The following is a 51,610-nucleotide window of genomic DNA, read 5'->3' as shown; positions in this document are numbered from 1 at the left end:
TGCCGCCCGGCGCGCCGCCCTGCGCCCCACCGGCAGCGCCGGGGCCGCCCGCCGCGCCGTGACCGCCGTGCGCGCCGCCGTTCGTACCGGCGCCGCCGTCGTGCGTCACGGTGCCCGGCAGCGGCGGCAGCAGCTCGACCGTCGGCGCGGGGTGCGCGCCACCCGCCGGGTCCGCCCACCGGACCACGGTGCCGTCGTCGTACGTCTGCACGACTGTGAACGTGAGCCGGTCGGTGGCGGGCATCGGTCCCATGCCCAGCGGCAGCCGGGCCGGCCCGGTGCCGGTGCCGGGCATCCGCAGCCAGCTCACCGCGTGGGTCACCTGGTTCAGCTCGGCCGCGTGCATGCCGGGGACGGGCTGGTCGAGCGTGCGGGTGGTGATGGTCGGCGCCCAGTCCGGCACGGACAGCGGGTACACCTCGCCGATCGGGGCGTCAGCGGGCATGGTCAGCTCGATCCGGGTGGTCCGCGTGCCGGGCCTGTCCGCGGGCACCAGCACCGCGAGTTCGATCGCGTCCCCCTGGCGTACCTGGGCGGGCGAGGTCGTGACCGTCACCCCGGCCGCGTTCGCCGCGCCCGGCCAGCCCACCGCCCCGGCGAGTACGGCCGTCAGCAACGCAGCCGCCCACCGGCCCTGACGGGTCATCCTCATGGTCGTCCCCATCCTTGTCGACTGGGGTCGGTACCGGCTCCGGCCCCACCTGGTAGTTCGGGCGGCGCGGCGAAAAGGTTCAACACGGCACGGAACTCGCCGGGAACGGGCACCGGCGTCGGCGGCGGTCCGGGTCCGGGCGACCGATAGCATCGCAGGGGCCGGTCACCGGCCCTTCCGTACCGTCGACGACAGGAGTCACCGTGTCCGCACCCCGTACCCCCGTCGTGGCCGACCCCGTCGTCGTCGCCGCCGGGACCACGGCGGCCGACGCGGTGGCCGCGGCCGGCCTGCCGATGAGCGGGCCGAAGGCGATCGTGGTGGTCCGCGATCCGCAGGGCCAGCTCCGCGACCTGGACTGGCGCCCGGCCGAGGACGTCGCCGTCGAGCCGGTCACCCTGGACAGCCCGGACGGGCTGAACGTGCTGCGTCACTCCACCGCCCACGTGCTGGCCCAGGCGGTGCAGGACGTCTTCCCGGACGCGAAGCTCGGCATCGGCCCGCCGATCGAGAACGGCTTCTACTACGACTTCGGCGTCGACAAGCCGTTCCAGCCGGACGACCTGGCCAAGCTCGAGAAGCGCATGCAGGAGATCGTGAAGTCCGGCCAGCGGTTCCGCCGCCGCCGGTTCGCCGACCTGGACGAGGCCCGGGCCGAGCTGGCCGCCGAGCCGTTCAAGCTGGAGCTGATCGACGTCAAGGGGGAGGGGCTGGACTCCTCCGAGGTGATGGAGGTGGGCGGCGGCGAGCTGACCATCTACGACAACCTCGCCGCGAACGAGGACAAGGTCTGCTGGTCGGACCTGTGCCGCGGCCCGCACCTGCCGAACACCCGGCTGATCGGCGCGTTCAAGCTGATGCGCTCGGCCGCCGCGTACTGGCGGGGGTCGGAGAAGAACCCGCAGCTCCAGCGCGTGTATGGCACCGCGTGGCCGACCCGCGACGAGCTCAAGGCGTACCTGAAGCTGCTCGAGGAGGCCGCCCGCCGCGACCACCGCAAGCTCGGCGCGGACCTCGACCTGTTCAGCTTCCCCGACGAGATCGGGTCCGGCCTGCCGGTCTTCCACCCCAAGGGCGGCGTGCTCAAGCGGGTGATGGAGGACTACGTCCGGGCGCGCCACATCGAGGAGGGCTTCGACTACGTCGGCACGCCGCACATCTCCAAGGAAGGTCTCTTCCACACCTCGGGACACCTGCCCTACTACAAGGACACGATGTTCCCGCCGATGGAGATGGAGGGCAGCGACTACTACCTCAAGGCCATGAACTGCCCGATGCACAACCTGATCTACCGGTCGCGCGGGCGGTCCTACCGGCAGCTGCCGCTGCGGCTGTTCGAGTTCGGGTCGGTCTACCGGTACGAGAAGTCGGGCGTGATCCACGGCCTGACCCGGGTGCGCGGCTTCACCCAGGACGACTCGCACTCCTACTGCACTCAGGAGCAGGCGCCGGCCGAGATCAAGCACCTGCTCGGCTTCGTGCTCAGCCTGCTGCGCGACTTCGGCATCGACGACTTCTACCTGGAGCTGTCGACCCGTGACGACTCCCGGCCGGACAAGTTCGTCGGCTCGGACTCCGACTGGGCGACCGCCACCGCCGTGCTGGAGCAGTGCGCGCTGGAGACCGGCCTGGACCTGGTGCCGGACCCGGGCGGCGCGGCGTTCTACGGCCCGAAGATCTCGGTGCAGGCGAAGGACGCGATCGGCCGGACCTGGCAGATGTCGACCATCCAGTACGACTTCAACCAGCCCAAGGGGTTCGGGCTGGAGTACCAGGCCGCCGACGGCACCCGGCAGCAGCCGGTGATGATCCACTGCGCCAAGTTCGGGTCGATCGAGCGGTTCGTCGGTGTGCTCACCGAGCACTACGCGGGCGCGTTCCCGGCCTGGCTGGCGCCGGTGCAGGTGGTCGGCATCCCGATCCGCGACGAGCACGGCGACTACCTGGTCGACTTCGCCGCGACGCTGCGCCGGCACGGCATCCGGGCCGAGGTCGACCTGGGCGACGACCGGATGCAGAAGAAGATCCGCAACGCGCAGCAGCAGAAGATCCCGTTCATGGTGATCGCCGGTGACGACGACGTGGCCGCCGGCACCGTCTCGTTCCGCTACCGGGACGGCTCGCAGCGCAACGGCGTACCGATCGACGAGGCGGTGGCGCACGTCCGCGAGGTGGTGGAGTCGCGCACCAACGCCGGCCCCACCGCCACCGCCGCCGAGTAGACGGTCCGCCGAACCGCGCCGCCGCCCGGCGGCGCGGTTCGGCGGCGGTCCGGCCCGGATCGTAGGATCGCCTGTGTGACAGGGGCGGAGCGGGACACCGGGTACGGCGGCGACAACGGTCTGGCGGACGGGCTGGACCGGCTCTGGACGCCGCACCGGATGACCTACATCTCCGGCGAGGACCGGCCCGAGGGCGGCTACGAGAAGCCGACCGGCTGCCCGTTCTGCCTGGCCCCCGGGCTGCCGGCGGAGGAGAGCCTGGTGGTGGCCCGGGGTGAGCACGTCTTCGCGGTGCTCAACCTCTACCCGTACAACCCCGGGCACCTGCTGGTCTGCCCCTACCGGCACGTGGCCGACTACACCGAGCTGGACGAGCCGGAGACGGTCGAGCTGGCCGCGTTCACCAAGGCCGCCATGCGGGTGGTCCGGCACGTCTCCAGCGCGCACGGCTTCAACCTGGGCATGAACCAGGGCGGCGTCGCGGGCGCGGGCATCGCCGCGCACCTGCACCAGCACGTGGTGCCGCGCTGGGGCGGCGACGCCAACTTCATGCCGGTGATCGGCCGGACGAAGGTGCTGCCGCAACTGCTCGCCGACACCCGGGAACTGCTCGCCAAGGCGTGGGCGGCGGCCTGACGGCGGCCCGTTCCGACAGTACGATCTTGCGCATGGCTCTCCTGCACCGCGCGGAACTGCGCCCCTCGAAACTGGAGCTGCTCGTACCCTGGCTGCCCGGCCGGCCCTGGTTCGCCGGTGAGGCGGGCACGGAGGTCACCCGCGTGGCGGCGTACCGGTTCGACGACCCGGCCGGTGAGGTCGGCGTCGAGACGCTGCTCGTGCGCGCCGGTGACGGCCCGGTGCTCCAGGTGCCGCTGACGTACCGGGGCGCGCCGCTGGACGGGGCGGACGACTTCTTCGTGGGTCTCGTCGAGCACTCGGTGCTCGGCCGCCGCTGGGTGTACGACGCCTGCGGCGACCCGGTGTACCCGCCGCTGCTGGCCGCCGCCGTGCTCGCGGACGCCGGACAGGCCGAGGAGTACTTCGAGGTCGACGGGAAGCGCGAGGTGCGCCCGGCGAGCATGACGCTGACGGGGAGCCGTACCGGCCGCCCGGTCCCGCCCGGTCCGGTGTCGGCCGCTCCGGTGTCAGCGGCTCCGGCTGGTCCGGTTGACGGCGGCGTGACGGTGGTCCGGGTGGGGGACGTCGAGCTGGCGGTGGTCCGGCGGCCCGTCCCGGCCGACGTGCCGGCGGCGGGCGGGCTCACCGGCGCGTGGCCGGGCCAGGACGAGCCGGTGCTGCTGGCCTACGCCCGCTGACGGACCGCGTCGAGGGACGGGGCTCGGCGCCCCGAGCGCCCGGCACCCCGACGGTCCGGCCGACGCCGCGGGCCGAGCCGGTGGTCGCCCCACCACGCCTGTTCCCGTTCGGCATCACGGGGCGTGACCATGGCCGGACTCCTGGGCTACGAACCGGCCCGCGCTCGCCGGGAAGGTGACAGGATGCGGCGGTGGCAGTCGACACGCGACAGTTGGGGCGCAGCGGCATCGAGGTGAGCGCCCTCGGCATGGGGTGCTGGGCGATCGGCGGCCCGTGGGCCGAGGGCGCCCGGCCGCTGGGCTGGGGCCGGGTCGACGACGACGAGTCGGTACGCGCCGTCCGCCGCGCGCTCGACCTCGGCGTCACCCTGTTCGACACCGCCGACACGTACGGCGCCGGGCACGGCGAGCGGGTGCTCGGGCGGGCACTCGCCGGCCGGCGCGACGAGGCGGTGATCGCCACGAAGTTCGGCTACACGTTCGACGAGCGCACCCGGCAGGCCACCGGTGAGAACGCCTCCCCGCACTACCTGCGCCGGGCGGTGACCGACTCGCTGCGCCGGCTGGGCACCGACCGCATCGACCTCTACCAGCTGCACCTCGGTGACCTGCCGCTGCCCCGGGCCGAGGCGCTCGTCGGCACGCTCGACGACCTGGTCGACGCCGGCCTGATCCGGTCGTACGGCTGGAGCACCGACCGGGCCGACCGTGCTGCCGCCTTCGCCCAGGTCGCCCGCGGCGCCGCCGCCGTGCAGCACGCGTTGTCGGTGCTCCGGGACGCCCCGGCCATGCTCGACGCCTGCGACAAGCACGACCTGGCCAGCCTGGCCCGGGGGCCGCTCGGGATGGGTCTGCTCACCGGCAAGTACACGCCGGAGTCCACGCTGCCCCGCGACGACGTGCGCGGACTCGGGCCGACCTGGCTGGAGTGGTTCCGCAGCGGCCGGCCCGCCCCGGAGTGGCTGCGCCGGGTCGCCGCGGTGCGAGACGCGCTCACCGCCGACGGCCGCACCCTGGCGCAGGGGGCGATCGGGTGGATCTGGGCGCGCAGCGACCGGGCCGTGCCGATCCCCGGCGTCCGGACCGTGGCCCAGGTCGAGGAGAACGCGGCCGCGCTGGCCCGGGGCCCGCTCGCCCCGGACCACTTCGCCGAGGTGGAGCGGCAGCTGGCGGCGGTACGCTCGGCGGCCCTCCGGGACGCCGCCCGCCCCCACTGGCCGATGCCCCCCGTCCCCGCCGTCCGCCCCTGACCCGAAGGACACCCACCCCCAGCGCGGCCCTCGACGCGGCCCTCGTCCTGGCGTGCTCCCGCCCAGCAAGACGTCCCTTCCGCCCACTGAGACCCCCAGAGATCTTGGTAGGAAAGGGCCCTCATAGGGGCGCCTTCCTACCAAGATCTACCCCGCCCAGCCCCGCCCGCGATCGCGCCGGCCCGGCAGCACCCCAACCCTGCCCTGTCGCCGTCGATCTTGCGGCTGTGGCCCTTTGAGTGACCGGAATGCGCACCTTGTGAGGGCCAAAAGTGCAAGATCGCGGGAACGAGAGGGAGGGAGGGAGGGAGGGGTCGGGCGAGGGTCAGCGGGTTGTGGACTCCTTGCGGGCCTGGTCGGCCAGGTGGGCGGGCATGGGCTCGTGGCGGGCGAACTCGCGGCGGAACGTCCCGGTGCCGGCCGTCATCGAGCGCAGCTCGACGGCGTACCGCAGCAACTCGGTCGCGGGCACCTCGGCGCGGACCAGCGTGCGGCCCTCGGCGTCCGGGTCCGGCTCGGTGCCGAGCACCCGGCCGCGCCGCCCGGACAGGTCGCCCATCACGGCACCGACCGACGAGTCGGGCACCCGTACGGTGATCTCGTCGACCGGCTCCAGCAGCGCCGGCTGGCCCCTCTCGGCGGCGTCGCGCAGCGCCAGCGCGCCCGCGGTCTGGAACGCCGCGTCGGAGGAGTCGACGCTGTGCGCCTTGCCGTCGACGAGCGTCACCCGCAGGTCCACCACGGGGTAGCCGGCGACCAGGCCGCGTTCCATCTGCGCCCGTACCCCCTTCTCCACCGACGGGATGTAGTTGTGCGGGACCGCGCCGCCGACCACCCGGTCGACGAACTCGAAGCCGGCACCCCGGGGCAGCGGCTCCACCTCGATGTCGCAGACCGCGTACTGGCCGTGGCCGCCGGACTGCTTGACGTGGCGGCCGTGCCCGCGCGCGGCGGCGGTGAACGTCTCGCGCAGCGGCACCCGGACCGGCTCGGTGTCCAGCTCGACGCCGCCGCCGCGCAGCCGGTCGAGCACCACGTCGGCGTGCGCCTCGCCCATGCACCAGAGCACCAACTGGTGGGTCTCCGCGTTGCGTTCGAGCCGCAGCGTCGGGTCGCCGGCGACCAGCCGGGACAGGTTGCGGGCCAGCGCGTCCTCGTCGGCCCGGCTGCGCGCCACGATCGCCACCGGCAGCAGCGGCTCCGGCATCTCCCACGGCGCGATCAGCAGCGGGTCGTCCTTGGCCGAGATGGTGTCGCCGGTCTCCGCGCTGCCCGACTTGGTGATCGCGCACAGGTCACCGGCGACGCAGGCGGGCACCTCACGCAGCGTCGCGCCCAGCGGGCTGTAGACGTGGCCGACCCGCTCGTCGGCGTCGTGGTCCGGGTGGCCGCGCTCGGCCATGCCGTGACCGGACACGTGGATCACCTGGTCGGGGCGCAGCGTGCCGGAGAAGACGCGCACCAGCGAGACCCGCCCGACGTGCCGGTCGACTGTCGTCTTGACCACCTCGGCGACCAACGGGCCGTCCGGGTCGCAGGTCAGCGGCGGGCGGGGCGAGCCGTCCACGCCGGTCACCGCGGGCAGGTCGTGCTCCAGCGGCGACGGGAACGCCGCGACCAGGCCGTCGAGCAGCGCGTCCAGGCCCACGCCGGTCTCCGCGCAGACCGGCACCACCGGGTAGAAGTGGCCGCGCGCGACGGCCGTCTCCAGATCGGTGATCAGCACCTCGGGGTCGATCTCCTCACCGCCGAGGTAGCGGTCCATCAGGGTCTCGTCCTCGCTCTCCGCGATGATCCCCTCGATCAGCTCGTTGCGGGACTCCTGGATGGCCGGCAGGTGCTCCGGGTCCGGCTCGCGCACCGCCGCCGGCAGCCCGTCGGAGTAGTCGAACACCCGGCGGGTGATCAGCCCCATCAGCCCGGCCACCGACTCGCCGTCGTCGCCGAGCATGGGCAGGTAGAGCGGGAGCACGTTGTCGCCGAAGACCCGCTGGCACAGCGCCACCGCCTCGTCGAAGTCGGCGCGCGGGTGGTCCAGCCGGGAGACGGCCACCGCCCGGGGCATGTCGACGGCGGCGCACTCCTCCCACAGGGCGGCCGTGGCGGCGTCCATCCCGTCGACGGCGGAGACCACGAACAGCGCCGCGTCGGCGGCGCGCAGTCCGGCGCGCAGCTCGCCGACGAAGTCGCCGTACCCCGGGGTGTCCAGCAGGTTGACCTTGACGTCGCGGTGCGTCAGCGGGGCGCAGGCCAGGCTCACCGAGCGCTGCTGGCGTACGGCGGCGGGGTCGTGGTCGCAGACGGTGGTGCCGTCGGTGACGGCGCCGGCCCGGCCGATCGTGCCGCTGGCGGCCAGCAGCGCCTCGACGAGCGTCGTCTTTCCGGCGCCGGAGTGCCCGACGAGCACCACGTTGCGAACCCTGCCGGGCTCGGTCACCACCGGCGCGCCGCCGGTGACACCCTTCTCGTTCTTCTGCGCCATCGCGGCGCACCTCCCTCAACCGGTGGTGGTGGCGACCGCCGCGGGCGACGGGGGAGCGGACCCGGGACGGGCGCCGCGGCGATATCTTCCGGTGATCTCCTGCTGGACGGGAACGCGGACCGGTGATCCGGTGAACTGGCTCACCTCCTGGCTCGATCTCACACCCGCACGGGTGCCCGCACAAGGGTCGCCGGGCGGGTCGTACGCCCGGCTGTGTCCCCGGCGGTTGCGGGCCGTTATCGTGGGACCGCCATGGCGAAGATCTTCCAAGTGACGGCCCGCGCGGGCATGACCCGCGTCGTGGAGCCGGTCGCCCGCGCGCTGCTGCGTGCGGGCGTGTCCCCCAATGCGGTCACCGTGACCGGAACCGTCGGCGTGCTCGTCGGCGCGCTCGGCTTCGGCGCGCGCGGCCATCTGGTCGCCGGCGCGCTGATCGTCACGGTCTTCGCCCTCACCGACCTGCTCGACGGCACGATGGCGCGGATGAGCGGCGGGTCCACCCGGTTCGGGGCGTTCCTCGACTCGAGCATGGACCGGGTCGCCGACAGCGCGGTGTTCGGCGCGGTCGCGTACTGGCTGGCCACCGAGCACGACTACTCGGGCGTGGCGGCGGCGCTGATCTGCCTGGCCGCGGGCGGGCTGGTGTCCTACGTGAAGGCCCGCGCCGAGGGCCTCGGGATGACCTGCAACGTGGGCATCGCCGAGCGCACCGAGCGGCTGCTCATCGTCGGCGTCGGCGGTCTGCTCACCGGCGTCGGCGTCGGTCCGGCGCTGGAGATCGCGCTCTGGCTGCTCGCCGCCGTCTCGATCTTCACGGTGGGCCAGCGGATGGCCCACGTGTACCGCCAGGCCCAGCGGGTCGGCGTCGAGTGAACCTCACCGAGGCGGGCTTCGTCGCGGGCTGGCGCCTGGTCCGGGCGCTGCCCCGGCCCGTCGCGGTCGCGGCCTTCCGGGCGGGCGCCGACCGCGCCCACCGCAAGGACGGCGGGGGTACGCGTCGACTGCGCGCCAACCTGCGCCGGGTGGTCGGCCCGCAGATGCCCGACGCGGAGCTGGACGCGCTGGTGCGCGCCGGGCTGCGCTCGTACGCCCGGTACTGGATGGAGGCGTTCCGGCTGCCCGGCCTGAGCCGCTCCGACATCCTCGCCGGTTTCCGCCTGGACGGGCAGGAACTGCTCGCCGCCGACGTGGCGGCCGGTCGGGGCGCCGTGGTGGCGCTGCCGCACGCCGGGAACTGGGACGCGGCCGGCGCCTGGGTGGCGGCCACCGGCTGGCCGATGACCACCGTGGCCGAGCGGCTCCCGGACGGCGTCTACGAGCGGTTCGTCGGGTTCCGGGAAGGGCTGGGGATGGAGATCCTGCCCAACACCGGCGGCCCGCGTCCCGCGTTCGACGTCCTGGTGGACCGGCTGCGCGCCGGTCACGTGGTGCCCCTGCTCGCCGACCGGGACCTGTCCGCCCGGGGCGTGGAGGTCGACTTCTTCGGCGGCCGGACCCGGATGCCGGCCGGGCCGGCGCTGCTGGCCATCCGCACCGGAGCCCCGCTCTACGTGGCCTCGATGTGGTACGAGCCGGACGCGGCCTGCGCCTCGATCGAGGGCCCGCTGGCGCTGCCGGACCCGGACAGCGCCCCGCTGGACGCCCGGGTCCGCGCGGTGACCCAGCGGATTGCCGACGGTCTGGCGGCGGGTATCGCCCGGCATCCGCAAGACTGGCACATGTTGCAGCGGATGTGGCTGGACCAGGGCCGGGACGGTACGCCCACGTCGGCGCAGCCGCCGGCCACCACCGGGACGGTCTAGGGGGAGGGCGCAGTGCGTATCGGCATCGTGTGCCCGTACTCGTTCGACGTGCCGGGCGGCGTGCAGAACCACGTCATGGACCTGGCCGAGGCGCTGCTCGGGCTCGGCCACGAGGTGAGCGTGCTGGCGCCCGCCGACGAGGACTCGGCGCTGCCGCCGTACGTGGTGTCGGCCGGCCGGGCGGTGCCGCTGCCGTACAACGGGTCGGTGGCCCGGATCGCGTTCGGCCCGGTCTCCACGGCCCGGGTGCGGCGCTGGATCACCCGGGGCGACTTCGACGTGCTGCACGTGCACGAGCCGCTGACGCCGAGCCTGTCGATGCTGGCGGTGCTCTGCGCGCGCGGCCCGGTGGTGGCGACGTTCCACACCGCGATGACCCGCTCCCGGGTGCTGTCGGCCGCGCAGGGCGTGCTCCAGATCGTGCTGGAGCGCATCACCGCCCGGATCGCGGTCAGCGCGCTGGCCCGCAAGGTGCAGGTCGAGCACATGGACGGCGGCGCGGTGGAGATCCCCAACGGGGTGGCGGTGGCGAAGTTCGCCGGGGTGCCGCCGCTGCCGGGCTGGCCGGGGGAGTGCGCCCCGGGCACCGGCGGCACGCTGGGGTTCCTGGGCCGGTTCACCGAGCCGCGCAAGGGCTTCCCGATCCTGCGGGACGCGTTCGTCGCGCTCGCGCCGCACCGCCCCGGGCTGCGGCTGCTGGTCGCCGGGCCGGGTGACGCCGACGAGCTGTACGGGCGGTTCCCGGCCGGTCTGCGCGACCGGGTCACGTTCCTCGGCCTGGTCTCGGAGGCGGACAAGGCACGCATGCTGCGCAGCGTGCACCTCTACGTCGCACCGAACACCGGAGGGGAGTCCTTCGGGATGATCCTCACCGAGGCGCTGGCCGCCGGCACGACAGTGGTCGCCAGCGACCTGGACGCGTTCCGCCGGGTGCTCGACGGCGGACGGGCCGGCCTGCTGTTCCCGACCGGCGACGCGGCCGCGCTGGCCGGTGCGCTGTCCGAGCTGCTCGACGACGACGGACGCCGCGCCGGGCTGACCGCCTGCGGCGACCAGGTGGTGGCGAATTTCGACTGGCCCGTGGTTGCCCGCCGCGTTCTGGAGGTATACGCAGCCGCGATCGAGGCCACCGACGGCCGGGTCATGGACCAGGAGTGGGCGGGTCTGGGCTGACCGCTGTGGCCGCTGCGGCCGCTGTGACGAGCGCGTCGACCGGTGCACCGCGCCGGCCGGCCGGGATGAGGAGCAGCACTACGATGCCGGGCATGTGGTGGGTGGTGGGCGCGGTCGCGGTGCTCGGGCTGCTCTCGGCGTACCTGATCTGGACCTCCGGCCGCGTGCAGCGGCTCCAGGTCCGCGCGGACTCGGCGGCCCGCGCGCTGGACGCGCACCTGCTGCGCCGCGCGGCCGCCGCCGCGGTCCTGGCCGAGCAGCGGTACGGCGTGGAGCTGTACGCCGCCGCCCGGATCGCGCTGGACGCCGCTCCCGAGGAGCGCGAGGCGGCCGAGAACGACCTGACCCGGCAGTTGCGCGGGGTGCGGCTGGACCCGGACGACCCGGCGTGCGCGGCGGTGATCGCGGCCAGCCGGCGGCTGGCGCTGGCCCGGCAGGTGCACACCGACCTGGTCCGGGACGCCCGCTCGGCGCGGGGGCGTCCGGTGGTACGGCTGTTCCGGATGGGGCGCGGGCGGGAGTGGCCGCGCTACTTCGACATCGACGACCCCACGCTGGCCCCGCACGTGGACGTGACCACCGGCTGATGCACCGCCGGTGACGGGGGCCACACGGCAGGCCACCGGGGGTTCGATTGGCGCTCGGATCGGCGTCGCGCCGGTCGTAGCATTCCTGCGCAGTCACCTCCCGAGCACGCCGAGGAGCGATGTCCCGTGTCTGAATCCGCAGCCCCGACCACCACCGCCACCGCCGTCGGCACCGCCCGCGTGAAGCGCGGCATGGCCGAGATGCTCAAGGGCGGTGTGATCATGGACGTGGTCACCCCCGAGCAGGCGAAGATCGCCGAGGACGCCGGCGCCGTCGCCGTGATGGCCCTGGAGCGCGTGCCGGCCGACATCCGCGCGCAGGGCGGCGTGTCCCGGATGAGCGACCCGGACATGATCGACGGCATCATCCAGGCCGTCTCGATCCCGGTGATGGCCAAGGCCCGCATCGGCCACTTCGTCGAGGCGCGGATCCTCCAGGCGCTCGGCGTCGACTACGTCGACGAGTCCGAGGTGCTGACCCCGGCCGACTACGCCAACCACATCGACAAGTGGGCGTTCACCGTCCCGTTCGTGTGCGGGGCGACGAACCTGGGCGAGGCGCTGCGCCGGATCACCGAGGGGGCCGCGATGATCCGCTCGAAGGGCGAGGCCGGCACCGGGGACGTCTCCAACGCCACCACCCACATGCGGAAGATCCGGCAGGAGATCCGCCGGCTCCAGTCGCTGCCCTCCGACGAGCTGTACGTCGCGGCCAAGGAGCTGCAGGCCCCGTACGAGCTGGTCAAGGAGGTCGCCGAGCAGGGCAAGCTGCCGGTCGTGCTGTTCACCGCCGGCGGCATCGCGACCCCTGCGGACGCGGCCATGATGATGCAGCTCGGCGCCGAGGGCGTCTTCGTCGGCTCGGGCATCTTCAAGTCCGGCAACCCGGCCCAGCGGGCCGCCGCGATCGTCAAGGCGACCACGTTCCACGACGACCCGGACGTGCTCGCCAAGGTCTCCCGGGGGCTGGGCGAGGCGATGGTCGGCATCAACGTCGACGAGATCCCCCAGCCGCACCGGCTCGCCGAGCGCGGCTGGTGAACCGGGCGTGACAGGACCCGTGATCGGCGTGCTCGCCCTTCAGGGCGACGTACGCGAGCACGTCGCCGCGCTGGCCGGGGCGGGCGCCGACGCCCGGCCGGTGCGGCGGCCGGGCGAGCTGGACGCGGTCGACGGCCTGGTGGTGCCCGGCGGCGAGTCGACCACGATCAGCAAGCTGGCGGACATCTTCGAGATGCGCGAGCCGATCGACAAGCGGATCGCCGCCGGCATGCCGGTCTACGGCTCCTGCGCCGGCATGATCATGCTGGCTGCCGAGGTGCTGGACGGCCGCCCCGACCAGCGCGGCTTCGCCGGCGTCGACATGACGGTGCGGCGCAACGCGTTCGGCCGCCAGGTCGACTCGTTCGAGGCGCCGGTGGCGCTCACCGGCGTCGGCGGCGGCCCGTTCCACGCCGTGTTCATCAGGGCGCCCTGGGTGGAGCGCGTCGGCCCGGACGTGGAGGTGCTCGGCCGGGTGACCGGGGGCCCGGCCGCGGACCGGATCGTCGCGGTGCGGCAGGGCAAACTGCTGGCCACGTCCTTCCACCCCGAGCTGACCGGCGACCTGCGGTTGCACCGCCACTTCGTGGAGCTGGTCCGGGCAAGCTGACTGAGCGGCCGGTCCGTCCCTGGTTGTACCGGTTCGGGTGGGCCGGGACGGGCCGGTGCCGTGCGGCGCGTGACAGTGACCCGCCCGCCGCCGGTAGGATTGCCGAGATTCGGCAGGGCCATCAGCCCGCCGCGGCTCCCAGCGAAGATCACGGCACCTCGACGTGCGCCGGCGGGGGAGCGGGGCGTGTGCGGTGCGGTCGATGCAGACGGCGGGTAGCAACGGAGGTAACAGATGTCCGGCCACTCAAAGTGGGCGACGACCAAGCACAAGAAGGCGGTCATCGACGCCAAGCGCGGCAAGATGTTCGCCAAGCTGATCAAGAACGTCGAGGTGGCGGCCCGTACCGGCGGCGGCGACCCGGCCGGCAACCCGACTCTCTACGACGCCATCCAGAAGGCGAAGAAGAACTCGGTCCCGAACGACAACATCGACCGCGCGGTCAAGCGCGGCTCCGGCCTGGAGGCCGGCGGCGCCGACTGGCAGACGATCATGTACGAGGGTTACGGCCCGAACGGCGTGGCGATGCTGATCGAGTGCCTCACCGACAACCGCAACCGCGCCGCCACCGAGGTGCGTACCGCGCTGACCCGCAACGGCGGCTCGCTGGCCGACGCCGGCTCGGTGTCGTACATGTTCTCCCGCAAGGGCGTGGTGATCGTCCCCAAGGGCGGCACGACCGAGGACGACGTGATGATGGCCGTGCTCGACGCCGGCGCCGAGGAGGTCAACGACCTCGGTGAGGCGTACGAGGTGGTCTCCGAGCCGGGTGACCTGGTCGCGGTCCGCACCGCGCTGCAGGACGCCGGCATCGAGTACGAGTCGGCCGAGTCCTCCCTCATCCCCAGTGTGAACGTGCCGCTGGACGAGGAGGGCGCGCGCAAGATCTTCAAGCTGATCGACGTGCTGGAGGACTGCGACGACGTGCAGAACGTCTACGCCAACTTCGACGTCTCCGACGAGGTGATGGCCGCGGTCGGCTGAGCCCGACCCGGCGTGCCGAGCGCCGGCCCTCCGCTCCGGGGTGGCCGGCGCTCGGCGTGTCGCGCGGTCAGCCGATCGGCTCGCGCTGCCGCCACGCCGCCCGCACCGAGGTCCGGCCGTTGGTGCGCAGCAGCGAGCCCTCGTAGATCCGCGCCCCGGCGAGCAGGAACCCGGCCGCCGCGAGCAGCAGCAGCGCCAGCGACACGAACGGCTCCCACGGCGCCGCGTCGCCGGTGAACAGCCGCACCGGCATCGCGGTGGGCGAGGAGATCGGCAGGTACGACAGGATCCGCATCGCGGCGGCGTTGTCGTTGAGGAACACCACGGCGAAGAACGGCGCCATCACCGCGAGCTGCACCGGGGTGGACGCCCCGGCGATGTCCTCCTGCCGGTTCACCAGCGCTCCGGCGGCCGCCCACATGGCCGCCAGCAGCAGGAAGCCGCACAGGAAGAACGGTACGAACCAGCCGATCGCGGGCGCGATCAGGCCCAGCAGGTCGCCCCCGTCGGTCAGGCGCATGCCGATCAGCGCGACTGCCGCGATCAGGGTGATCTGCCCCAGCGCCAGCGCGCCCGCGGCGAGGATCTTGCCGGCCAGCAGCGCCCGGGCCGGCACGGCGGCCACCAGGATCTCCACGATCCGGGTCTGCTTCTCCTCGGTGACGCTCTGCGCGATCTGCAACCCGAACGTCTGCGACATGAAGAAGAAGACGAACGCGAACGCGAACGGCACCAGGTACGCGACGAGCGGGTCCACCGCGTCCGGGTCCAGCAGCCGTACCTGCGGTGCCGCGCTGAGCGCGGAGACCACGTCGTCCGGGGCCCGCTCGTCGGCGACCACGACCGGACCGGCCACCACCGCGGCGTCCGCGTCGCCGTCGCGTACCGCCTGTTCGGCGGCGCCGTCGTCGGCGACCAGCATGACGTCCAGCCCGGCCGCGCGCAGCGGTTCGGCCCCGGCGGCGGTGACCGCCACGGTGGACGGACCGCTGCTCAGCATCGCCGGCACCACGGTGGCGACGACGGCGAGCAGCAGGAAGATCAGCGTGCTGTAGAGGAACGTCTTGTCGCGGACCTTGACCTTGATCTCGCGGGCCGCGACCAGCCGGGTGGCCTGGAACGTGTTCACTGGTTGACCTCTCGGAAGATCTCGGCGAGGGACGGGGTGACCGGGCCGAACGCGCGCACCGGGCCGCGGGCCAGCGCCGCGCGCAGCACCGACTGGTCGTCGGCGGGCGGGTCCAGGTCGAACACGGCGCGCGCGCCGTCGAGGTCGACCAGCCGCACGCCGGGCTGGTCCCGCAGCCAGCCGGCGTCGCCGTCGACCACGAGCGAGAACCGGGGCAGGGTGTACGCCGCGCGCAGCTCCTCGCGGGCGCCGGCGGCCCGGATCGTGCCGCCCGCGATGAGCACCAGGTCGTCGCAGAGCCGTTCCACCACGTCGAGCTGGTGGCTGGAGAAAAGCACCGGCGCTCCGGCGGCGGCGCGTTCCCGCAGCACCGCCACCACCATGTCGACGGCGAGCGGGTCGAGCCCGGAGAACGGCTCGTCCAGGATCAGCACCTCCGGGTCGTGCACCAGCGCGGCGGCGATCTGCGCGCGCTGCTGGTTGCCCAGCGACAGCGTCTCCAGCAGGTCGTCGGCCCGCTCGCCGAGACCGACCCGCTCCAGCAGCGCGTCGGTACGGCGGCGCGCCCCGGCGGCGTCCAGCCCGTACAGGCGGCCGAGGTGGACCACCTGCTCGCGGGGCGTCATCTTCGGGTAGAGGCCGCGTTCCTCCGGCATGTAGCCGAACCGGGTACGGGCCTCGCGCGCGAGCGGTCGCCCCCGCCACGTCACCTGCCCGGCGTCCGGGGCGAGCACACCGAGGATGATCCGCATGGTGGTGGTCTTGCCGGCGCCGTTGCCGCCGACGAAGCCGGTCATGCGTCCGGCGGTCACGTCGAAGGAGACGTCCTTGAGCACCTGACGGCCGCCGAAGCTGCGGTCGACGCCGTCGAGGCGGAGCACGCTGGTCATGATCCCGACGCTACGGGCGGCCTCCGCTCCCGTCGTCCCACCACGGGGCGATCATGGGGTCCGCCGCGCGGCGGACGGGCGTCATCCGCCGGGCCGCACCACCCCGTGCTCGTACGCGAACACCACCGCCTGCACCCGGTCGCGCAGCCCGAGCTTGGCCAGCACGCGGCTGACGTGCGTCTTCACGGTCGCCTCCCCGACGCGCAGGACGTCCGCGATCTCGGCGTTGCTGGCCCCCCGCGCGACGAGTTCCAGCACCTCCCGCTCGCGGGGGGTCAGGTCCGCCGTCGCCGCGTCGTGCCGGGGGTCGGGCGGTGCCGCGCCGGGACGGGCGAACGTGGAGATCACCCGCCGGGTGAGCGCCGGCGCGATCAGCCCCTCGCCGCGCGCCACCACCCGGACCGCCTCGATCAGGTCCTCCGGGGTGCCGTTCTTGAGCAGGAAGCCGCTCGCCCCGGCGCGCAACGCGGCGAACAGATAGTCGTCCCGGTCGAACGTGGTGAGGATCAGCACCGCCGGGCCGCCCGGCGTCGCGTCGGCGGTGATCCGGCGGGTGGCCTCCAGCCCGTCGAGCACCGGCATCTCCACGTCCATCAGCACCACGTCCGGCCGCAGCGCGGACGCCATCGACACGGCGCGCTGCCCGTCGGCGGCCTCACCGACCACCTCGATGTCGTCCTCGACCTCCAGGATCACCCGGAAACCGGTCCGGACCAGGTGCTGGTCGTCGACGAGCAGCACCCGCACCGGCGCGCTCACGCCGCCCGCCCGGCGGCCTCGACCGGCAGCGGCATGCGGGCCCGGACCCGGAACCCGCCGCCGGGGCGCGGTCCGGCCTCCACCTCACCGCCGTGCGCGGCGACCCGCTCGCGCATGCCGATCAGCCCCAGCCCGGCCCCGGCCGCCGGTACGCCGCCGTGTCCGTCGTCGCTCACGTCGATCTCCAGTTCCCTGGCCAGATAGCGGATCCGCACGTCCAGCGTGGTGGCGTGGGCGTGCTTGACCACGTTCGTCACCGCCTCCTGCACGATCCGGTACGCCGCCTGCGACACCGAGCGGGGCAGCGGCGCCGGTTCCCCGTACACCCCGAGTTCGGCCCGCAGCCCGGTGTCCCGGGCCCGGTCGACGAGCGCGGCGACCTGGTCGATGCCGGCGGTGTCCTCCGGCGCGGTGGCAGCGCCGGACGCGGCGTCCGGGTCGCGCAGCACGCCGAGCATCCGGCGCAGCTCGTCGACGGAGGTGCGGGCCGTCTCCTCGATCGCGGCCAGGGCGGTACGCGCCTTGTCCCGGTCCCGGTCGAACACGCGCCGGCACGCGGCGGCCTGCACGCCCATCACCGACACGTGGTGGGCGACCACGTCGTGCAGCTCGCGGGCGATGCGGACCCGCTCGCCCATCACCGCGCGCTCCCGCGCCTCGACCTGCGAGCGGCGCAGTTGCTCGGCCTGCTCCCGCAGTTCGTGCCGGCGGCGCGCGGCCACCCAGGCGGTCTGCCCGGAGTAGTAGGCGAACCCGAAGAACAGCACGTTGTAGAAGACACCGTTGACCACGGCGGCGAGCACCGGCGGCACCGGACCGGCGGCGTCGGCGAAGGAGGCCGCCGAGATCTGGTCGGCCCGCAGCGCGAGGGACAGCGCGAGCCAGCCGAACATCGCCACGATGATGCCGGCCCGCAGCCGCCCGGCCAGCCGCCGGTCGGCGCCCCACGCGCCGAGCGTGAAGAGGGCGGCGAACAGCGCGCCCGACGGGAGCTGGGCCAGCGGGACGGCCCGCGCCTGCCCGGCGACGAACGCGATCGAGACGAGCACCGCGACGGTGGCGGGCCACCGCCGCCGTACGGCCAGCGGGGCGGTCACCGCGACTGTCCACCAGACCTGCTCGGCCACGCTCGGCGGCGGCCCGAGCAGGAACGCGCCGGTGCTGTGCGCCAGGGTCAGCTCGAACAGGGCCAGCACGGTGACCGCGAGCCCAACCCAGAGGTCGGCACGGAACTGCGCGGACGTGGGAGCCGGCCGGCGCCAGGCGGTGGTGGGTGCGGTGCTCACCGTACGACCATGCCACCGGCCGGGCCGCCGTGGTGCCCGGGGCGTAATCGGGTGGGCCGGACGACAGCCACGACGTAGCCTGCCGGGGTGTTCGTGCCCGATCTGCCGATACGCACCGAGCGGCTGCTGCTGCGCGCCTTCACCGCCGGCGACCTGGCGGTGCTGCGGGACTACCGGGGCCGCCCGGAGGTCACCCGGTTCCTCTACCACGAGCCGTACGGCGACGACGCCGCCCGGGCCGCGATCGACCGGCTGGTCCGGCGGACCGCGCTGCGCGCTCCCGGCGACGTGCTCAACCTGGCGGTGACGCTGGCGGACACCGGCGAGTTCCTCGGCGACGTGCTGCTGAGCTGGACCAGCGGGGAGCACCGGCAGGGCGAGATCGGGTACGTGGCCCACCCCGATCACACCGGCCGGGGGTACGTCACCGAGGCGGCCCGGGAGATGCTGCGGATCGGCTTCGACGGGCTGGGGCTGCACCGGATCGTCGGCCGGCTGGACGCCCGCAACACCGCGTCGGCCCGGGTGCTGGAGCGGCTGGGCATGCGCCGGGAGGCGCACCTGCGGGAGAACGAGTTCGTCAAGGGGGAGTGGACCGACGAGGTGGTCTACGCGCTGCTGGCCCGGGAGTGGCGCGCGGCGGCCTGACTGTCCGCGTACCCGGAAGGCCCGGCACGCCCGTGTCGGGGCGTGCCGGGCCGGGCGGGGCTCAGGCGGCGCGGCGGGCCTTGATCGCGCTGTCGACCACGTCCCAGATCGCGACCAGCACGACCACCGCGCCCGCCACCCGGGCGACCTCGACGGTCCCGCCGTCCCGTAGCCAGGCGAACCGCTCGACCAGCTCCGGGTTGAGCAGCCGGTCGGTGGCCAGCAGCCAGAGCACCGGGGCGGCGAACGCCACGTTGAGCACCGCGTTGACCGCCACCAGCGGCCAGGTCCACCGGCCCGAGCGGTACTTGGCGATCTCCAGGCCGACGGTGGCCAGCAGCACCACGATCAGGGCGGGCAGCCAGAAGCTCCAGAGTGCCGGGTCGAGCGCCGGCAGCCGGGTGCCGTCGTCGGTGGTCCAGCGCTGGAAGTGCTGGCCGACCAGGAGGCCGACGGTGGCGAGCAGGAACACCACCGAGGCGATGCTGTCGGAGTGGCTGATCTGCCGTTCCCGCGTCTCCTCGGGGAGCTGGTCGACGGTCCACTCGGGCAGGCCGAGCGGCGTGCGGGTGCGTTCCAGCACGGCGAACACCAGCGTCACCCAGAACGCGATCTGCACCGCGGTCTGCAGCGCGGCCACGACCGCCGTGCCGATCGCCGCGCCCGGCTCGCCGTCGACGAGCGCCTTCGTGACGCCGGAGAGCACGCCGACGATCGCCGGGATCCAGGTGAGCAGCAGCCGCAGCAGCCGCCACCAGGTCAGGTAGTAGCGCGGGCCGATGAGTTGCAGCGTGCGGTCGCTGTAGCGGGCCGCGAGTTTCTCCGGGTGGCCCAGCTCGGTGAGCACCTCGCGCTCGGCGGAGGCGTGGTCCTGCCCGCCCGCGGTGCGGTCGTCGATCATGTCGGCGATGGAGCCGCGCAGCTCCTCGGCGAGCTCCAGGCGTCGCTGCGCGGGCACGGCCCGCATGGTGGCCGCGACGTAACGGTCGGTCAGGGAACTCATCGTTCCGCTCCTTCGATCAGTTCGGTGACGGACGACCGCACCGCGGTCATGTCGTCGAGCAGGCGGTTCAGGACGGCCTCGCCGTCGTCGCTGGTCCGGTAGAACTTGCGCGGCCGGCTCTCCTCGGTGTTCCACTCGCTGGTCAGCAGCCCCTGGTCCTCCAGTCGGCGCAGCAGCGGGTAGAGCGTGTTGGCGTCGACCGCGAAGCCGTGCGCGGCCAGCCGTTGCAGCAGGGCGTATCCGTAGTCGGGGCGGCGCAGGGCGACCAGGCTGGCCACCACGACGGTGCCGCGTCGGAGCTCCTGGAGGTGGGTCCGGAGGACCTCTTCGCTGACCATGTCCAACACGATAGTGTGTGCCACACAGTATTGCAATAGAGAAGAACACCGCGTGCCGCACACCGGCCACTCGGAGAGACCCGGACCACCCTCGGCGCGGACGGTGGAGCCCACGAGATCACCTCGGTAGGGTGGGTCGGTCGGCTCCGACGCAGCTTGATCCACAACCCGGGGGGCGCCACGCATGGGCGATTCGTTCGCGCATCTGCACGTACACACCGAGTACTCGATGCTCGACGGGGCGGCCCGGCTCAAGGACCTCTTCGCCGAGGCGGCGCGGCTCGGCATGCCGGCGGTGGCGATCACCGACCACGGCAACATGCACGGCGCGAACGACTTCTACAAGCAGGCGATGGACGCCGGGGTCAAGCCCATCCTCGGCGTCGAGGCGTACGTCGCGCCGGAGTCGCGCTTCCACAAGGCCCGGGTCAAGTGGGGCCGTCCCGAACAGAAGAGCGACGACGTCTCCGGCAACGGCGCGATCACCCACATGACCATGTGGGCGAAGAACCGCGACGGCCTGCACAACCTGTTCAAGCTCAACTCGCGCGCCTCCATGGAGGGCCACTACGTGAAGTGGCCCCGGATGGACATGGAGCTGATCGCCGAGCACGCCGAGGGCATCATGGCCACCACCGGTTGCCCGTCCGGCGCGGTGCAGACCCGGCTGCGGCTCGGCCAGTTCGACGAGGCGCTCAAGGTCGCCGCCGCGTACCAGGACATCTTCGGCAAGGACAACTACTTCCTGGAGATCATGGATCACGGCCTCGACATCGAGCGCCGGGTCCGCGACGGGCTCACCGAGATCGCCCGCAAGCTCGACATCCCGCCGGTGGTCACCAACGACTCGCACTACACCCACGAGGCGCAGGCCGAGGCGCACGACGTGCTGCTCTGCGTGCAGACCGGCAGCAACGTGGCCGACCCGAACCGGTTCCGCTTCGAGGGCGGCGGCTACTTCGTCAAGTCCGCCGACCAGATGCGCGCGGTCGACTCCTCCGAGCTGTGGCAGCAGGGCTGCCGCAACACGCTGCTGGTGGCCGAGAAGGTCGATCCGGCCGGCATGTTCACGTTCCACAACCTGATGCCGCGTTTCCCGATCCCCGAGGGCGAGACCGAGGAGTCCTGGTTCCGCAAGGAGACGTTCGCCGGGCTCAAGCGGCGCTTCCCCGGTGGCATTCCGGAGGGCCACGTCGTCCAGGCCGAGTACGAGCTGGGCGTCATCATCCAGATGGGCTTCCCGTCGTACTTCCTCGTGGTCGCCGACTTCATCCAGTGGGCCAAGAGTCAGGGCATCGCGGTCGGCCCCGGGCGTGGCTCGGCGGCCGGCTCGCTCGTGGCGTACGCGCTGGGCATCACCGACCTCGACCCGATCCCGCACGGTCTGATCTTCGAGCGGTTCCTCAACCCCGAGCGCGTCTCCATGCCCGATGTCGACATCGACTTCGACGAGCGCCGGCGCGGTGAGGTCATCAAGTACGTGACCGACAAGTGGGGCGAGGACAAGGTCGCGCAGATCGCCACGTTCGGCACGATCAAGGCGAAGGCCGCGATCAAGGACTCGGCCCGGGTGCTCGGCTACCCGTACGCGGTCGGCGACCGGATCACCAAGGCCATGCCCCCGGCGGTGATGGGCAAGGACATCCCGCTGTCCGGCATCTTCGACCCGAAGCACCCCCGCTACGCCGAGGCGGGTGAGATCCGGGGCCTCTACGAGTCCGACCCGGACGTCAAGAAGGTCATCGAGACCGCCAAGGGCATCGAGGGCCTGATCCGGCAGACCGGTGTGCACGCCGCCGGCGTCATCATGTCCGCCGAGCCGATCATCGAGCACATCCCGCTGATGCGGCGCGACTCCGACGGCGTCATCATCACGCAGTTCGACTACCCGACCTGTGAGTCGCTCGGGCTGCTGAAGATGGACTTCCTCGGCCTGCGCAACCTGACGATCATCGACGACGCGGTGAAGAACATCCAGCTCAACCACGGCCGGGAGCTGGACCTGCTCGGCCTGCCGCTGGACGACAAGCAGGCGTACGAGCTGCTGGCCCGCGGTGACACGCTCGGCGTGTTCCAGCTCGACGGCGGGCCGATGCGTTCGCTGCTGCGGCTGATGAAGCCGGACAACTTCGAGGACATCTCCGCCGTCCTGGCGCTCTACCGGCCCGGCCCGATGGGCGTGGACTCGCACACCAACTACGCGCTGCGCAAGAACGGGCTCCAGGAGATCACCCCGATCCACCCGGAGCTGGAGGAGCCGCTGCGCGAGATCCTCGCGCCCACGTACGGCCTGATCGTCTACCAGGAGCAGGTGCAGCGCGCCGCGCAGATCCTCGCCGGCTACACGCTCGGCCAGGCCGACCTGCTGCGCCGGGCGATGGGCAAGAAGAAGAAGGAGATCCTCGACAAGGAGTTCATCCCGTTCCGGGACGGCTGCCGCGAGCGCGGCTACTCCGACGAGGCCATCCAGGCCGTGTGGGACGTGCTGGTCCCGTTCGCCGGCTACGCGTTCAACAAGGCGCACTCCGCCGCGTACGGTCTGGTCTCCTACTGGACCGCGTACCTCAAGGCGCACTACCCGGCCGAGTACATGGCCGCCCTGCTCACCTCCGTCGGTGACGACAAGGACAAGATGGCCATGTACCTGTCCGAGTGCCGCCGGATGCGCATCCAGGTGCTCCCGCCGGACGTGAACACCTCGGCCGGGCCGTTCACCCCGGTCGGCGAGGAGATCCGTTTCGGTCTCGGCGCGGTGCGCAACGTCGGCGCGAACGTGGTCGCCTCGATCATGCGGTGCCGCGAGGAGAAGGGCGACTACACCGACTTCTACGACTTCCTGTCCAAGGTCGACGCCGTGGTCTGCAACAAGAAGACCATCGAATCGCTGATCAAGGCCGGGGCGTTCGACTCGCTCAAGCACCCGCGCAAGGGCCTGCTCGCCGTGCACGCCGACGCCATCGACGCGTACGCCGACGTCAAGCGCAAGGAGGCGGTCGGCCAGTACGACCTGTTCGGCGCCGGCTTCGGCGAGGCGGAGACCGGCGGCACCACCACTGTCATGCCGGTCATCGGCGAGGGGGAGTGGGACAAGCGCGACAAGCTCGCGTTCGAGCGCGAGATGCTCGGCCTGTACGTCTCCGACCACCCGCTGTTCGGCCTGGAACACGTGCTCGGGGCCGCCGCCGACACCACGATCGCCGCGCTGTCCGAGGAGGGCACGGTGCCCGACGGTGCGGTGGTCACGCTCGCCGGCATCCTCTCCGGCGTGCAGCGCCGGGTCACCAAGCAGGGCCGGGCCTGGGCGTCCGCGACGCTCGAAGACCTCGCCGGCGGCGTGGAGACGCTGTTCTTCCCGAACACGTACGAGGTGATCGGGCAGTACATCGCCGAGGACGCCATCGTCGTGGTCAAGGGCCGGGTCGACCGGCGCGACGACACCCCGCGCATCATGGCGATGGACATGTCCATGCCGGACGTCACCAGCAACCCGGCCAACAAGCCGGTCACGCTCACCATCCCGGTGCACCGCTGCACGCCGCCGCTCGTGGAACGGCTCAAGGAGACGCTCGTGCTGCACCCCGGCGACACCGAGGTGCACGTCAAGCTGCTCAACGGCGGCAAGGTCACCACGCTGCGCCTCGGCCCGTTCCGGGTCGCGCCGACCACCGCGCTGATGGGTGACCTGAAGAGCGTGCTCGGCCCGGCCAACGTGAGCTGACCGGGCCGAGCGCCTCCGGCGCGAAACCGGGACGTACCGCTAGACGCGGGTGATACGGATGGCGTCGGCGATCACGTACCCGGTGCTGCCGGACCACCGGCTGACACCCACCTTGTTGGCGTCCCCGGCCGCCAGGGTGAAGGTGCCCAGCGAACGCCACGCGCCGCCGTTCGCCGTCTGGTTCACCGCGACCGTCTGGTTGCGGCTGGTCGTCGCCACGATGTACGGCGTGGAGGTGTTGTAGCCGGCCACGGCCGGATACCAGACCTCCACCCGGTAGGTGGCGGTCGCCGGGATGTTCACCTTGTACCAGGCGGTGTCGCTGGCGGCGACGGGGTTGGCGTACCGGTAGTCGGCGCCGTAGCGCTGCGCCGAGTACGTCGAGGTGCCCCAGTTGGCGCTCGCGGTGAACCGGCCGGCGGTGGTGTTGTCCACGACGGTCGACCAGGCGGTCGGCGGGGGCGTGGTGTCGCCGGTGACGAGCTGCATGTAGTAGGTCCAGTTCCAGTTCGGACCCGGGTCGGTGTGCGTGGCGCCCGGCACCTGGTTGTGCCCGATGATGTTGGTGCGGGTCTTCGGGATGCCGTACTTGTCGCACAGGTACCGGGTCAGCGCCGCCGACGACCGGTACATCGCGTCGGTGTACCAGGAGGCGTTGTCGACGTACCCCTCGTGCTCGATGCCGATCGACTGGGTGTTGTAGGTCCAGTTGCCGGCGTGCCAGGCGATGTCCTTGTCCCGCACCATCTGGGTCACCGCACCGTCCGAGGAGCGGAGCAGGTAGTGCGCGCTGGTGCCGGCCGCGGCGTTCTGGAACCAGCTGATCGAGCCGGCGTAGCTGCCCTGCATGGTGTGGATGACGACGTAGTTGATCGGGTACGCCGACTCACGGCTGGAGACCGTGTAGTTGGACGAGTTGGCCGGCACCCAGGCCGCCGGGCCGTAGTCGGTGCTCAGGGTGCCGAAGTCGCCGGTGCCCAGGGGCGCCACGTCGGCGTACCGGCCCCGCTGGGGCGCGACCGGACGGCCGTCCACGCTGACCTCGCCGCCGGCCGTGGTCGCGACGAAGCCCCGGGCGAGCAGGTCGTACACGGAGTCGGCGTACAGCCGGGCGGTGGCCGCGTCCGCCGAGCCGCCGTAGCGGGCGATCGGGCCGTACCACTGGTTGACGTCGTCGCGCTGCGCCGCGGTGAGTCCGGCCTCGTCGGCGTAGGAGCGCAGCACCGCCGCCGCGCCGGCCACGTTCGCCGCGTCCCGGGTACGCAGTTCGGCGCGGTCCAGCCGGGTCCGGCGCGCGGCCTCGTCGAGCGTGCGCACCTTCGGGTTGCTGGTCAGGTGCATGACGCCGTATCCGCCGGATGCGCTGGGCTCGCCGCCGTGGCCGTCCAGGCGGGTCTCGGCGTACCCGAGCGCGGCGAGCAGGTCGCGCGGCACGTCGGAGCCGGCGGCGGCCCGGTCGAAGGCGGCGGCGAGCGGCTGCGCGCCGTGCTGTGGCGCGGCCTGGGCCGGCTGGCCGGTCAGGCCGATCATGAGGATCAGGGCGCCGCCGAGCAGGTGGCTCACCCGACGCGAGGGTCTCCGAATCGTCACAGGCACTCCTCGTCCACTACTGGGGGCGACTGTGCTCACGTCGCCGGTTCGCCGCACCCTATAGCGTGACGTTCGTCTATGTCGATACCTTGCATCGGCACTCTCCTTGCTGAAGACTTCCTTCATAGGCGGGGCCGGCCCCGTACCGTCGCGGTCTTGCCCGGCGCGCCACGGCCGGGCAGCATCGTGCGGATGCCGCCCACCGAGCTGCTACGCGTCCGCGACCTCGTGCCCGACTTCCTCGCCTGCGCCGGCCGCTCCGGCCCGCCCGAGCCGTGGACCTCCCGTTACCTGGCCGCGCACCCGGACGTGGCGCGGGCGCTTCGCCGCGACGGCGACTGGTCCGACGCCGCCGGGGTGGCGTCCGTCCTGGACGGGCTCCGCGACCGGGTCGCCGACCTCTCGGCAGGAGCCGAGAGGGTACGCGCGTCGCTGCCCGACGGTGTCGCGGCGGTGGCCCGCGCGCTGGGCTGGTCCGGTGACGGCGGGCCGGTCGAGTGCGTGGTGCTGGTCGGCCTGAACCAGGCCAACGGCTGGGCCGGCGAGCTGAACGGCGGGTACGCGCTCTTCCTCGCCGTGGAACAGCTCGGGCCGCCGGAGGACCTCGACCTGCTCATCCGGCACGAGGCCGCGCACGTGGTGCACGACCGCGGCGCCGCGATCCGCGACTGGCCCGAGCACGGGGTGGCGAACGCGCTGTTCACCGAAGGGCTCGCCACGCAGGTCACGGCGGAACTCGACGCCGGACGGCCGGACGAGGCGTACCTCTGGTTCGGCCGCCCCGGCCACCGGCCCTGGCTCGACGAGTGCCGCCGCCGGTGGCCGGAGATCCTGCGCCGGGTCCGCGCCGACCTCGACGCCACCGACGCCGAGCACCACGCCCCGTACTTCCTGATGCGGGACTCGCCGCTGGCCGGTGACCTGCCCAAACGGTGCGGCTACCTGGTCGGCCTGACCGCCGTGCGGCGCCTGCGCCGCCACCACACCCTGCGCGACCTGGCCAGCTGGCCCCTGCCGAGGGTGCGATCGGAGATGGCCGAAGCGCTGACCGACCTCCCCCCACCCCCCTGACGCCCCCGCCCTGCCCCGCCCCCCCGCCCCCGCCCTCGCCCCGCCCTCGCCCGCCCCGCCCCACTGCGTCGATCATGAAGTTGGCGGCGACAAATCGGACCGCAGACGCCGCTAACCTCATGATCGTCCGGGCGAGGGCGCTGGTGTGGCCGCCCCGGGCTCCGGCTCGCCGCCTCACCCCGCGATCTTGCGGTTTCGGCCCTGCGGTATGAGGCTTCGCACCATTTGCCTGGGCTGAAAGTGCAAGATCGCCGGGGGTGGGGTGGGGGCCACGGGGGTGGGATTGGCGGTGTCGGGGTGGGGGAGGGGGTGGTTAGCGTCGATGGCATGGAGCTGGAGCAGGCGCGGAAGTTGTGGCAGCCGGAGCCGGGCTGGTTGAACACGGCCACCTACGGACTGCCGCCGGAGCCGGTGTGGGACGCCGTGCAGCGGGTGCTCGCCGACTGGCGGACCGGGCGGGTGTCGTTCGAGGTGTGGGAGGAGTCGGTGGACCGCTCCCGGGCCGCGTTCGCCCGGCTGACCGGTGTGGACGTCGCCGACGTGAGCGTCGGTGCCAGCGCGTCACAGCTCGTCGCGCCGATCGCGGCCGGGCTGCCGGCGGGCGCGACCGTGGTGGTGCCCGAGACCGAGTTCACCTCGATCCTGTTCCCGTGGCTGGTCCAGCAGGAGCGCGGCGTACGGGTACGCACCGTGCCGCTGGCCGGCCTGGTCGACGCGATCGACGCCGACACGGACCTGGTGGCGTTCAGCGTGGTGCAGTCCGCCGACGGCACCGTGACCCCGTACGACGAGATCGTCGCGGCGGCCCGGGCGCACGGCGCGTTCGTGGTGGCCGACGCGACGCAGGCGTGCGGGTGGCTGCCGTTCGCGGCGGACCGGGCCGACGCGGTGGTGGTGGCGGCGTACAAGTGGTTGATGGCGCCGCGGGGCTCGGCCTTCGCCTACCTGTCCCCGGCGCTGCGTGAGCGGATGCGCCCGGACGCGGCCGGGTGGTACGCCGGACGCGACCCGCACGCCTCCTACTACGGACTGCCGCTACGCCTGGCCGACGACGCCCGGCGTTTCGACATCTCCCCGGCCTGGATGAGCTATGCCGGGGCCGCTCCGGCGCTGGAGCTGCTCGCCGACCTGGATCCGGAGGCGGTGCGCGCGTACGACGTGGGGCTGGCCAACCGGTTCCTGGCCGGGCTGGGCCGGCCGCCCGGCGACAGCGCGATCGTCACCGTGGACGTGCCGGACGCCCAGGAGCGGCTGGCCCGGGCCGGGGTGCGCGCGGCGGTACGGGCCGGCCGGGTCCGCGCCTCGTTCCACCTCTACACGACCGAGGCGGACGTGGACCGGGCGGTCGAGGCGCTGACCGGCTGACCGCTCAGGCCAGGTGGCCGCCGATCTTCGTGTAGCCGCGCAGCAGGTCGCGGGAGATGATCAGCCGCTGCATCTCGTCGGTGCCCTCGAAGATCCGGTACAGCCGGACCTGCCGGTACCAGCGCTCGATCGGCAGCTCCCGGGTGTAGCCCATGCCGCCGTGGATCTGGAGCACCCGGTCCACCACCCGGTTGACCATGCCGGCGCCGTAGAGCTTGCCCATCGAGGAGGCGTGCCGGGGGTCGAGGCCCTGGTCGACCGTCCAGGCCGAGCGCAGGATCAGCCAGCGGGCCGCCTCCAGCTCGGTCTCCGAGTCGGCGATCATCCACTGGATGGCCTGGTTGGTGCCGATCGGCGCGCCGAACGTCTCGCGCGTGTTGGCGTGGTCGATGGCCATCTGGAGGACTCGTTCGGCGATGCCGACGGCGTGCGACGGGATGGTGTAGCGGCCCTTGCCGATCCACTCCATGCCGAGCGTGAAGCCCTGCCCGATCTCGCCGAGGATGTTGCGGTGCGGCACCCGTACGCCGTCGAAGATCAGCGAGGCCGGGCCGCCCTCGCCCATGGTCTGGATGAACTCCGAGCGCCAGCCCATCGCGCGGTCCACCAGGAACGCGGTCGCGCCGCCGCGGCGGGCGCCCTTCTCCGGGTCGGTCACCGCGACCACGATCGCGAAGTCGGCGTCGTTGCCGTTGGTGATGAACGTCTTCTCGCCGTCGAGGACCCAGTCGTCGCCGTCGCGGCGGGCGCGCAGCTTGATGTTCGCCGCGTCGGAGCCCGCACCGGGCTCGGTGATGGCGAAGCAGGAGATCCGTTCGCCCTCGATGGTGGGGATCAGGAACTCGCGCTTCTGCTCCTCGGTGGCGTGGAACAGGATGTTGTCGGCCTCGCCGCCGAAGCGGAACGGCACGAAGCTGCGTCCCAGTTCGGTCCAGATCAGCGACTGCATCACCGCGGGCAGGGCCATCCCGCCGTACTCCTCGGGCGTGGCCAGCCCCCAGAAGCCGAACTTCTTCGCCTTGAGCTGGAGTTCGCGCAGCTCGGAGCGGTCCAGGCCGGGCTGGTGGGCACGCTCGCGGCGCAGCACCTCCGCCTCCAGCGGCATCACCTCGCGGGTGACGAACGTGCGAACGGTGTCCCGGATCGCGCGTTCCTCGTCGGACAGTGCGAAGTCCACGGTGCCCCCTCAGGTCGACTGGCTCTAAACTAGCGCTGGAAGTTTTCCCGCGTCCAGACCCGATGTCGAAGGGAGGATGATGACCAGGTGCCCCGACCCCGACAGGCCCTGCTCACCCGCGACCGGATCGTCGAGACCGCGCTGGCGCTGATCGACGCCGACGGGCTGGACGCGCTCTCGACCCGGCGGCTCGCCGCCGCGCTGGGCGTACGCGGCCCCTCGCTCTACAACCACTTCGCCACCAAGGAGGAGATCCTCGACGCGGTGGCCGACGGCGTCGCGGCAACCGTCGACATCAGCGTCTTCGACGAGTACGAGTGGCTCGACGCGCTCGGTCGCTGGGCACGCTCGTACCGGGCCGCGCTGGCCGCGCACCCGAACATCGTGCCGTACCTGGCGCAGGGGCCGGGCCGCCGTCCGGCCGCGCTCGCCATGGCCGACGCGGTCTACGGCGCGCTGGTCCGGGCCGGCTGGCCGCCCGCGCGGGCCACCCACATCGGCGCCGCGATGCGCTACTTCGTGGCCGGGTCCGCGCTCGGCTCGTTCGCCCGCGGCTTCGTCGAGGATCCCTCGCTCTACGCCGCGCACCCGCACCTCAACCAGGCCCACCGCCTCGCCGGCCACCAGCGCAGCGTGGACGAGGGGGCGTTCGCGCTCGGCCTGGACGCGCTGCTGCACGGGCTCGCCGCCGAGTACGCGGCCACCGTCGCCCCGCTGGAACGGGTCGGCGGTCCGGAGTAGCGTCGAAACTCCCACCGCTAGTTTCCACCGCCCCCGAAGGACGCCATGGATCTCGCCGCCGCCCCTCCCGCCCTGCTGACGCGCCGCCACCTGCACGTCGCCGGTGACTGGGTCGACCCGTCGTCGGGCGACACCATCCCGGTCGAGAACCCGGCCACCGGGAGCATCGTCGGCGAGGTGCCCGCCGGCACACCGGCCGACGTGGACCGCGCGGTCGCCGCCGCCCGCGCCGCGTTCCCCGGCTGGGCGGACACCGCCCCCGAGCAGCGGGCCGCGCACCTGGACCGGCTGCACACCGCGCTCGCCGCCCGCGCCGACGAGATCGCCCGTACGGTGGCGACCGAGCTGGGCACCCCGCTGAAGCTCGCCACCCGCGTCCAGACCGGCCTGCCACTGACAGTGCTGCGGAGCATGGTCGACCTGGCCGCCCGCCCGGCCGCCGAGCACACGGTCGGCAACTCGCTCGTGGTCCGGGAGCCGGTCGGCGTGGTCGGGGCGATCACCCCGTGGAACTACCCGCTGCACCAGGTGGTCGCCAAGGTCGCGCCCGCGCTCGCCGCCGGGTGCACAGTGGTGCTCAAGCCCAGCGAGCTGACGCCGCTCACCGCGTACCTGCTGTTCGACGCGATCACCGACGCCGGCCTGCCGCCCGGCGTGGTGAACCTGGTGCCCGGCGCCGGTCCGGTGGTGGGCGAGGCGCTCGCCGCGCACCCCGACGTCGACCTGGTCTCGTTCACCGGCTCCACCGCCACCGGCCGGCGCATCGCCCACCTGGCCGCCGAGCGGATCGCCCGGGTGTCGCTGGAACTCGGCGGCAAGTCGGCGAACGTCGTCCTGGCCGACGCCGACCTGCCCACCGCGGTCAAGGTCGGCGTCGGCAACGCGCTGCTGAACTCCGGGCAGACCTGCACCGCCTGGACCCGGATGCTCGTACACCGCGACCGCTACGACGAGGCGCTGGACCTGGTGGCGGCGGCGGTGGCCGGCTACCGGCTCGGCGACCCGTTCGACCCGGCCACCCGGCTCGGCCCGCTGGCCTCCGCCGCGCAGGCCCAGCGGGTACGCGACCACGTCGGCCGGGCGCTCGCCGACGGCGCCCGGCTCGTCGCCGGTGGCCCGGACGCGCCACTGCCGCCGCGGGGGCACTTCGTGGCGCCCACCGTCTTCGCCGACGTGCACCCGGACAGCGCGCTCGCCCAGGAGGAGGTCTTCGGGCCGGTGCTCGCGGTGATCCCGTTCGCCGACACCGACGAGGCGGTCGCCATCGCCAACAACTCCCGGTACGGGCTGGCCGGCGCGGTCTGGTCGGCCGACGGGGACGCGGCGCTGGCAGTGGCCCGGCGGATGCGTACCGGCCAGGTGGACGTCAACGGGGGCGCGTTCAACCCGCTCGCCCCGTTCGGCGGCTACAAGCAGTCCGGCCTGGGCCGGGAGCTGGGCGCGTACGGCGTGGAGGAGTTCACCGAGCTGAAGGCGATCCAGCGATGAGGGCGCTCGTGGTGCGCGGCCGGGGTGCGACCCCGGCGGTCGAGGACGTACGCCTGCCCGCGCCCGGCCCGGGCGAGCTGCGGGTACGCATCCGCGCCGCCGGCATCTGCCACTCCGACCTGGCCATGGTGGACGGTACGCTGGCGCCCGCGTACCCGCTGGTGCTGGGGCACGAGGCCACTGGCGTGGTGGCCGAGGCCGGCCCCGGCACGACGCTCGCGGTCGGCACACCCGTGGTGCTCAACTGGGCCCCGGCCTGCCGGGAGTGCTGGCACTGCCGGCACGGCGAACCGTGGCTCTGCGCCGCCAACCCGAACCCGTCCACACCCCGGGGCGAGACGGCCACCGGCGAGCCCCTCCAGGTCACGCTCGGGCTCGGCGCGCTCGCCGAGGAGGTGGTGGTGCCGCAGCACGCCGCCGTACCGGTGCCGGCCGGGCTGCCGCCGGAGCAGGCCGCGGTGCTGGGCTGCGCGGTGCTCACCGGTGTCGGCGCGGTCCGCAACACCGCACGGGTCGCACCCGGCGAGTCGGTGGCGGTGATCGGGCTCGGCGGGGTGGGCCTGGCCGTGCTGACCGCCGCGCGGCGGGCCGGCGCGTCGCCGATCCTCGCCGTGGACGTGGTGGAGGCCAAGCGGGACCTGGCGCTCGCCGCCGGGGCCACCGACTTCCTCCGATCGGACGACCGGCTGGGCAAGGAGATCCGGGTTCGCACCGAGGGACGCGGCGTGGACCACGCGTTCGAGTGCGTCGGCCGGTCCGCCACCATCCGCGCCGCCTGGCGGGCGACGCGGCGCGGGGGAGCGGTCACCGTGGTCGGCATGGGCGGCAAGGACGACTTGCTCAGCCTCTCCGCGCTGGACATCTTCCACTCCGCGCGCACGCTGCGCTCCTCGGTGTACGGCTCGACCGACCCGGACCGGGAGGTGCCGGAGCTGGCCGCCGCCCTCGCCGCCGGTGACCTCGACCTGCGGCCGCTGGTGAGCGGCACGGTGCCGCTGGCCGATGCGCCCGCGGCGCTGGACCGGCTGGCCCGCGGCGAGGGTGCCCGCTGGGTGGTCACGTTCCCGGACTGACGTCCCCCTCGACCCGGGCGGCGGCGCCGGGCAGCCGCCGCCCGGCGTCGAGGACGTCGGTCTTCTCCCACGCGGACGGACCCGACCTGCCGGAGTGCGCCGCCGGCCGGTGACGGTGCCACGCCACATGTCGACGGCCACCGATCGGACCGGACCCGGTCGGGGGTGACCGGCATCTATGGAGGCTGGGTCCGCACCGGCAGGGGTGAATGTGTGGTGGGCCGACATGGCTCGGCCGCTTCGACTCCTCGTAGGTTTCCAGCACGCGACGACCCTGTGACCCCGGTCACCGACCTGGCCGTCGCGTACGGACCTGCGAAGGGTGAGGCGATGGCCGGGCAAGCGATCCTGTCGGCCCGAGGGCTGACCCGGGACTTCCGGGGCTTCCGGGCCGTCGATCGCGTCGACCTCGACGTGGCGCCGGAGACCGTGCATGCCCTCGTCGGCCCGAACGGCGCCGGCAAGACCACACTGTTCAACCTGCTCACCGGCTTCCTGCCGCCCAGCGAAGGGCGGATCGAGCTGGACGGCCGCGACGTGACCGGGCTGCCACCGGAGCGGGTGGCCCGACTCGGCGTGGCCCGGTCGTTCCAGATCACCAGCCTCTTTCCGCAGCTCGGCGCGCGGGAGCACGTCGAGCTGGCCCTCCAGTCGCGCAGCGGGCTGGGCTGGCGGTTCTGGCGGTCGGCGAAGCTGATGCGCCGCTACCGGGACCGGGCCGACGAGCTGCTGGCCATGGTCGGCCTGGCCGACCTCGCCGAGGCGCCGGCCGAGGCACTCGCGTACGGGCGCAAGCGGGCCCTGGAGCTGGCCATCGCGCTCGCCCTCGACCCGAAGGTGCTGCTGCTGGACGAGCCGACGGCCGGGATGGGCCTGGAGGACGTCGACCGCACCGTCGACCTGATCGCCACTGTCCGCACCGGACGGACCGTGGTCATGGTGGAGCACAACATGAGCGTGGTGGGCCGGCTCGCCGACACGGTCACCGTCCTGCAGGCCGGCAAGGTGCTGGTCGAGGGGCCGTACGAGCAGGTCCGCGCCGACGAGCGGGTCATCACCGCCTACCTGGGAGTCGCGGATGCTGCGCATTGAGAACCTCTCCGCCTGGTACGGCGAGGCCCAGGTGCTGCGGGAGGTGAGCCTGGAGGTGGCCGCCGGCGAGGTGGTCACCCTGGTCGGGCGCAACGGCGCCGGCAAGTCCACGCTGCTGCGCTCGGTGATGGGGCTGCACCCCGGCCAGCACGGCGCGATCCACCTCGACGGCCGGGACGTCACCCGGCTGCCGGCGTACCGGCGGGCGCGGGCCGGGCTCGGCTGGGTTCCCGACGACCGGGGCGCGTACGCCACGCTCACGGTCACCGAGAATCTGACCCTACCGCCCCGGGTCGGCCCCGACCCGTGGCCGCTGGAGCGGGTGTACGAGGCATTCCCGGCCCTGTACGAGCGGCGCGACTCCGCCGCGACCATGCTCTCCGGCGGCGAGCAGCAGATGCTCGCGCTGGCCCGGGTGCTGCGCATGGGCGCCCGGCTGCTGCTCTGCGACGAGCCCACCGAAGGGCTGTCGCCACTGCTCGTGCAGCAGGTCGGTGACCTGCTACGGGAGGCCAAGAAGCACGGCGTGACAGTGCTGCTGGTGGAACAGAACCTGCACTTCGCCACCCGCGTCGCCGACCGGCACTACCTGCTGGCCGAGGGACGGATCGCGGAGGCGATGGAGAACGCCGAGGTGCGCTCGCGGGAACGCGAGCTGCTGGCGTACCTCGGCATCTGAATCCGGACGGCTGACCCGCGCGGACCGCGCGGTACGAAGGGGATGGACATGCGTAGGAGCGTGGGTGTGGCCGCCGCCTCGGCGGTGGCGCTGATGGTGGCCGGCTGCGGCGGCGGTGGTCCGCAGTCCGGCGGCGACTCGAAGCTGACCGGCGACAAGATCGTGCTGGGCGTGCTCAACGACCAGTCGGGCGCCTACTCGGAGCTGTCCGGGCGCAACTCGGTCAAGGCCGTGGAGATGGCCATCGCCGACTTCAAGGCCAAGCACGGCGACGACGCGGTGACCAGGAACATCACCGTGGAGACCGCTGATCACCAGAACAAGCCGGACGTGGCCAACAGCAAGGCCCAGGAGATGGTCGACCGCAAGGGTGTCGACGCCATCCTGGACGTGCCGACCTCCTCGGCCGCCCTGAAGGTCGCCGACGTGGCCAAGGAGAAGAAGAAGCTCTACTTCAACATCGGCGCGGCGACCACCGACCTGACCGGCAAGAGCTGCAACAAGTACACGTTCCACTACGCGTACGACACGTACATGCTGGCCCACGGCACCGGCACGGTGACCACCGAGCAGGTCGGCAAGAACTGGTACATCCTCTACCCGAACTACGCGTTCGGGCAGGACATGGAGAAGAGCTTCACCGCCGCCATCACCGCGGCCGGCGGGCAGGTCGTCGGCAAGGACGGCGCCCCGTTCCCGAACACCAGCGGCGACTACTCGTCGTTCCTGCTCAAGGCGCCGACGCTGAACCCGAAGCCGCAGGTGCTCGGCACCATGCAGGCCGGCGCGGAGCTGGTCAACGTGGTCAAGCAGTACAACGAGTTCAAGCTGCGGGACAAGGGCGTCGGGCTGGCCGTCGGCCTGATGTTCATCACCGACATCCACTCGCTCACCCCTGCCGCGCTCGCCGGCACCACCTACACCGACGCCTGGTACTGGAACTTCGACCAGCAGAACCGGGAGTGGGCCGACCGGTTCCAGTCCGAGACCGGAACCCGTCCGTCGTTCGCCCACGCGGCGAACTACTCCGCCGCCATGCAGTACCTGGAGGCGGTGCAGGCCGTCGGCACCGACGACGCGGACGCCGTGGTCGAGGAGCTGGAGGGCAAGGACGTCAACGACCTCTTCCTGCGCAACGGCAGGATCCGCGCGGAGGACCACCGGGTCGTGCACGACGCGTACCTGGCCCAGGTGAAGCCGCAGGCCGAGGTCAAGGAGCCGTGGGACTACGTGAAGATCCTCAAGACCATCCCGGCGGCGGAAGCCTTCCGCACCCCGTCCCCGGACTGCAAGCTCTGACATGTCCGGGTTCCTGCAGAACACGTTCAACGGGCTGGTGGGCGGGGCGTTCTACGCCCTGCTCGCCCTCGGGCTCGCGGTCATCTTCGGCATGCTCCGGGTGGTGAACTTCGCCCACGGCGCGTTCTACATGCTCGGCGCGTTCGGGGCGTACGTGCTGCTCGCCGAGGCGGGCGTGCCGTTCTGGGCCGCATTGGTGATCATGCCGCTGGCGCTGGGCCTGCTCGGCATGGTGCTGGAGCGGGCGGTGATCCACCGGCTGACCCGGCTCGACCCGCTCTACAACTTCCTGCTCACCTTCGGCCTGACGCTGATCCTGCAGGACCTGGTCAAGTCCCGGTACGGCGTGCAGTCCAGTCCGTACGCCACCCCCGACGAACTGAGCGGGACCGTCGACTTCGGGCTCTTCGACTTCCCGACGTACCGGGTCTTCATCCTCGGCTTCACCGTGCTGCTGTGCGTGGTGGTCTGGTGGGTGCTCGGGCGGACCCGGATCGGCGTGGTGGTCCGGGCCGCCACCGAGCGGCCGGAGCTGACCCGGGCGTTCGGCATCGACGTGGGCAAGTGGGTCACCCCGGTGTTCGGCTTCGGCATCGCCCTGGCCGGGCTGGCCGGGGTGCTCGCCGCCCCGATGCGGGCGGTCAACCCGCTGATGGGCGCCGACCTGATCATCGTGGTCTTCGCGGTGGTGGTGATCGGCGGCCTCGGCTCGATCTTCGGCTCGGTCGCCGCCGGCTTCGGCATCGGCCTGATCCAGGCGTGGGGCGAGGCGTACCTGTCCGACTACCCGCTCGTGTCGCAGACCGTCGTGTTCGTGGTGATGGCCGCCGTCCTGCTCTGGCGGCCGGCCGGCCTGTTCGGCCGAGAGGAGGCACCTGCGTGAACGCGAGGAGTGAGCCGGGCCTGCGAGCCCCGCAGCCGCGAGCCGAGGTGGCGGAGACCAGCGCTGTGGACACGGACACCACGCCCGCCGGGCGGCCCGCGCCGCCGTCCGGACTGCTCGCCGTCGCGCGGGCGCCCGGCTGGGTCCGGTACGCGCTGCTCACCGCCGGCCTGCTCGTCGCGCTGTGGCTGCCGAACGGGCTCTACCCGGCGGTCGCGGTGGACATTCTGTGCTGGGCGCTCTTCGCCGTCTCGGTGGACCTGCTCCTCGGCTTCACCGGGTTGATGTCCTTCGGGCACGCCGCGTTCTGGGGCGCCTCGGCGTACCTGACCGGGCTGGTCGCGATCCACGCCGGCCTGCCGTTCCCGGCCGCCGTGCTGGCCGGGGCGCTGGGCGCGGCGCTGCTCGCGCTGCCGATCGGCTACCTGGCGGTGAAGCGCACCGGGATCTACTTCGCCATGGTCACCCTGGCCTTCGCGCAGATGGTCTACTACGTGGCCAACGAGTGGCGTTCGGTCACCCGGGGTGAGAACGGCCTGCAGGGGGTGCCGCGCGCGTTCTTCGGCGTCGATCTCACCGACGACTACTACTTCTACTACGCGATCCTGCCGTTCGTGCTGCTCGGCCTGCTCGCCGCCTGGCGGATCGTGCACTCGCCGTTCGGCCGGGTGCTGGTCGGCATCCGGGACAACCCGGCGCGGGCCCGCGCGCTCGGCTACCCGGTGCACCGCTACAAGCTGACCGCGTTCGTGCTCTCCGGCTTCCTGGCCGGGCTCGGCGGCGGGCTCTTCGCGGTCGGCCACCGATTCGTCTCGCTGGACGTGCTGCACTGGACCACCTCCGGCAAGGCGGTCATCGTGGTGGTGCTCGGCGGCATCGGCACGCTGTGGGGCGGGGTGCTCGGCGCGGCCCTGGTGGTCCGCCTGGAGGACTGGCTGTCGTTCTCCGGGTTCGAGGCCATCGGGCTGGTCACCGGCGGCATCTTCGTCCTCGTCGTGCTGCTGTTCCGCCGTGGTGTCTGGGGCACCGTCGCCGACCTGGCCCGGCGCCGGGCGGCGGCCCGCCGGGACCGGTCCGGCTGATCCGGCGTACGACGGCGTCCCCGGTCGGCTGCCGCCGGGACGCCCCACCGGACCGCGCGCCGGTGTAGCCGCCCCACCGGCACGGCCTAGCCGGCGCGTCCCGTCCGGACCGGTCCGCCCCGGGCGCATCCAGGCCGCCCTCTTCCGACGAACCCCCGGTAGTGACCGTCTACCGAGGGGTGCGTCCGGTGGTGACCGATCCGATCCCGGCCGATGTCGTCGAGTCCGCCCGCAAGCACCTCACGCTCGCGGCCGAGGACCTGGACGGCAACCGGGTCGCCGCGCTGATCGTCGAGGCCGCGGGCCGGTGGGGGGTGGCGCCGGTGTGGGAGGGCGTGTGCGCGCCGATGCTGGCCGCGCTGCCCGGCCGCGGCGCCGCCGAGGTGGCCGTGGAGCACGCCTTCTCGGAGGGCGTGCGGTCCGGACTGGACGTGCTGCTGCGCGGGCCGGGGACCCCACCCCCGGCCGGTGGCATCCTGCTCGCCGGGGCGGAGCAGGAGCTGCACTGCCTCGGCCTGCACGCCCTCGCCGCGGCCCTGCGTGAGGCGGGCCTGGGCAGCCTGCTGCTCGGTGCCGCGCTGCCCTGGCCGGCGCTGGCCAGCGCGGTGCGCCGAACCCGCCCGCACACCGTGGTGGTGTGGTCGCAGACGCCGATGACCGGGCGGGCATACCGGGTGGTCCGCTTCGCGCGGGAGTTCCCCTCGGTGCGGGTGCACGGCGCCGGGCCGGGCTGGATCACGCCGCCGGCCACGCCGGCCGGACACCTCACCACGCTGTCGGACGCGCTCGCCGTGTGCCGCGAGGCCGCCGGCCACCGGAACGGGGAGCGGTAGGCGGGATCCGTCCGGCCGGGGCACCGCGCGGCAGCCGACGGGCGGCCGGTCAGCCGGCCCGGAAGCCGCGCAGCAGGACGGCGACGGCGGACTCCGGATCGAAGTGGTCGTCGGGAGCGGCGAGCTGGTTGCCGAAGAGCCCGTCGACGAGCGCGAGCAGCGCCCGGAAGTGGGCGGGCGGATCGGTCGAGCCGAGCGCGGCGAGTAGCGGCACCCCCCACTCGGCCAGCCGCGCCCGCCCGGCCTCGATGGCGGGGCGCAGCTCGGGCCGCACGGCCGACTCCACGAACAGCGCGTATCGGGCCAGCGTGACCACCCGTTCCTCGTCGGTGAAGCGCCGGATCAGCCGGCCGAGCACGCGGGTGAAGCCGTCGACGTCGCCCGGCGCCAGGTCCGCGGCGAGCCGTTGCCAGGCCGCCGTCTCCACCTCGACCAGCCGGTCGAAGACGCCGGTGACCAGCGCCTCCCGGGTGCGGAACCGGTTGGAGGTGGAGCCCTCGGGCAGGCCCGCCTCGGCGTCCACCGCCCGGTGGGTGAGCTGTCGCGGCCCGCCGGTGCCGAGCACCCGGATGGCGGCGTCGAGCAGGAGTCGCCGGCGATCGGTCACCCGGCCAGACTACAGCCGTAGTGCCGCCGACTACATCTGTAGTACGGTGACGGCATGGGCGGACGCGCGGTCGTGGTCGGTGGCGGGATCGGCGGGCTCGCGGCGGGCGTCGGCCTGCGGGCGGCGGGCTGGGACGTGACGGTCCTGGAACGGTCGGCCGCACTGCCGGAGACCGGCACCGGGCTCGGCATCTGGCCCGCCGCGATGCGCGCCCTGGACGCCCTCGGCGTCGGCGAGGAGGTACGCCGCCGGGGCAGCCGTCAGGCCGGCGGGGCGATCCGGCGCCCGGACGGCAGCCGGATCGCCGCCATCGACGTCGACCGGCTGGAGCGCCGGCACGGCGAGCCGGTGCACCTGGTCACCCGGCCGGTGCTGCTCGCCGTCCTGGCCGGCGCGCTGCCCGGACCGGCGCTGCGCCTCGGCACCCCGGTGACCGGCCCGGAGTCGCTGCTCGACGCGTACGACCTGGTGGTGGGCGCGGACGGGATCAACAGCGTGGTGCGCGCGCAGATGTACGGGCGGCGGTACCCGCTGCGGTACGCGGGCGCGGTGGCCTGGCGCGGCGTGGCCGACCTGGATCTGGCCGAGGGCGGCGAGACCTGGGGGCGGGGGCGCAAGTTCGGGCTGACCCCGGCCGGGCCGGGCCGCACCAACTGGTACGCCGCGGTGCGGCTGCCCGAGGGGCACGCGGCGCCGCCGGACGACCGCGCCGAGCTGCGCCGCCTCTTCGGTGACTGGCACCCGCCGGTGCCGGACGTGCTCGACGCGCTCACCCCGGAGGGGATCCTGCGGCACGAGATCCACGACCTGACGCCGCTGCCGTCGTACGTGTCCGGCCGGACCGCGCTGCTCGGCGACGCCGCCCACGCGATGACCCCGGACCTCGGGCAGGGCGCCTGCCAGGCACTCATCGACGCGGTCGCGCTCGCCGGCTGCGTACGCGACGGCGGCGATCTGCCGGCCGCGCTGCGCGCGTACGACAGGCGACGCCGGCGGCCCACGCAGCGGATCGCGGCCGGCGCGCGGTGGGCGGGGCGGCTGTCCGGCGTGCGGCGGCTGCTGCCGGTGCGGGACGCGGTGCTGCGGCTGGCGCTGGCCGCCGGGCCGCCCGCGTGACCTGAGACACATCCGATACGAACCGGTTCCGTATCGAAACCCGCTCACCTACGCTCGGCTCCGTTACGAGTCTGACCCGTATCGTATTCCGACGCGGGGGAACCGGGGGGAGCACGGACGTGGAACCACACGAGAACACCGGACACCCGAGGAGGTGGGCGATCCTGGGGGTGTTGGTGATCAGCCTCCTCGTGGTCGTCCTCGACAACACCATCCTCAACGTCGCGCTGCGCACCCTGGCCGACCCGGTGCACGGCCTCGGCGCCACCCAGGGCGAGCTGGAGTGGGCGATCAACTCCTACACGCTCGTCTTCGCCGGGCTGCTGTTCACCTTCGGCGTGCTCGGTGACCGGCTCGGCCGCCGCCGCTTCCTGATCCTCGGGCTGGCGCTGTTCGGCCTGTCCTCGTTGCTGTCCGCGTACGCGCAGGACCCGGGCCAGCTCATCGCGGCCCGCGCGCTGATGGGCGTCGGCGGCGCGGCCATCATGCCGGTGACGCTCTCGATCATCTCCAACGTCTTCGACCCGCGCGAGCGCGCCAAGGCGATCGGCGTCTGGGCCGGCGCGGTCGGCCTCGCGGTGGCGATCGGCCCGGTGCTCGGCGGCGCGCTGCTGGAGCACTTCTGGTGGGGCTCGGTCTTCCTGATCAACGTGCCGGTGGTGGCGCTCGGCGTGGTGCTCGTCGCGGCCCTGGTCCCCGAGTCCCGTGACCCGAGGCCCGGCCGGGTCGACCTGCTCGGCGTGCTGCTGTCGGTGGTCGGCCTGGTCGCGCTCACCTACGGCATCATCGACGGCGGCGAACACGGCTTCGGCCGCCCGCAGGTCTGGGTCGCGGTGCTCGGCGGCCTCGCGGTGCTCGGCTGGTTCGTCGCCCACGAGCTGCGCAGCGACCACCCGTCGCTGGACGTACGGCTGTTCCGGGTGCCCCGCTTCGCCGCGCCGGTGGCGCTGGTCGGGCTGGTCTTCTTCGCCGCCATGGGCGTGATGTTCTTCGGCGCGTTCTACCTCCAGCTCGTGCGCGGCTACAGCCCGCTGGAGAGCGGCCTGCTGTTCCTGCCGTTCGCCGCGGCCCAGCTCATCTTCGCGCCGCGCAGCGCGGCGATGGTCCGCCGCTACGGCGGCCGGGCCGTCGCCGCGGTCGGACTGCTGCTCACCACTGTGGCGCTCGCCGCGTTCGTCTTCATCGACGCGGACACCCCGATCTGGATCTTCTCGGCGCTCGGGTTCCTCCAGGGCGCCGGGATGGCCAACATCATGCCGCCGGCCACCGAGTCGATCATGTCCTCGCTGCCCCGGGAGAAGGCCGGTGTCGGTTCCGCGGTGAGCAACACCGTGCGCCAGGTGGCCGGCGCGCTCGGCGTGGCGGTGCTCGGCTCGGTGCTCTCCGCCGTCTACCGCGACCAGGTCGCCCCGGCGGTGGCCGCCCTGCCCGCCCCGGTGCGCGACGCGGCCCGCGAGTCGGTGTCCGGGGCGTACGCGGTCGCCGGCCGGCTCGGCCCCGACGCGCCGCGACTCATCGACGCCACCAACGACTCGTTCGTCTCGGCCATGCACTGGGCGGCGGGCGCCTCCGCGGTGGTGGCCGCGCTCGGCATCGTGATCGTGCTGCGCTGGATGCCGGGCCGGCCGGTCGTCGCCCCCGACGCGCCGCCGGTCACGGACAGGGAGTTGGCCGGTACCGCGTAGGTTCGTGGACAATGTCTGACATGACTTCCACGGCGGATGCTCCGCGGTCGCCCGGGCGACCGCGGAGCACCCGCGCGGACGAGGCGATCGTCGACGCCACGCTCGACCTGCTGGCCGAGGGCAGCACCGTCGAGTCGCTGTCCATCGAGGCGATCGCGGCCCGCGCCGGAGTCGGCAAGGCCACCATCTACCGCCGCTGGCCGGGCAAGGACGCGTTGCTGCTGGACGCGTTGCGCACGCTCAAGGGGCCCGCGCCGCGCACCGACGGGCGCTCCGTCCGCGACGACCTGGTGGTGCTCGTCGGCGCGGTGGGCCAGCACGCCGACGCCCGCGTCCGCAAGATCATGCCCTGCCTGGTGCCGGAGGTGAACCGCAGCTCGGCGCACCGGCAGGCGTACGAGGCGATCGTCGAGCCCCGGCGGGCGGCGATGCGCGAGGTGCTGCTCCGCGCGATCGACCGGGGCGAGCTGCGCGCCGACCTCGACATCGAGGTGGCGATGGCGCTGCTCACCGCGCCGATGCTCACCCAGCGGATGCTGCGCTGGCACCCCGAGCGCGACGAACGGATGCTGCCCGAGCGGATCGTGGACACGGTCCTGGACGGCCTGCGCGTCCGCTGACCAGGCCCGCCGGCCCGCCGCTCAGCGGCCGGGCGAGCGCAGCCGGTGCAGGCGCAGCGCGAGCTGCACCTCCAGCGCCCGCTCCGGCCGCTGCCAGTCCGCGCCGAGCAGGTGACCGACCCGCTCCAGCCGCTGGGTGACCGTGTTGACGTGCACGTGCAGCTGCTCGGCGGCCCGGGCCAGGCTGCCGCCCACCCCGAAGTACGCCTCCAGCGTCTTCACCAGCGCGGTGCCCCGCCGGGCGTCGTAGTCCAGCACCGGCCCCACAGTGGTGGCGAGGAACCGGGCCACGTCCCGGTCCCCGGCGTCACCCACCGCGCCCAGCAGCAGCCCGACGAAGCCCAGCTCGGCGGTGCTCGCCCCCTGCCCGGCCCGGCCCAGCGCGCCGAGCGCGGACAGGCAGCGCTCCGCCTCGGCGAACGTGACGGCCAGCGACGCCGGGCCGGTCGACGGCCCGCTCGCCCCGGCGGTCACCGGGCGGCCGGTCACCCGGGACAGATCCCGGGCCACCGCGCGGGCCGCGCCGCCGGCGTCGTGGCCGGGCAGCATCAGCACCACCCGTCCGTCGCGCGCCGCGGCCAGGCCACCCCGGGTCGAGGCGTACGTGGTGGCCCAGGACAGCACCCGCTGCCGGGCCGAGCCGGTTTCGGCGAACGCGTCGTCGCCGACCGCCACCAGCACGTGCGGGGCGTCCAGGTCCACCCCGATCCGGCGGGCACGTGCCCGCAGCGCGTCCGTGTCGCGCAGCGGCCGGGCGATCAGGTCGTCCAGCAGCTCGCCGCGTACCCGCCCCTCCGCCTCGGCCACCGTGCGGCGGAACAGCAGCAGCAACGCGGTCACCAGCGCGGCGCGCTCCAGGATGCGCTGGTCGGCGTCGACCAGCTCGTCGTCCGGGCGCAGCACCAGCGCGCCCAGGTTCTCCGCCCCGGCCACCACCGCGGCGTACCAGAGCGGGCCCCGGCGCACGCTGCGCCCCTCGGTACGGGACGCGGCCACCGCCTCCACGATGTCGGCCCGGTCCGGCTCCTCGATCTCGCCGACCCGGGCCAGCCGCCGGCCCTCGGCGTCCAGCGCCAGCAACGCCCCGCCGAGCACCTCGGTGACCGCCGCCGCGACATCCTCCATCCCGCCGCCGCGCACCACCAGCGCGGTCATCCGGTCGTGCGCGGCGGCGGCGCGCTCCACCGAGCTGCTGTGCGCCCGGATGGTGCTGTTCGCCGCCGACAGCTCCGCCAGCGCCGCCCGGGTCTCGGCGAGCAGCCGCGCGGTGTCGATCGCCACCGCCGCGTGCGCCGCGAGCGAGACCAGCAGCGACACCTCCTCGCGGGCGAACGGCCGGGCCGAGCGGTTCGCCGCGTACAGCACGCCGATCACGCTGGACCCCAGCCGCAGCGGCACGCCGAGGATGGCCACCAGGCCCTCCTCGCCCACCCCGCCGTCGATCTCGCCGGTGTGCCGGAACCGCTCGTCCTCCTGGTAGTTCGAGGTGACGTACGGCGTGCCGGTCTGCGCGACCAGGCCGCCCAGCCCGTCGCCCAGCTCCAGCCGCAGCCGCTGGAACCGGGCCGAGATCGAGCCGTCGGTGACCCGCATGTACGTGTCGCCGCGCTCGTCGTCGTTCAGCGTCATGTACGCCACGTCGGTGCCGAGCAGGATCCGCGCCCGGTGCACGATCGCGCGCAGCACGTCGTCCAGGTCGCGCAGGCCGGCCAGGTCGCTCGCGGTGTCGTACAGGCCGGACAGCTCGGTCTCCCGGCGGCGCCGGCGCGCCAGCAGCGCCCGTACCCGCAGCGCCACCACCTTCGCCTGTTCCAGCTCGGCGAGCCGTTCGGCGGGCAGGCCGGCGGCGCGCGCGGCCACCAGCGGGCCCTCGAACTCGACCGCGGCGGCCTCGCGCGCCAGCAGCTCCAGGAACTCGACCGGCGACGACATGACCGACATTGTGCGCGGGGCCACTAGTTCGCCGTCCAGCCCCCGTCGAGGGCGATCGAGGTGCCGGTGAGGAACGCGGCGGGCGGGGAGCACAGGTACGCCACCAGTTCGGCCACCTCGTCCGGCTCGATCAGCCGCTTGATCGCCGCCCGGGCCAGCATGATCTTCTCGACCACCTCGTCCTCGCCGATGCCGTGGGTGGCCGCCTGGTCGGCGATCTGGCTCTCCACCAGCGCGGTGCGCACGTACGCCGGGTTGATGCAGTTGGCGGTGACGCCGTGCGCGGCGCCCTCCAGCGCGACCACCTTGGACAGGCCCTCCAGCGCGTGCTTGGCCGAGACGTACGCCGACTTGAACGGCGAGGCGCGCAGCCCGTGCACCGAGGAGATGTTCACGATCCGGCCCCAGCCGCCCGCGTACATCCGGGGCAGCGCGCGGCGGATCAGCAGGAACGGCGCCTCCACCATCACCCGCTGGATGTACTCGAAGCGCTCGACCGGGAAGTCCTGCACCGGCGCGACGTGTTGCAGGCCGGCGTTGTTGACCACGATGTCGGCGTCGACGTCGAGTGCGTCCACCGCCGCCGGGTCGGCCAGGTCGATCCCGACGGCCCGGCCGCCGGTCTCGGCGGCCACCGCCTCGGCCGCCGACACGTCGCGGTCCAGCACCACCACGGTCGCGCCGGCCGCCGCCAGGCGCAGGGCACAGGCCCGTCCGATGCCGCCGCCACCACCGGTGACCAGCGCGGTGCGACCGGTCAGGTCGACGTGTACGACGTGGGGGACCGCCACGGGTTCTGCCGTCATGGCGCATGAACGTACGAGCCGGGTGCCCCCTGGCACATGGGGCGGCGACACATACTCCACCGCCCGCGTGTGTGGTGCGCCGCGTCACCGCCCGCGCCCGGCGTGTCCGGCCGTCCCGCTCCCGGCGCGCACCAGTAGGGTGTGTCGAACACACGTACTGCTGGCGGCTCGGGGAGGAGGCGGCGTGCGCGTGCTGGGCGTCGACCCGGGGCTGACCCGGTGCGGGGTCGGCGTGGTCGAGGGCGTGCCGGGCCGCCCCTGCACACTCGTGGCCTACTACGTGGTCTACACCGACCCCGAGGACGACCTCGCGCTGCGCCTGCTGCACCTGGACCGCTCGCTCACCGACCTGGTCGCCGAGCACCGGCCGGACGCGGTCGCGGTGGAGCGCGTGTTCAGCCAGCACAACGTCCGCACCGTGATGGGCACCGCGCAGGCCAGCGGCGTCGCGGTGCTCGCCGGGGCCCGGGCCGGGCTCCCGGTGACGACGTACACGCCGAGCGAGGTGAAGGCCGCGGTGACCGGCTCCGGCCAGGCCGACAAGAAGCAGATGACCACCATGGTCACCCGGCTGCTGCGGCTGCCCGAGCCGCCGAAACCGGCCGACGCCGCCGACGCCCTGGCGCTGGCCATCTGCCACGTGTGGCGCGGGGGCACCCGGTCCAAGCTGGTCGCCGCCGCGCAACGGGCCCGACGAGGAGGGACGCGATGATCGCGAGCGTACGCGGCACGGTGACCGCCACCGGCCCGGATCACGCGGTGGTGGAGGTGGGCGGCATCGGCCTGGCCGTGCAGTGCGCCCCCGGCACGATCGCCGACCTGCGCGTGGGCCAGCCCGCCCGGCTCGCCACCAGCCTGGTGGTCCGGGAGGACTCGCTCACCCTCTACGGCTTCGCCGACGACGACGCCAAGCAGTTGTTCGAGCTGCTCCAGACCGCCAGCGGGGTCGGTCCCCGGCTGGCGCAGGCGGTGCTCGCCGTGCACACGCCGGACGCGGTCCGCAAGGCCATCGCCAACGCCGACACCGCGGCGCTGACCCGGGTGCCGGGCATCGGCAAGAAGGGCGCCGAGCGGCTGGTGCTGGAGCTGCGCGACCGGGTCGGCCCGGTGCCGGTGGGCGCCGACGGCGCGGCCGGGGTGACCGCCGGCGCCTGGCCGGAGCAGGTCCGCCAGGCGCTCGTCGGGCTCGGCTGGACGGCGGCCCAGGCCGAACAGGCGGTGGCCGCGGTGGCGGAGACCGTCGACGGCGAGACCCCGCCGGTGCCGGTGCTGCTCAAGCAGGCCATCCGCCTCCTGGGCCGGACCCGATGAGCGGGGAGAACCTGGTCTCGGCGTACGTCGACGACGCCGAGCGGGACGCCGAGGCGAGCGTCCGCCCGAAGCGGCTCGACGAGTTCATCGCCCAGCACCGCGTCCGCGACCAGCTCGACCTGCTGTTGCAGGGCGCGATGCGGCGCGGCTCCCCGCCCGACCACATCCTCCTGTCGGGGCCGCCTGGCCTCGGTAAGCCGGTGTCCGTGGAGGCTCTGGTCCTGATGGAGGACGGATCACGGCGTCGGCTCGGTGACATCGAGGTGGGTGACCGGGTCATCACCCGAACCGGGGTGGGCGCCACCGTGCTGGCGGTGCACGAGCAGGGTGAACTGGAGACGGTCCGGATCCGGACCACGAGTGGGCGGGACGTGGTCGCGGCACCCGATCACCCCTTCTGGACCACCGAGGGCTGGACGAAGGCGGGAGATCTCACCGACCGTGACTTCGTCGCCAACGTCCTGTGCCCGGAACTGGTCGCGGACGCCGTTCAGGACGTTGCCGAGTACAAGCTCGCCGGCTATCTCGTCGGCGACGGATGCACGACGAATCAGGTCACCTTCACGGGGGGTGACGAGGACGTGCTGGCCGACTTCCGGTCTACGTGTGACCGGATCGGGCACAGCCACGTGACCAGGCCCAACAGTGCCCGTAGTTCGCTGATCCGCATCTCGGGTCTTCAGCCCTGGCTGGCCGAGCACGGCCTGCTCGGAAAGAACGCGTGGCAGAAGCGAGTGCCCGACTTCGTCTTCGAGGGTGACGCCTGGCAGGTGTCGGCGTTTCTCGGCGCCTACTTCGCCTGCGACGGCACGGTGAGCCGCCGGGGACGTGATCGGTACGACGTGGTCGTCGAGTTCTACAGCGTTTCACGGGGGCTGCTGGAGGACGTACAACACCTGCTGCTGCGGCTCGGTGTCCAGTCACGGCTCAAGCTCAAGCGCGGCCGTTACCAGGGTCGGCCGCACGAGTCCTGGCGGTTGAGCGTCACCAGCCAGGACGATGTGGCGCGGTTCGCGCAGCGTGTGACGGTGATCGGTGAGCGAGGTCGGCGGCTCGCCGAGTGGATGCCGCGCCGAGATCGATTCGACGAACGGCTCGCCGCCGACCGGGTGGCCTCCGTCGAGGCGGTGGGCCTGCAGGAGTGCCGGTGCCTGACCGTCGACGGCGACCACACCTTCACCGTGAACGACTTCGTGGTGCACAACACGACCCTGGCCAACATCGTCGCCGCCGAGCTGGGCACCGGGATTCGGGTGACCAGCGGCCCGGCCATCGAGCGCTCCGGCGACCTGGCCGCGATCCTGACCAGCCTCGCCGAGGGCGACGTGCTGTTCATCGACGAGATCCACCGGATCGCCAAGCCGGCCGAGGAGCTGCTCTACAGCGCCATGGAGGACTTCCGGGTCGACGTGGTGGTCGGCAAGGGGCCGGGCGCCACCGCGATCCCGCTCGACGTGGAGCCGTTCACGCTCGTCGGCGCCACCACCCGTTCCGGTCTGCTGACCGGTCCGATGCGCGACCGGTTCGGCTTCGTCGCGCACCTCGACTTCTACGCACCGGCCGACCTGGAGACGCTGCTGCACCGGTCGGCCCGGATCCTCGGCGTGCCGATCACCGCGGACGGCGCGGCGGAGGTCGCCGGCCGGTCCCGGGGCACCCCGCGCATCGCCAACCGGCTGCTGCGCCGGGTCCGCGACTACGCCGAGGTGCGCGCCGACGGCGTGGTCACGCTGGAGACGGCTCGGGCCGCGCTGACCGTCTACGACGTGGACGCGCTGGGCCTGGACCGGCTCGACCGCGCGGTGCTGACCGCGCTCGTCGACTCGTTCCGGGGCGGCCCGGTGGGCCTGTCCACGCTCGCCGTGGCGGTGGGGGAGCAGCCGGACACGGTCGAGGAGGTCTGCGAGCCGTTCCTGGTCCGGGCCGGGCTGCTGGCCCGTACCCCGCGCGGGCGGGTGGCGACCGAGGCCGCCTGGCGCCATCTGGGCCGTACGCCCCCGAATGGTACATTTGGTGCGGATGCCCCTCCGGGGCCCGATCTGTTCTCGGTGCAGACCGACCAGCCGTGATCCGTTCGTGATCTGTGCCGCATTCGGTCTTCTCAGGAGCAGGGACTAGACTTCGCCGCGGTTTGTACAGGACGTGAGAATCCGCTTCCGCTGCGGCGCCCTCCGGCGCCGGGGTGGAGGCCAACCGGAAGGTCTACACCGTGCTTTACGCAGCAGCGAGTGGCGGGGGAGCCGGCAGTCTGACGCCGATCCTCATGATCGCTCTGCTTTTCGTCGTCATGTACTTCATGATGATCCGTCCGCAGCAGAAGCGCCGCCGCGAGGCCGAGCAGATGCAGGCCGCACTCGCCCCGGGCGACGAGGTGGTCACCATCGGCGGCCTGCACGGCACGGTCACCGCGGTCGAGGACGAGACGGTCCTGCTCGAGGTCGCCCCGGGCGTGCAGACCCGGTACGCCCGTCCCGCCGTCGCGCGGGTGATCAAGCGCCCCGAGGCGCCGGCGGCCGAGACGATCTCCGAGGAAGCCGAGCCGGTCAAGGAGTGACCACCCGTCCCGGACGGGGCAGCGGATTCATCCGTACAAGTGGATAGTTGGGGTCGGCGCGCGGCGCCGGCATCCGGCCGGGCCGTGCGGCGCCCCCGCGCCGCGCTCCAGCCGGCGTGCCGTCCTCCGGTGCCGACCCGCCGGAGCAGTCGGGCGGACACCCCCGGCCCGACAGTTGTCGCCGCCGTGGAAGCGGCGCGACCGTACAGGGAGACAGGACAGCCGTGGCACCACCTCAGGGACAGATGCGGCCCGGACGGCAGCTCGCCGTGCTCGGGCTCATCTTCGTCGTCCTCTATCTATTGGTGTTCTTCTCGGGCGGCGCCAGCGGTGGCTGGAAGGACCGGTTGGAGCCGCGGCTCGGCCTGGACCTCGTCGGCGGCACCCGGCTGACGCTCGAGGCCACCAACACGGTGGACGGCAAGCCCCCGACCGCCGACAACCTCGAGGAGGCCCGGCAGATCATCGAGAGCCGGGTCAACGCCTACGGCGTGGCCGAGGCCGAGGTGGTCACCGAGGGCAACCGCAACATCGTCATCTCCCTGCCCGGCCAGAACCGCGACCTCACCGACGTCGGTGAGGCCGCCGAGCTGCGCTTCCGCAAGGTGCTCAAGGCCACCGACGGCAGCGGCGCCGCGGCCGCGCCCGCGCCGACCCCGAGCGCCACCCCGTCCGGAGCCGCCACGCCGTCGGGCAGCGCGTCGCCCAAGGCGAGCACGAGCCCCAAGGTGAGCGGGTCGCCGAGCGCCGGCGGGCAGGGCGGCATGGCCCCCACTCCGAGCGCCAGCGCCTCCGCGTCCCCGTCGGCCTCGCCGAGCGCCGCCGCGCCGAGCCCGAGCGCCAGCGCCGAGCCGGTGCCGCAGAGCATCGAGCAGCAGCGCAAGGCCGTCGAGCAGAAGGTCGGCGCGGCCGCCTGGGCCGCCGCCTCGGGCCTGCAGGCCCCGGCGGACCTGACCACCGATCCGTCGCTGGCCGACAAGCTCAAGCCCTTCGGCACGCTCACCCCGCAGGAGGTCGCGGTCCTGCCGGTGGAGATGCAGTTCAACGTCCCGACCATCACCTGCGCCCAGCTCGACAAGCGGCCCGCCGCCTCGATCAAGGACGAGAAGCAGAAGGCGGTCGCCTGCGAGTCCGGCGCGAAGTACCTGCTGGACGTGGCGAAGGTGCTCGGCACCGACGTGAAGAACGCCTCCGCCCAGCTCGACCAGACCAGCTCCTGGGTGGTCAGCCTCAACTTCACCGGCAGCGGCCAGGAGAAGTGGACCGCGCTGACCCGCGAGGCGTTCAACAACGAGGGTCAGGCCTGCGACCAGGCCGCGCTCGGCCCGGACGGCAAGTGCCGCGTCGCCGTGGTGCTGGACAACGAGATCGTCTCGTCCCCGGAGATCCAGGGCGTGCTGACCGGTGACTCGCAGATCACCGGCAGCTTCGACAACAAGGCCGCGAACGCGCTGGCCAGCCAGCTGCGCTACGGCGCGCTGCCGGTGACGTTCGAGCCGCAGGAGCAGCAGAACGTCACCGCGACGCTCGGCGACAGCCACCTCAAGGCGGGTCTGCTGGCGGCCGGCATCGGCATGCTGCTGGTCATCATCTATTCGTTCTTCTACTACCGCCTGCTCGGCTCGGTCATCTTCCTGAGCCTGGTGCTCTCCGCGCTGCTGGTCTTCGGCGCGCTCGTGGTGCTCGGCCGGTCGATCGGCTTCACGCTCACGCTCGCCGGCATCGCCGGCATGATCGTCTCTCTGGGCGTCGCGGCGGACTCGTTCGTCATCTACTTCGAACGACTGAAGGACGAGATCCGCGAGGGCCGCAGTCCACGCAGCGCGGTGCCGCGCGCCTGGATCCGGGCCCGCCGGACGATCATCTCGGCGAACGCCATCACGCTGATGTCGGCGGTGGTGCTCTACATCGTGTCGGTCGGCGCGGTGAAGGGCTTCGCCTTCGCGCTCGGCCTGGCGACCGTGCTGGACCTGGTCGTCGTGTTCCTCTTCCGCCACCCGATCATGACGATGTTCGCCCGGACCCGGGCGTTCCTGTCGCCGCGGGTCAGCGGTCTGGGCCGGGCGCTGCCGGCCCGGTCGGCCGAGCCGGGCACCGCCCGCAACCCGCGTGTGAAGGAGGCCTGAGATGGCTAAGAGCGGTCTGGCCGCCCGGCTCTACCGGGGCGAGGCGGATCTCAACATCGTCGGGCGGCGCAAGCTGTGGTTCGGCGTGGCCGGCGTGCTCGTGCTGATCGCCGTGCTGAGCTTCGCGATCAGCGGCTTCAAGCTGGGCATCGAGTTCGCCGGTGGCAACTCCTTCCAGGTGCCGGCCAGCGTCGGCACGCTGGATCAGGCCGAGCGGACCGTGGACGAGGTGCTGGCCGACGAGGCGCCGGGTGTCGAGGTGGTCAGCGCGCAGAAGGTCGGCGGCACCAGCGGCGAGTTCTACGAGATGCGCACCGGCCAGCTCTCCGCCGAGCAGGCCAACGCGGCCAAGACCGCGATGGCGCAGGAGTTCGGCATCCCGGCCGACCAGATCAGCGGCAGCCAGGTCTCCGAGGCGTGGGGCAGCCAGGTCACCTCGCGCGCGCTGCTCGGTCTGGTGATCTTCATCGCCGTGGTGTCGATCTACCTGGTGCTGCGCTTCGAGTGGCGGATGGCGGTCGCCGCAATCGCCTCGCTGCTGACCAACCTGGCCCTGACCGCCGGCATCTACTCGCTGGTCGGCTTCGAGG

At 73.2% G+C, this 51,610-nt stretch carries 46 protein-coding genes and 2 pseudogenes (1 of these 48 running past the window's edge); 35 read left to right on the top strand and 13 right to left on the bottom strand.

Features of this window, described 5'->3' with window-relative positions:
• The coding region (locus tag V6U82_RS18240) for a YcnI family protein (RefSeq protein WP_334462711.1) at positions 1-652 on the bottom strand (652 nt) is incomplete at its 3' end.
• Between the two features lie 203 nt (positions 653-855).
• Between V6U82_RS18240 and thrS the strand changes: the two genes are divergently transcribed.
• From thrS to V6U82_RS18220, 4 genes are all read left to right on the top strand, one after another.
• Positions 856-2,874 (top strand): threonine--tRNA ligase, encoded by a 2,019-nt coding sequence (gene thrS / locus V6U82_RS18235; protein ID WP_334462710.1) that lies wholly within the window; start codon positions 856-858, stop codon positions 2,872-2,874.
• A gap of 75 nt (positions 2,875-2,949) precedes the next feature.
• Positions 2,950-3,510, top strand: coding sequence for an HIT family protein (locus V6U82_RS18230; RefSeq protein ID WP_091424084.1), 561 nt, complete (start codon positions 2,950-2,952; stop codon positions 3,508-3,510).
• Positions 3,511-3,542: 32 nt separating this feature from the next.
• Entirely contained in the window at positions 3,543-4,190 is a 648-nt protein-coding gene (locus V6U82_RS18225) for a CG0192-related protein (protein WP_334462707.1), read from the top strand.
• A gap of 191 nt (positions 4,191-4,381) precedes the next feature.
• Positions 4,382-5,440, top strand: a complete 1,059-nt coding sequence (locus V6U82_RS18220) for an aldo/keto reductase (RefSeq protein ID WP_334462705.1) — start codon at positions 4,382-4,384, stop codon at positions 5,438-5,440.
• A gap of 325 nt (positions 5,441-5,765) precedes the next feature.
• Here the strand turns inward: V6U82_RS18220 and V6U82_RS18215 are convergent, their stop codons facing one another.
• Entirely contained in the window at positions 5,766-7,922 is a 2,157-nt protein-coding gene (locus tag V6U82_RS18215; RefSeq protein WP_334462702.1) for an elongation factor G-like protein EF-G2, read from the bottom strand.
• A gap of 252 nt (positions 7,923-8,174) precedes the next feature.
• On the opposite strand from V6U82_RS18215, the gene pgsA reads away from it, so the two are divergent.
• From pgsA to V6U82_RS18180, 7 genes are all read left to right on the top strand, one after another.
• The gene (pgsA, locus tag V6U82_RS18210) at positions 8,175-8,795 is read left to right on the top strand and encodes a phosphatidylinositol phosphate synthase (RefSeq protein ID WP_128136549.1); all 621 of its coding nucleotides are present in this window, start codon (positions 8,175-8,177) and stop codon (positions 8,793-8,795) included.
• Positions 8,792-9,724, top strand: coding sequence for a phosphatidylinositol mannoside acyltransferase (locus tag V6U82_RS18205; RefSeq protein WP_334462699.1), 933 nt, complete (start codon positions 8,792-8,794; stop codon positions 9,722-9,724). Before pgsA ends, V6U82_RS18205 begins: the two co-directional genes overlap by 4 nt.
• A 12-nt stretch (positions 9,725-9,736) precedes the next feature.
• The gene (locus V6U82_RS18200; protein WP_334462697.1) at positions 9,737-10,897 is read left to right on the top strand and encodes a glycosyltransferase family 4 protein; all 1,161 of its coding nucleotides are present in this window, start codon (positions 9,737-9,739) and stop codon (positions 10,895-10,897) included.
• 83 nt (positions 10,898-10,980) lie between these two features.
• Complete coding sequence (locus V6U82_RS18195; protein ID WP_334462695.1) at positions 10,981-11,484, top strand: hypothetical protein; 504 nt, start codon at positions 10,981-10,983, stop codon at positions 11,482-11,484.
• A gap of 126 nt (positions 11,485-11,610) precedes the next feature.
• Positions 11,611-12,525 (top strand): pyridoxal 5'-phosphate synthase lyase subunit PdxS, encoded by a 915-nt coding sequence (gene pdxS, locus V6U82_RS18190; protein WP_128136547.1) that lies wholly within the window; start codon positions 11,611-11,613, stop codon positions 12,523-12,525.
• Between the two features lie 7 nt (positions 12,526-12,532).
• Complete coding sequence (gene pdxT, locus V6U82_RS18185) at positions 12,533-13,135, top strand: pyridoxal 5'-phosphate synthase glutaminase subunit PdxT (protein WP_334462693.1); 603 nt, start codon at positions 12,533-12,535, stop codon at positions 13,133-13,135.
• A 234-nt stretch (positions 13,136-13,369) separates the two neighbouring features.
• Positions 13,370-14,119 carry a YebC/PmpR family DNA-binding transcriptional regulator gene (locus V6U82_RS18180; protein ID WP_128136545.1) on the top strand — a complete coding sequence of 250 codons (750 nt, stop codon included), beginning with the start codon at positions 13,370-13,372 and terminating at the stop codon, positions 14,117-14,119.
• A 67-nt stretch (positions 14,120-14,186) separates the two neighbouring features.
• On the opposite strand, the gene V6U82_RS18175 is transcribed toward V6U82_RS18180, so the two are convergent.
• The 4 genes from V6U82_RS18175 to V6U82_RS18160 form a co-directional block, all read right to left on the bottom strand.
• Entirely contained in the window at positions 14,187-15,248 is a 1,062-nt protein-coding gene (locus V6U82_RS18175; RefSeq protein WP_128136544.1) for an ABC transporter permease, read from the bottom strand.
• Positions 15,245-16,138 (bottom strand): ABC transporter ATP-binding protein, encoded by an 894-nt coding sequence (locus V6U82_RS18170; RefSeq protein WP_128136543.1) that lies wholly within the window; start codon positions 16,136-16,138, stop codon positions 15,245-15,247. The genes V6U82_RS18175 and V6U82_RS18170 overlap by 4 nt, the downstream gene beginning before the upstream one ends.
• An 81-nt stretch (positions 16,139-16,219) precedes the next feature.
• A complete protein-coding gene (locus V6U82_RS18165; protein ID WP_334462690.1) occupies positions 16,220-16,897 on the bottom strand; it encodes a response regulator transcription factor in 678 nt (225 codons plus the stop codon).
• Positions 16,894-18,183, bottom strand: coding sequence for a sensor histidine kinase (locus tag V6U82_RS18160; RefSeq protein ID WP_334462688.1), 1,290 nt, complete (start codon positions 18,181-18,183; stop codon positions 16,894-16,896). Before V6U82_RS18160 ends, V6U82_RS18165 begins: the two co-directional genes overlap by 4 nt.
• An 87-nt stretch (positions 18,184-18,270) precedes the next feature.
• On the opposite strand from V6U82_RS18160, the gene V6U82_RS18155 reads away from it, so the two are divergent.
• Positions 18,271-18,831 carry a GNAT family N-acetyltransferase gene (locus V6U82_RS18155; RefSeq protein ID WP_128136541.1) on the top strand — a complete coding sequence of 187 codons (561 nt, stop codon included), beginning with the start codon at positions 18,271-18,273 and terminating at the stop codon, positions 18,829-18,831.
• A gap of 61 nt (positions 18,832-18,892) precedes the next feature.
• On the opposite strand, the gene V6U82_RS18150 is transcribed toward V6U82_RS18155, so the two are convergent.
• Together V6U82_RS18150 and V6U82_RS18145 are read right to left on the bottom strand one after the other, a co-directional pair.
• A complete protein-coding gene (locus V6U82_RS18150) occupies positions 18,893-19,834 on the bottom strand; it encodes a permease prefix domain 1-containing protein (protein ID WP_128136540.1) in 942 nt (313 codons plus the stop codon).
• The gene (locus V6U82_RS18145) at positions 19,831-20,172 is read right to left on the bottom strand and encodes a PadR family transcriptional regulator (protein WP_128136539.1); all 342 of its coding nucleotides are present in this window, start codon (positions 20,170-20,172) and stop codon (positions 19,831-19,833) included. The genes V6U82_RS18150 and V6U82_RS18145 overlap by 4 nt, the downstream gene beginning before the upstream one ends.
• Positions 20,173-20,356: 184 nt before the next feature.
• On the opposite strand from V6U82_RS18145, the gene dnaE reads away from it, so the two are divergent.
• The gene (gene dnaE, locus V6U82_RS18140; protein ID WP_128136538.1) at positions 20,357-23,890 is read left to right on the top strand and encodes a DNA polymerase III subunit alpha; all 3,534 of its coding nucleotides are present in this window, start codon (positions 20,357-20,359) and stop codon (positions 23,888-23,890) included.
• Between the two features lie 39 nt (positions 23,891-23,929).
• Here the strand turns inward: dnaE and V6U82_RS31565 are convergent, their stop codons facing one another.
• On the bottom strand, positions 23,930-24,880 hold the full coding sequence (locus V6U82_RS31565) for a golvesin C-terminal-like domain-containing protein (protein ID WP_442933445.1): 951 nt from the start codon (positions 24,878-24,880) through the stop codon (positions 23,930-23,932).
• Between the two features lie 792 nt (positions 24,881-25,672).
• Between V6U82_RS31565 and V6U82_RS18130 the strand changes: the two genes are divergently transcribed.
• Both V6U82_RS18130 and V6U82_RS18125 read left to right on the top strand, forming a co-directional pair.
• On the top strand, positions 25,673-26,551 hold the full coding sequence (locus V6U82_RS18130) for a hypothetical protein (protein WP_334462680.1): 879 nt from the start codon (positions 25,673-25,675) through the stop codon (positions 26,549-26,551).
• Between the two features lie 327 nt (positions 26,552-26,878).
• The gene (locus V6U82_RS18125) at positions 26,879-27,916 is read left to right on the top strand and encodes an aminotransferase class V-fold PLP-dependent enzyme (protein ID WP_334462678.1); all 1,038 of its coding nucleotides are present in this window, start codon (positions 26,879-26,881) and stop codon (positions 27,914-27,916) included.
• 4 nt (positions 27,917-27,920) lie between these two features.
• On the opposite strand, the gene V6U82_RS18120 is transcribed toward V6U82_RS18125, so the two are convergent.
• Positions 27,921-29,093: an acyl-CoA dehydrogenase family protein gene (locus tag V6U82_RS18120; RefSeq protein WP_120570551.1), complete on the bottom strand. Its 1,173-nt coding sequence runs from the start codon at positions 29,091-29,093 to the stop codon at positions 27,921-27,923.
• 87 nt (positions 29,094-29,180) lie between these two features.
• Between V6U82_RS18120 and V6U82_RS18115 the strand changes: the two genes are divergently transcribed.
• From V6U82_RS18115 to V6U82_RS18075, 9 genes are all read left to right on the top strand, one after another.
• The gene (locus V6U82_RS18115; protein ID WP_128138684.1) at positions 29,181-29,834 is read left to right on the top strand and encodes a TetR/AcrR family transcriptional regulator; all 654 of its coding nucleotides are present in this window, start codon (positions 29,181-29,183) and stop codon (positions 29,832-29,834) included.
• Positions 29,835-29,879: 45 nt separating this feature from the next.
• Positions 29,880-31,322: an aldehyde dehydrogenase family protein gene (locus V6U82_RS18110; RefSeq protein WP_334462672.1), complete on the top strand. Its 1,443-nt coding sequence runs from the start codon at positions 29,880-29,882 to the stop codon at positions 31,320-31,322.
• Positions 31,319-32,395: an alcohol dehydrogenase catalytic domain-containing protein gene (locus V6U82_RS18105; protein ID WP_334462669.1), complete on the top strand. Its 1,077-nt coding sequence runs from the start codon at positions 31,319-31,321 to the stop codon at positions 32,393-32,395. Before V6U82_RS18110 ends, V6U82_RS18105 begins: the two co-directional genes overlap by 4 nt.
• Positions 32,396-32,725: 330 nt before the next feature.
• Positions 32,726-33,487 (top strand): ABC transporter ATP-binding protein, encoded by a 762-nt coding sequence (locus V6U82_RS18100; protein ID WP_334462666.1) that lies wholly within the window; start codon positions 32,726-32,728, stop codon positions 33,485-33,487.
• Positions 33,474-34,166, top strand: a complete 693-nt coding sequence (locus tag V6U82_RS18095) for an ABC transporter ATP-binding protein (RefSeq protein ID WP_334462664.1) — start codon at positions 33,474-33,476, stop codon at positions 34,164-34,166. Before V6U82_RS18100 ends, V6U82_RS18095 begins: the two co-directional genes overlap by 14 nt.
• A gap of 42 nt (positions 34,167-34,208) precedes the next feature.
• A complete protein-coding gene (locus V6U82_RS18090; RefSeq protein ID WP_334462663.1) occupies positions 34,209-35,465 on the top strand; it encodes an ABC transporter substrate-binding protein in 1,257 nt (418 codons plus the stop codon).
• A gap of 1 nt (position 35,466) precedes the next feature.
• Positions 35,467-36,348 carry a branched-chain amino acid ABC transporter permease gene (locus V6U82_RS18085; protein WP_334462662.1) on the top strand — a complete coding sequence of 294 codons (882 nt, stop codon included), beginning with the start codon at positions 35,467-35,469 and terminating at the stop codon, positions 36,346-36,348.
• A 65-nt stretch (positions 36,349-36,413) separates the two neighbouring features.
• On the top strand, positions 36,414-37,430 hold the full coding sequence (locus V6U82_RS18080; RefSeq protein ID WP_442933444.1) for a branched-chain amino acid ABC transporter permease: 1,017 nt from the start codon (positions 36,414-36,416) through the stop codon (positions 37,428-37,430).
• A 191-nt stretch (positions 37,431-37,621) separates the two neighbouring features.
• Positions 37,622-38,263, top strand: a complete 642-nt coding sequence (locus V6U82_RS18075) for a transcriptional regulator (protein ID WP_334462660.1) — start codon at positions 37,622-37,624, stop codon at positions 38,261-38,263.
• Positions 38,264-38,312: 49 nt separating this feature from the next.
• On the opposite strand, the gene V6U82_RS18070 is transcribed toward V6U82_RS18075, so the two are convergent.
• Positions 38,313-38,870: a TetR/AcrR family transcriptional regulator gene (locus tag V6U82_RS18070; protein WP_128137999.1), complete on the bottom strand. Its 558-nt coding sequence runs from the start codon at positions 38,868-38,870 to the stop codon at positions 38,313-38,315.
• 54 nt (positions 38,871-38,924) lie between these two features.
• Between V6U82_RS18070 and V6U82_RS18065 the strand changes: the two genes are divergently transcribed.
• From V6U82_RS18065 to V6U82_RS18055, 3 genes are all read left to right on the top strand, one after another.
• On the top strand, positions 38,925-39,986 hold the full coding sequence (locus V6U82_RS18065) for an FAD-dependent monooxygenase (protein WP_334462658.1): 1,062 nt from the start codon (positions 38,925-38,927) through the stop codon (positions 39,984-39,986).
• A 119-nt stretch (positions 39,987-40,105) separates the two neighbouring features.
• Positions 40,106-41,671 carry an MFS transporter gene (locus V6U82_RS18060; RefSeq protein ID WP_334462656.1) on the top strand — a complete coding sequence of 522 codons (1,566 nt, stop codon included), beginning with the start codon at positions 40,106-40,108 and terminating at the stop codon, positions 41,669-41,671.
• Positions 41,672-41,682: 11 nt separating this feature from the next.
• Positions 41,683-42,291 carry a TetR/AcrR family transcriptional regulator gene (locus V6U82_RS18055; protein ID WP_334462654.1) on the top strand — a complete coding sequence of 203 codons (609 nt, stop codon included), beginning with the start codon at positions 41,683-41,685 and terminating at the stop codon, positions 42,289-42,291.
• A 21-nt stretch (positions 42,292-42,312) separates the two neighbouring features.
• On the opposite strand, the gene V6U82_RS18050 is transcribed toward V6U82_RS18055, so the two are convergent.
• Both V6U82_RS18050 and V6U82_RS18045 read right to left on the bottom strand, forming a co-directional pair.
• A complete protein-coding gene (locus V6U82_RS18050; RefSeq protein ID WP_334462730.1) occupies positions 42,313-44,232 on the bottom strand; it encodes a helix-turn-helix domain-containing protein in 1,920 nt (639 codons plus the stop codon).
• Between the two features lie 14 nt (positions 44,233-44,246).
• Positions 44,247-45,029 (bottom strand): 3-hydroxybutyrate dehydrogenase, encoded by a 783-nt coding sequence (locus tag V6U82_RS18045; RefSeq protein ID WP_128137814.1) that lies wholly within the window; start codon positions 45,027-45,029, stop codon positions 44,247-44,249.
• 184 nt (positions 45,030-45,213) lie between these two features.
• On the opposite strand from V6U82_RS18045, the gene ruvC reads away from it, so the two are divergent.
• The 8 genes and pseudogenes from ruvC to secF form a co-directional block, all read left to right on the top strand.
• Positions 45,214-45,741, top strand: a complete 528-nt coding sequence (gene ruvC / locus V6U82_RS18040; protein ID WP_128137815.1) for a crossover junction endodeoxyribonuclease RuvC — start codon at positions 45,214-45,216, stop codon at positions 45,739-45,741.
• Positions 45,738-46,340: a Holliday junction branch migration protein RuvA gene (gene ruvA / locus V6U82_RS18035; protein ID WP_334462651.1), complete on the top strand. Its 603-nt coding sequence runs from the start codon at positions 45,738-45,740 to the stop codon at positions 46,338-46,340. Before ruvC ends, ruvA begins: the two co-directional genes overlap by 4 nt.
• Positions 46,337-46,547, top strand: a pseudogene (locus V6U82_RS18030) (Holliday junction branch migration DNA helicase RuvB); the annotation flags it as partial. The gene ruvA and the pseudogene V6U82_RS18030, both read left to right, overlap by 4 nt.
• Positions 46,548-46,564: 17 nt before the next feature.
• Positions 46,565-47,353: pseudogene (locus tag V6U82_RS18025) on the top strand (LAGLIDADG family homing endonuclease); the annotation flags it as partial.
• Between the two features lie 51 nt (positions 47,354-47,404).
• Positions 47,405-48,409 carry a Holliday junction branch migration DNA helicase RuvB gene (gene ruvB, locus V6U82_RS18020; RefSeq protein ID WP_334462727.1) on the top strand — a complete coding sequence of 335 codons (1,005 nt, stop codon included), beginning with the start codon at positions 47,405-47,407 and terminating at the stop codon, positions 48,407-48,409.
• A gap of 140 nt (positions 48,410-48,549) precedes the next feature.
• Positions 48,550-48,894: a preprotein translocase subunit YajC gene (gene yajC / locus V6U82_RS18015; RefSeq protein ID WP_181726634.1), complete on the top strand. Its 345-nt coding sequence runs from the start codon at positions 48,550-48,552 to the stop codon at positions 48,892-48,894.
• A gap of 224 nt (positions 48,895-49,118) precedes the next feature.
• Positions 49,119-51,020, top strand: coding sequence for a protein translocase subunit SecD (secD, locus tag V6U82_RS18010; protein ID WP_334462648.1), 1,902 nt, complete (start codon positions 49,119-49,121; stop codon positions 51,018-51,020).
• Position 51,021: 1 nt separating this feature from the next.
• Positions 51,022-51,610, top strand: partial view of a protein translocase subunit SecF gene (gene secF, locus V6U82_RS18005; RefSeq protein ID WP_334462646.1) — the beginning only. Its footprint extends 599 nt past the window's final position; 589 of the gene's 1,188 nt are visible here — the first part of the coding sequence; the start codon lies at positions 51,022-51,024; its stop codon lies beyond the right edge, outside the window.

This window comes from Micromonospora sp. CPCC 205554, assembly GCF_036902745.1.
Classification (GTDB): Bacteria; Actinomycetota; Actinomycetes; order Mycobacteriales; family Micromonosporaceae; genus Micromonospora; species Micromonospora tulbaghiae.
The sequence above is the reverse complement of the archived record's forward strand: the minus strand, read 5'-3'. Positions and strand labels throughout refer to the sequence as shown.

Excerpts from the sequence above, each read along its gene's own strand:
- V6U82_RS18225 (WP_334462707.1), top strand. The coding sequence starts at position 3,543 with ATGGCTCTCCTGCACCGCGCGGAACTGCGCCCCTCGAAACTGGAGCTG.
- V6U82_RS18215 (WP_334462702.1), bottom strand. The coding sequence starts at position 7,922 with ATGGCGCAGAAGAACGAGAAGGGTGTCACCGGCGGCGCGCCGGTGGTG.
- pgsA (WP_128136549.1), top strand. The coding sequence starts at position 8,175 with ATGGCGAAGATCTTCCAAGTGACGGCCCGCGCGGGCATGACCCGCGTC.
- V6U82_RS18195 (WP_334462695.1), top strand. The coding sequence starts at position 10,981 with ATGCCGGGCATGTGGTGGGTGGTGGGCGCGGTCGCGGTGCTCGGGCTG.
- V6U82_RS18180 (WP_128136545.1), top strand. The coding sequence starts at position 13,370 with ATGTCCGGCCACTCAAAGTGGGCGACGACCAAGCACAAGAAGGCGGTC.
- V6U82_RS18170 (WP_128136543.1), bottom strand. The coding sequence starts at position 16,138 with ATGACCAGCGTGCTCCGCCTCGACGGCGTCGACCGCAGCTTCGGCGGC.
- V6U82_RS18150 (WP_128136540.1), bottom strand. The coding sequence starts at position 19,834 with ATGAGTTCCCTGACCGACCGTTACGTCGCGGCCACCATGCGGGCCGTG.
- V6U82_RS18145 (WP_128136539.1), bottom strand. The coding sequence starts at position 20,172 with ATGGTCAGCGAAGAGGTCCTCCGGACCCACCTCCAGGAGCTCCGACGC.
- dnaE (WP_128136538.1), top strand. The coding sequence starts at position 20,357 with ATGGGCGATTCGTTCGCGCATCTGCACGTACACACCGAGTACTCGATG.
- V6U82_RS18130 (WP_334462680.1), top strand. The coding sequence starts at position 25,673 with ATGCCGCCCACCGAGCTGCTACGCGTCCGCGACCTCGTGCCCGACTTC.
- V6U82_RS18125 (WP_334462678.1), top strand. The coding sequence starts at position 26,879 with ATGGAGCTGGAGCAGGCGCGGAAGTTGTGGCAGCCGGAGCCGGGCTGG.
- V6U82_RS18110 (WP_334462672.1), top strand. The coding sequence starts at position 29,880 with ATGGATCTCGCCGCCGCCCCTCCCGCCCTGCTGACGCGCCGCCACCTG.
- V6U82_RS18105 (WP_334462669.1), top strand. The coding sequence starts at position 31,319 with ATGAGGGCGCTCGTGGTGCGCGGCCGGGGTGCGACCCCGGCGGTCGAG.
- V6U82_RS18100 (WP_334462666.1), top strand. The coding sequence starts at position 32,726 with ATGGCCGGGCAAGCGATCCTGTCGGCCCGAGGGCTGACCCGGGACTTC.
- V6U82_RS18095 (WP_334462664.1), top strand. The coding sequence starts at position 33,474 with ATGCTGCGCATTGAGAACCTCTCCGCCTGGTACGGCGAGGCCCAGGTG.
- V6U82_RS18090 (WP_334462663.1), top strand. The coding sequence starts at position 34,209 with ATGGACATGCGTAGGAGCGTGGGTGTGGCCGCCGCCTCGGCGGTGGCG.
- V6U82_RS18085 (WP_334462662.1), top strand. The coding sequence starts at position 35,467 with ATGTCCGGGTTCCTGCAGAACACGTTCAACGGGCTGGTGGGCGGGGCG.
- V6U82_RS18065 (WP_334462658.1), top strand. The coding sequence starts at position 38,925 with ATGGGCGGACGCGCGGTCGTGGTCGGTGGCGGGATCGGCGGGCTCGCG.
- V6U82_RS18055 (WP_334462654.1), top strand. The coding sequence starts at position 41,683 with ATGTCTGACATGACTTCCACGGCGGATGCTCCGCGGTCGCCCGGGCGA.
- V6U82_RS18050 (WP_334462730.1), bottom strand. The coding sequence starts at position 44,232 with ATGTCGGTCATGTCGTCGCCGGTCGAGTTCCTGGAGCTGCTGGCGCGC.
- V6U82_RS18045 (WP_128137814.1), bottom strand. The coding sequence starts at position 45,029 with ATGACGGCAGAACCCGTGGCGGTCCCCCACGTCGTACACGTCGACCTG.
- ruvA (WP_334462651.1), top strand. The coding sequence starts at position 45,738 with ATGATCGCGAGCGTACGCGGCACGGTGACCGCCACCGGCCCGGATCAC.
- ruvB (WP_334462727.1), top strand. The coding sequence starts at position 47,405 with ATGCCGCGCCGAGATCGATTCGACGAACGGCTCGCCGCCGACCGGGTG.